This is a genomic window from Asticcacaulis sp., assembly GCF_051956075.1.
In the GTDB taxonomy this organism is placed as follows: Bacteria; Pseudomonadota; Alphaproteobacteria; order Caulobacterales; family Caulobacteraceae; genus Asticcacaulis.
The window spans coordinates 1-57671 of sequence record NZ_JBQCGA010000001.1 but is presented as its reverse complement, the minus strand read 5'-3'; the positions used below and the strand labels follow the sequence as shown (position 1 = coordinate 57671).

Below are 57671 nucleotides of genomic sequence, written 5' to 3'. Positions count from 1 at the left end.
CCGGAAGCCGTCCACGCCCTTATTCATCCAGAAGCGCATCGTGTCCTGCAAATACTGCACGACGCGCGGATTGCGCAGGTTCCAGTCCGGCATCTGCTCGGAGAAGACGCCGTAATAGTAGCCCGGACCGTCGGGCGCCTTGCGCCACGGATCGGTGTAGAAAGCGTCCTTCTGGCCGCGCGTCTTCGCATCATACCAGCCGGGATTCTGATCGGAAAACACGTACCAGTCGCGATACGGGCTGGATTTAGACGCCTCGGCGGACTTGAAGATGGCGTTGTCCGACGCCGAATGGTTGATGACAAAATCGAGGATCACGCCGATGCCGCGCTTGTGCGCCTCGGCCACAAAGCGCTCGAAATCCGCCATCGTGCCGTAATCCGGGTCGATGGCGCGATAATCGCTGACCGCATAGCCGTGGTCATGGTCTTCGGACGGCATGATCGGCATCAGCCATATTCCCGTCACGCCGAGACTTTTCAGATAGTCGAGCCGCGAGGTCAGACCGTTGAAATCGCCGATCCCGTCGCCATTGGAGTCCTGATAGGAGCGCACGAAGATTTCCATAAAGGCGGCGTCGCGATTCCAGTCTTTGGGCAGGGCGCTTTTGGTATCGCCGACCGCGACCGGCGCGACGTCAGGCGCTGTGGTCTGCGCCAAGGCGGGTCCAGCGCACATCAATGCCGCCACAGCGGCAAGCGTGGTGAAGTTCATATCGGCCTCCCATATGTTTTGGAGGCAACCTGCCACGCCTTCGCCGATGGGGGAACGAGAATACGTATGCGCATCTTTCTGGTGCGCGCCTTTTGGCTACTTTCTGAAATGGACGCGGACATCGCGCCAGATCGGCTGGAAGGTCTCGATGCGACCGCCCCGTTCGCTGACCACAACCTCGCGATCCGCCGACCAGGTCGCGCGCACATTGGCGTCGCCGCTGAAAGTGGCCAGCGTATGCGGCGCGCCGGAGCCGTGATCCAGCCGCCGGATCATCAACCGCCTCTGATGATCGCCGCCAAAGCACGAAACCTGCGCGAGCGACAGCTCCATCTCCCCGTCGTCTGAGGACAGGGTCTGGATGACGTCGCGCGAGCAAAGCGGCGGGCTGGCGTGGTCGAACGCATTGAAGGCGATGACAATCAACGCGACCGTGACGAAAGCCACGACAAAGCCTGCGTACCACCACCAGTGATGGCGCTCTTTCGGATAGCTGTAGCCGTGTGGAACATGGTGCGGCTCGCTCCCGTGCGGATCGACCTGAACCGGATGATCGGGCAGTCTCATCGTCATTGTGTACGCCCCTGCTATGGCGTGATGACCCTAGCCTGTGGATAAGATTAAGCCCGGCCTGCTTTCCGAAAGATTAAGCTGATCCGCGCGTGAGGTCGCGCCGTAACAGCGCCTATGACCACCTTGCGCCTGATCCTCGGCGACCAGCTCTCGCGCGATCTGAGCGCGCTCGCCGACGCCGATCCTGGCGCCGACATCATTCTCATGGCCGAGGTGATGCGCGAGGCCAGCTATGTCAAACATCACAAGAAAAAGATCGCCTTCCTGTTCGCCGCCATGCGTCATTTCGCCGAAGAGCTGCGCGCTGAGGGTTTCCGCGTGCGCTATGTCCGGCTGGATGATCGCGACAACGCTCAGAGTCTGGATGGCGAGGTCGCGCGGGCTGTCGAAGATCACGCTATTACCCGCATCGTCGTGACCGAGCCCGGCGAATTGCGGCTGCTGAGCGCCATCAACGCCTGGTCCTTGCGGTTTTACCTGCCGGTGGACATCCGTGAGGACCGGCGCTTCCTCGCCACGCATGAAGATTTCCGACTGTGGATCGAAGGTCTGAAGCAGCCGCGCATGGAATATTTCTACCGCGTCATGCGCCGCAAATACGGCGTCCTGCTCGACGCAAACGGCGAGCCGGAAGGCGGGCGATGGAATTTCGACGCCGAAAACCGCAAACCTCCGCGCGCCATCCCTGCGCCGCCGAAGCGGCTGAGCTTTCGCAAGGACGCCATCACGAAGGAGGTTCTGGACCTGGTGCGCGACCGCTTCAGCGGCCATATCGGCGAACTTGAGCCGTTTCATTTCGCCGTGACGCGCCAACAGGCCCTGCGCGAACTGCATCATTTTATCGACCATCTGCTGCCGCAGTTCGGCGCCTTTCAGGACGCCATGCAGGCAGGCGAGCCCTATCTCTATCACTCGCTGATCTCGGCCTATCTCAATGCGGGCCTGCTCTACCCGTTGGAAATCTGCCGGCTGGCCGAGACCGCTTACCGAGAAGGCCGCGCGCCGCTCAACGCGGTCGAAGGCTTCATCCGTCAGATCCTGGGTTGGCGCGAATATGTGCGTGGAATCTACTAGCGCTACATGCCCGATTACGCCGGGATGAACCATCTAAACGCCCATCGCCCCTTACCCGGCTTTTACTGGACGGCGAAGACAAGGATGGCCTGTGTGTCCGAGGCGGTCCGCCATACGCTCGACCACGCCTATTCGCATCATATCCAGCGCCTGATAATCACCGGCAATTTCGCCCTCCTGGCGGGCCTTGCGCCCGCCGAAGTCTGCGACTGGTATCTGGCCGTCTATGCCGACGCCTATGAATGGGTCGAACTGCCCAATACGCTAGGGATGGCGCTTTATGGCGATGGCGGCATACTCGGATCGAAGCCTTACGCAGCGTCGGGCGCCTATATCCACCGCATGAGCAATTTCTGCGACGGCTGCGCCTACAATCCCACTGAAGCCTTGACCGACAATGCTTGCCCTTTCAATGCCCTGTACTGGGATTTTCTCGCGCGGAATGAGGACCGTCTGCGCGGCAATCCGCGCCTGCCCTATGTCTACGCCAACTGGGACCGCATGACCGAGGATCGTCGTCAGGCTTTACGCGCCAAGGCCGCCGACACGCTGCAGCGCATGGAGGACGGCAAGCTGTGAAAAAGGCCGACCTGCCCAGCAAGCCCTGCGTGGTCTGCGGACGCCCGTTCGCCTGGCGCAAAAAATGGGCGAAGGTCTGGGACGAGGTGCGCTACTGTTCCGACCGCTGCCGGGGTCAGCGCGGCAGCTCCGGGCGGCCAAAGGCCAGCCGCAGCGCCCAGTAGGTGAAGGCTGACACGCAGAAGGCGGGCAGGGTCGCCCCCCAGTTCGGCAGCAGGTCCAGTATGTAATGATAGGTCGCCACACCCACGCCCCACGAGGCGATGGCCACGATGTGGAACCCGCCGACAAAGCCATAGGGACCGTTCAGACTGCGCACATCGGTCGCGACCTTGCGTTCGCGGATGACGAAATGATCGACCAGCAGCACGCCGTACAAGGGCGTAAACACCGAGCCGATCAGATAGAGGAAGTTCATGAACCGGTCCATATGCACAAACAGGGCGATCAGCGTGCAAAGGGCGCCAAATCCGATGGCCAGATGCTTTATCTGCACCTTCGCCCTGCTGACGGCGGGCATGATGGTGGAGAAGGACATGGCGGCGGAGAAGATATCGGCGAAGACATTGTCCGTTTCATCGACCAGCACCAGCACCAGGGCCAGCCCGCCGCCCGCCCCCGCCAGCGCCGCCAGTAACTGGCCCTGGAGATCGGTCGCGGTCAGCGCATAGGCGGCGCCAAGCGCATAAAACCAGATATTGGCCAGCACATAGCCAAGGGCGCTTCCGCGAAACACGCCCTTGGCCGACCTGCCAAAGCGGGCGTAATCACCGATCAGCGGCAACCAGGATAAGGGCATGGCGACCACAATATCGACGCCCCCGAACATTGACAGCGACCCGTCGCCCGCCTGACGCCAGACCGCGCCCCAATCATGACCCAGCACGAGCGCTCCGGTCATCCAGGCCGCGCCCAGCAGCAGAACCCACAGTCCCCATTGGCGCAGGATACGGCGGATAAAACCCAGCGGCCCCAGCACCGCCAAAGCCGTCGCCAGGGCGCCGAAGCCGAGCGTCCACAGCCACGCCGCCGACCAATTGAATGTCTTTTGCGCCAGCGTTCCCGCCGCATCGCGCATCACGATGATCTCGAACGCGCCCCAGCCGACAAGCTGAGCCACATTCAGGATCGCCGCGGCATGCGCACCGCGCACGCCCAGCGCCGGTCGCAAGGAGCCGATAGCGGACAGGCCGGTATCGGCGCCGACCACGCCCGCCAGCGCCAGCAGAACGGCGCCGATCACGCTGCCGATCACGATGGCGATCAGGGCGTGCGCCAGCGACAAGCCCGGCGACAACAGCGCCCCGCCCTGCAAAACCAGCAGGCCGATGCCGAGCGAAAACCACAGCGAAAACGCGTCGCGACCGCTCAGGGTTTTTTGCGCCGCCGCCGTCGGCGTCAAAGGATCGTAGGTCTCGGACGAGTTTTCAGATGACATGGACAACGCTTACAGGAACAGGCCGGAATCGGGAAAGGTTGCAGTCTTAACCATCCCTGTCGCATTCGGCAACAGGTGTGCAGTTGGCGCTTGACCGAGGCCGCCAACAGCCTATGCTCCGACGCAGTTCACCGGGGTGTCCGCGCGTTAAGGCGGGCTGAGACGGGACGAGAGCGTCCTAAACCCGCCGAACCTGATCCGGGTCATGCCGGCGAAGGGAGTTGGATACGCTTTATCTGGTCTTCATGGCCAAGCGCCCGCACTTAACGCGCATGATCCCTCAAATTTTGACGAGGGAACAATGAACAAGCCTACTATTCAAAAGCCGATCAAGGTCGAAAACTCCCCCATTCCCGGTTCGCGCAAGGTCTATGAGCCCGGCACGCTGCACCCGGACATTCGCGTGCCGTTCCGCGAGGTCTGCGTGCATCCGTCGGCGAACGAGGGCCCGCTGACCATCTACGATTCCTCCGGTCCCTATACGGACGCCAGTTTCACGCCTGACATCGCAAAAGGCCTCCCGCGCCTGCGCGAACAATGGATCGTGGAGCGCGGCGATGTGGAATATATCGAGGCGCGCGAGGTTAGGCCGGAGGATAACGGCAATGTCTCCGAAGGCGCGCTGGCCCCGCAATTCCCGAACCTGCCGAAAGTGCTGCGCGCCAAAGACGGCAAGAGCGTCACCCAGCTCGAATATGCGCGCCAAGGCATTATCACGCCGGAGATGGAATATATCGCCATCCGCGAGAACCTGCGTCGCGCCGAAAACGCCGACGTCTTACGCGACGGAGAAGATTTCGGGGCGTCCATCCCTGATTACATCACGCCCGAATTTGTCCGCGACGAGGTCGCCCGCGGCCGCGCCATCATCCCGGCCAATATCAACCACCCCGAGGTCGAGCCGATGATCATCGGCCGCAACTTCCTGGTCAAGATCAACGCCAATATCGGCAATTCGGCTGTCACCTCCTCGATGGAAGAAGAGGTCGAGAAGATGGTCTGGGCCATCCGCTGGGGCGCCGACAATGTCATGGACCTGTCGACCGGCCGCAACATCCACAATATCCGCGAATGGATCATCCGCAACTCGCCCGCCCCGATCGGCACGGTGCCGATCTATCAGGCGCTGGAAAAGGTGAATGGCGTCGCCGAAGACCTGACCTGGGAGGTCTATCGCGACACCCTGATCGAGCAGGCGCAGCAGGGCGTCGATTACTTCACCATCCATGCCGGCGTGCGCCTGGCCTATATCCACCTGACCGCGCAGCGCGTGACCGGCATCGTATCGCGCGGCGGCTCGATCATGGCCAAGTGGTGCCTGGCCCACCATAAGGAGAACTTCCTCTATACGCATTTTGAGGAGATCTGCGATATTATGCGTGCCTATGACGTGTCGTTCAGCTTAGGGGACGGTCTGCGTCCCGGCTCGATCGCCGACGCCAACGACCGGGCGCAATTTGCGGAACTGGAGACGCTGGGTGAGCTGACGCAGATCGCCTGGGCGAAGGGCTGTCAGGTCATGATCGAAGGCCCCGGCCATGTGCCGATGCACAAGATCAAGGCCAATATGGACAAGCAGTTGAAGACCTGCGGCGAAGCCCCCTTCTATACGCTTGGACCGCTGACCACCGATATCGCCCCTGGCTATGACCACATCACCTCGGCCATCGGTGCGGCCATGATCGGCTGGTACGGAACGGCCATGCTCTGCTACGTCACGCCCAAGGAGCACTTGGGCCTGCCCGACCGCAAGGACGTGAAAGACGGGGTGATCGCCTACAAGATCGCCGCCCACGCCGCCGACCTCGCCAAAGGCCACCCCGCCGCGCGCCTGTGGGACGACGCCATGAGCCGCGCCCGTTTCGAGTTCCGCTGGGAGGACCAGTTCAATCTCGGCCTCGACCCCGAAACCGCGCGCGCCTTCCACGACGAGACCCTGCCCAAAGAGGCGCACAAGACGGCCCACTTCTGCTCGATGTGCGGGCCGAAATTCTGCTCGATGAAGATCACGCAGGACGTCCGCGACTACGCCGCCTCATTGTCGGACAATGAGCGCGCCGATATCGAGGCGGGCATGGATGACATGTCGAAGAAGTTCAAGGCGCTGGGCGGCGAGATCGACGTGCCGTCGGTTCCCGCCGAATAAAGCGACTGTGCCATCTCCTCCTCGCCCCGGCGAGGAGGAGATCGTCTCTATCGCTTCACCTGCATCCGCCCCGAACGCTCCAGCTTGCCCCAGCCGACGCTTAAACCCCGTCCGGCGGACACCAGCGCCTTCAGCACCACATAGTACATGATCTGGCGGTACACGAAGCGCTGCGACAGCAGATAGAAGACCGGATACGACTTTTCGCGCGGCTCCAGCCAGTAGGCGATGGCGCCGCACAGGGCGTCGATGGTCAGGAAGGCCAGCCAGTAGATCAGCATCTTGCCGATATCGGTTTCGGATTGCGCCCAGCCGTGATTATAGACCTGCACCCAGGTCGCGATGACGCTCACCACAAGGGCGAAGTCGATCAAAGGCGAGATCACCGAAAAGCCGATCTGGAATATCCAGGCCTGCGGAATGCCAATCAGGGCCAGCCCCTTTGGTTTGCCGGTCTTGAGCACATCGCGATGCTTCCACAGGCATTGCAGGGTGCCGAACGCCCAGCGGAAGCGTTGCTTCATCAGTGCGCCAAAGCTTTCCGGCGCCTCGGTCCAGGCCACGGCCTCCTGATCATAGGCGACATGCCAGCCGAGCTTCTGCACGGCGATGGTCAGATCCTGATCCTCGGCCAGGGTGTTGTTCGGATAGCCGCCCACCGCCTCCAGCGCGGCGCGGCGCCATGCGCCGATCGCGCCCGGCACCACCATCATGGCGCCGAAGGTCGCCAGCGCGCTGCGCTCCAGGTTCTGCGCGGTGACATATTCGACCGCCTGCCAGCGCGTGACCCAGTTGAAGCGGTTGCCGACCTTGGCGTTGCCCGCCACCGCGCCGATTTCCGGCCGGATGAACCAGCGCACGAGCCGCGCAATGGTTTCCGGCTCGAACTGGGTGTCGGCGTCGAGCGCGATGAGGATTTCACCCTTCGCCGCCGCGATGCCGTTATTGACGGCGGCGGCCTTGCCCGCATTCGCTTGTGTGATCAGCTTGACGCGACTGTCATCGGCAAACGCTTCGCGCACAATCTGCGAAGTCGCATCCTTCGAGCCATCATCGACGATGATGACCTCAAGGGCGACGCCGACAGTAGCCAGCACACGCCGTACCGACGCCTCGATCACCCGCGCTTCATTATAGGCCGGGATGACCACGCTGACGAAGCTCGCATTGACATAGTCGGCGACCGCCTTTTCCTGCTCGGGATCGCCTTCGCTGCCCGGCGGGTCCATATGGCCGGTGTACTCCGCCCAGATCGCCAGAGCCGACAGAAGCAGAGCGCGGCTGATCCCCAGCACGATGGCAATGATGAACAGCCCTTGTAACGCCTTGACGCCCCACGCCATCAGGATGAACAGGCCGACGTCGAAACGCACCTCGGCCAGATCTGAGCCCGAGACCTTCGGCATGACCTGATCCTGATTGAGGCCGACCAGTTGACCGACGGGGACGAACTGATAGCCCTCCTTTTTCAGGGTCTCTAAAATGACCGGCAGCGCCTTGATGGTCTGCTCGCGGTCGCCGCCGGAATCGTGCATCAGGATGATCTGGCCGGAACGGCATTCGGACGAATCGTATTTGCATTGCGGCGTCAACTGGCTGGCTTCGCCGTCGGCGACGCCTTGCAGGACATTATGGATGATGGTGGGGACGCCGGGCTTTTGCCAGTCTTCGGAGTCGACGTGCAGGCCGACATTGGTATAGCCGAGATTCTGCGCCGCCAGCGCCGGTCCCAGTTCGTTCTCCGTCGTCGGTTCGGCGTCGCCGAAATAGGGGATGCGTAAGAGGCGCATCGACCGGCCCGTATAGGCCTCCACCACGCGCTGCGTGGAGTTCAGCTCGAAACGCAGCCACGACGGGGGCACTTTAGACATGTCTGGGTGCGTGTAGGAGTGGTTGCCGATGGTGTGCCCTTCATTGACCATGCGACGCAGCAGTTCTGGATGTTCGATCGCCTTTTCGCCGATGACGAAAAAGGTGGCCGGCACATGCTCCTTTTTGAGGATGTCGAGAATTCGCGGCGTCCAGCGCGCATCCGGCCCGTCGTCGAAGGTCAGGGCCAGCTTGCCGGGCGCGTAGCCCGTGCGGCGCACGACATAGGGCGTCGGCAAAGTCTTATAAGTCTCGTCTTGCGCGATGCGGTTGCGGTCGAACACAACGTCCCGCTCACCATTGGTCGGGGTTGCGTCGATATGAACAATCTCGCCATCGCCCTCGACATCGACGTCGCCAAGCGGCGTCAGCTGGTTCAGCTTCGGCGTCGTCGTCGTCTGAAACGTGCGAAAATCGCTCCAGACGCCGGGATCTTCCGAACCGACGCGCCACAGGGCGACGCCCCAGGCGTTGGAGTCATCAATCGAACGCAGCTGATTCCAGGCGCTGACCGCGTCCAAAAGCCAGACCTCATGCTCGCGGCCGTCTTCGCTGTAAGCGTAGTGCGCATTGCCGGAAGACGGGTCAAATTGGATCTGGACCTGGGATTCGCGGGCGATGCGCCAGGCTTCTTCAACCGTGCGCGGCGTGACATTAAGGCCGCCGTCGGTTGTTTTGGTCCAGTCATAAGCGTAGGAGCCAATCGCGACGATGGCCTTGTCGCGCGGCACGGATTTAAGCGCATAGGCCAGTCGACTGTTGAACCAGTCCTGGCCTGCGATCGGTCCTGCAGGGTCGGCCATGGAGTGCTGATCGTAGATCATCAGGAAAAGGCGGTCGGCGGCATTGGCGAACGCCCGCAAATTCCAGACGGTTGTATCCACCGGCGCGGTCAAGGTGACGACGTAACCCTGCGCGCCGAGCGTGGCTCTGGCCTCGCGGATCAGCGTCAGATAGGGGGCAAGGCTGGCGTCAGGCAGGGCCTCAAAATCGAACACCACGCCCTGGGCGCGTTCTTTGCGCAGCATGTCGCCAATCTGAAGGATCAGCTTATGACGCGCCGAGCGATCACCCAGCAGACGCGCTGTATTGGCGCTGTCCCAGTTATCTTTCGCGACGTTCTGCACGGTAATCCATACGGCGGGACGGTGGGCGGCGTTCTGGATCAGATAGGTCAGGGCGTCATCGCGCTGGTAGATAAAATTGTGCTTCGGCCCGGTCACCGACGCCAGGACCGGAGCGAGAACGTCGATATTATTGATATGTTTTTCGAGCGAGGCCCGGCTTGCGTCGTCCCATGGGGTATAGAAGGCCACGATGGTCTGGTTGACATTGGCGACGCCGCGCGTCGCGCTCAAGGGCCGATGACGTGGATTGGCGTGATTGAGCAAGATCCTGGAGGCTTCCGGCCGCGGGTACTCCATGTGCAGGTCAAGCCCCTTGGGCGACGGCACGATCAGGATGGACAGGACCAGTCCGGCAAAAAGCAGAACCGCCAGAACGATCAGAGTGATGACGCCGATGAAAGAGGCGCGCTGGCGCCGTCCCGTCGGGTCGTAAAAGATGGGTGCTTGCGCCATGTCAGGCCCGATACGCGAATAATCCGCCGCTTATTACCGCCAATTGTGGCGAATCGCGGACGATTCGTCAGCCATATTCTCGGCGTTAAAAAGAATCGCTGCGCTGACGCATCGGCCCTTTATTGTCGCGTCGTCTGTTCTGATCCGGTTGCGGGTCGCGCGGCGCGCCAAACGTATAACGCAGGGCCAGCATGAAGGTGGCGCCGTAATCGTAACGGTCGGTGACATTATAGATCGTGCTGGTCTGGGTGACGCTGCGCCCGCCTTGGCTGGCGAGGACGTCGCGCGCATTCACGGTGACCTGCACCTTGTTCGGCACGATCTGATACTGATAGGACAGGTTCAGCGAGGTCGAGCCGTCGCGATAGCCCTGCGACAGAAGCTGGCGGCCGCGCCAGCGCACATACATGCCGAGCGTGTTCTTCTTATTGGGCGACCAGCGCGCATAGAGGCGCGCGCTCGAATTGCCGCTCTCGCGGTGCACAGGCGCATGGGTGACATAATCGGTCGAGTCCTGGCTAGACCAGCCCAGCACGCCGTTCAGACCGTAGCGCAGCACGTCGCCCTGCCCGTTGAGCGAATATTGCAGGCCGACATTCTTGCGCGATCCATCATTGATATTGGTGGTCAGCAACACATCGCTCGACCCCGGCAAATAGTCGCTGGCGCGCGAGAAATTGTCCGTGACGGTCTTGTAGAACAGGGTCGCCGAGGCGTTGAACGGTCGCGTGGTGTGATCGTACTCCAGTTCCCACGTCTCGACCTGTTCGGGCAGCAGATACGGAGTGCCGGAGCTGACAGTCTGCGCGTCGCCATAGCGCAGGAAGGGATTGAGCAGATTGGCGCCGGGCCGCACGATCTTGTGGCCGTAAGAGGCGCGCAGACCGTCCTTGTCATTGAGCGTGTAGAGCAGGAACAGGCTCGGATTCCAGCTCACCTGATCGACATGCGCCTCAATGCCCGATGTGACCTGATCGAGCGTCTCGTCCAGTTTCTCGCCGCGTAGCCCGACCTGCGCGGAGAACTTGCCCAAGGTCTTCTGCCAGGTGACATAACCCGCTGAAATCGTCTGATCGACATTGAATTGATTGGTGTAGTTGGGATTGGCGACCTCCGCCTCGCCCTCGGCATGGTTCATCGAGCGGTAATTCCAGACGTCGGACTGCGTATGCTGCACGTCCCAGCCCGCCTGGACCTGCTGGCCGCCCCCGAATACGCGCTTCCAGTCGCCGCTGAAATCGTCATTGACGTTGCGCGTCTTGCTCCGCGTCGCATAGAAGGCGTCGGGTTTCAGCGGTTGATGATAGATCTGGCGATAGTCGCTTTCATGCTCCGGCGTCGATTCCGAGTGCTTCAGCTCCAGCTTGAAATCGTTGTCGGGATTGTCCTGTCCGCGATGATCCCAGCTTAAGCTTGCGCTGGCGTGACCTGACGGACCGCGCTGATCACCCAGTTGCGCATAGGCCGAACTCACGGCTCCGACATCATCGAAATAGCGGTATTCGCTTGCGCTGTAGCCATCCTGCGTGCGGCGCGACACATGCAGCTCCGCCGAGACGGTGTCGTAATCGCTGGCGTCATAATCGGCGTGCAGATTGGCCGAGACGTTCTGCGTCCGGCTTCTGGACTGATTGTCCTGGCTGGAGGCGCGCACGTCGCCCGTAGCCGGGTCGATGCGCTGGCGGTCGCTGTGCGAACCGTTCTTGCGCGTATCCGAGCGCAGATTGACGCTGCCGTTCAGGGTCAGCCTGCCGATATTGGCGCCGGAGCGGAAGCCGAACTGATAGCGCCCCGCATCGCCCATGGCGAGGTTGAACGAGGTGTTCGGCTTGATGTGCTTGCCCTTTTTGAGCACGATATTGATGATGCCGCCGCCGGTGTCGGCCCCAAAGGCTGCCGAAGGATTGGTCATCACTTCGACCGAGTCGATATCGTCCGCCGACAGGCTTTGCATCGCCGGTCCGCGGTCGTCGCCCTGCATCTGCGAACTGGGCTTGCCGTTGATATAGATCTGCACATTCGTGTCGCCGCGCAGGGCGACCGAACCGTCCTGATCGACCGTCACCGCCGGAATATTGTTCATGACATCGGCGGCGCTGCCGGTGGCGGCGTCGGGATCCTGCGTCACGTCATAAACATCGCGGTCGGCCTTGTGCTGGATCTCAGGCTTCTGCGCCCGCACGGTCACCGTGGTCGGAACCTCCGTCGCCGCCGCGCTGTCCCCCGCGCCCATCGCAGGCATATTGGCCTTTGACGGGTTAGCGGTCTGAGTCTGCGGCTTTTTTGGCGGCTGGGTTTGGGTTTGCGCCCAAACCGGCGAGGCGCATATCAGGGCCAACAGGCTGACAAAACCCAGAGACGGCGCGGCAAGACGAGAAATCGACTGAGAAAAAGGTCGGAGCATCGGCCTGTCTGAGAAGCATTAAATGATCGAATTTGCTCTTTAACGCGCATTGTAGCTTATTCCGTCGCCAATCGCGGCGGAATTTAGACCTAACTTGGCAGGATTGTTACCTTCAGGTTTCCACCAAGTTTCACCAACCTCCTGCGGCCACGTCCTGATTGGCCTTCACCGCCACTCAGGGAGCGGAGCGCTTGACATTCCTATCGCAGCATCATATTAATTAGGTGCCTAACTAATTAAGTGTCACCCATGCCCTCGCCCCTTCTCCTCACGCAACGCCAACTGACCGCCTTACTCGGCCCGGTGTCGCGCGCCTATCGCAAACATATCGACAAGGCGTTTATCCGCCTGGGCGTCTCGCACAGCCTCGCCCTGCCGGTCATGCTATTGGGGCGGCTGGGCGACGGCGTGCGCCAGAACGCGCTGGCCGAGGAGCTGGGCATGGAGCCGCCGTCTTTAGTACCTCTGCTCGACCAGCTTGAACGCGCCGAACTCGTTGAGCGCCGTCCGTGCGAACAGGACAAGCGCGCCAAGACCCTGCACCTGACCTCTGCAGGTCATGAACTGGCCAGGCGCGCCGAAACCCTGGCGCAATCCCTGCGCAGCGCCCTGCTCAGCGACTCCACAGACGACGAGGTCGTCACGACCTTGCGCGTCCTGGAGCGTTTTCACGCGGCCATCCGGCGCGCTGAAAGTTAAGACCATGGCGCGCCTTCGCGACATCATCTTCTCCGTCAACAGTTTCGTGGCGGCGATGCTGGCCCTGTTCGTCTCCATGAGCATCGGTCTGGAGCGTCCCTTCTGGGCGATGGCGACCGTCTATATCGTCAGCCAGCCGCTGACAGGGACCGTGCGCTCCAAGGCCGCCTATCGCTTCACCGGCACCCTGCTCGGCGCCGGCGGCGCGGTGCTGATTATACCGCCGCTGGCGAATGCGCCTGCGCTATGTTCGCTCGTCATGGCCCTTTGGGTTTGCGCCTGTCAGTTTCTGTCGCTGCTTGACCGCACGCCGCGCAGCTATCTGTTCATGCTGGCGGGCTATACGGCGGCGATCATCGGCTTTCCCGCCGTCACCCACCCCGATCAGGTCTTCACCATCGCCGTCCTGCGCAGCGAGGAGATCGGACTTGGCGTATTATGCGCCACACTGGTCCACGCCGTCGTGCTGCCGCGCGGGGTCACGGGCGTCATGAACGCCCGACTGGCGCAGATTGAGCAGGATGCGCGCGGCTGGGCGCTCGACGCGCTCGGCGGCGCGGATATCGGTCCGCGCGACCGCAACGCGCTGGCGCAGGACATTACCGAACTCCACCTGTTGTCCACCCATGTCCCTTACGACACCGACGCGGCGGCGCCGACGCGCGCGGGCATGGCGGCCCTGCAGGACAGGCTGATGCTGCTGGCGCCGCTGATCTCGGCCATCGAAGACCGGCTGGACGCGCTAAAGGCCACAGACGGCGTAAGCGAGGACGTGCAGGCCTGTCTTGTCGATGTGCGCCAGTGGATTGAAGGCGATCGGCTGCTTGAACCCTTAGAGACGCGCGCCCGCCTTGACGCGCTTGCAGAGGCGACGCCGGATAATAGCTGGCGCGGGCTGCTGACGCTCAACCTTCTGGCGCGCCTCAGCGAGCTTATGGACCTCCTGCGCGTCGGTCGCGAACTGAGCCTTCACCTGAGCGATCCTCGCCACGCCCTGACGCCGCAGGCGCAGGCGCTGATCAACCGTCGCCTGAAGCGGCCGATGCATATCGACCTCGGCATGGCCTTATTGTCAGTCGCCGCCACCTTTCTCGCTGTCACCGGCGCTTGCGCCGCCTGGATCATCAGCGGCTGGCCGGAAGGCGCCATCGCGCCGATGATCGCCGCCGTCATGTGCTGTTTCTATGGCGCAATGGACGATCCGACGCCATCGCAGCGCGGCTTCATGATCTGGACGATCCTGTCCTTGCCGCTCGTCGCCCTCTATCAATTCGGCGTTCTGCCCGCCACGCACAGCTTCGTCACGCTTGGTCTTGTCCTGGCGCCGCCCCTTCTGATCCTCGGCGCTTTCCTGCCAAAACCCTCCCTTTATGGCCGCGTCATGCCGCTGATCCTTGGCTTCTGTATGGGGCTGGCGCTGACCAACACCTTCTCTGCGGATTTCGCCGCCTTCGCCAACGCCAATTTCGCTCAGGTCATTGGCATTATGTGCGCGGTTATCGCCACGCGGCTGATCCGTGTCATCGGCCCGCAAACGGCGGCGCAGCGCGTGCTGCGCGCTGGCTGGCGCGACCTGGCCGCCATCGCGGCGCGGCGCCTGCCCGCTGGAATCGGCGACTGGACCGGCCTGATGCTCGACCGCGCCCAGTTGCTGGCGCCCCGTCTGGCCGCTTCGCGCGGCGACGAGCGGCTGGCGGCGGCGGACGCTCTTCGCGATCTGCGTGTGGGGATCAATCTGATCGTCCTGCGCGAGGCGCCCGAAGCGCGCGACCGGATCGACGCCCTGCTCGACGCCGTCGCCGCCTACTACGCCGAGATGGCGGACAGAGAGGAATCCGCACCCTCGACGCAGGTGCGTGACGATCTTGACGGCGCCCTGGCTGAAACCACGGCGCGCGATGTTCGCATCGCCCTGACCGGCTTGCGCCGCAACCTGTTTCCGGGGGCCGCAGCGCCCCGGATGGAGATCGCCTGATGACCCCTGAGCTGAACCTGTGCGGCGTCTATATCCACCCGCTTCTGGTCGCCGCCGTGCTGGCCTTTGTGGCCGGGCGCGTGATCGAGCTGCTTCTGGCGAAGGCGCGCCTCTACCGCTTCATCTGGCATCGCGGCCTGTTCGACGTCGCGATGAGCCTTGTTCTCTGGGGCGCCTTCGCCCGATTGCTAACCCTGTCCTGATGTGTGTGTCATGATGAAAATCAACCGTTACTTTCTGTTTCGCCTGATCCCGACCCTCGTTGTCGTCGTCGCGGCGATCTTTGTCGCGCGCGGCCTGTGGCGGCATTACGAAGAAGAACCGTGGACGCGCGATGGCCGCGTGCGCGCCGATGTCGTCGAGGTCGCGCCCGACGTGTCCGGCCTGATCACCTCCGTCGCCGTGCGCGACAACCAGAAGGTCAAGGCGGGCGACCTTTTGTTCACCATCGACCAGCCGCGCTACCGTCTGGCCGTGGAGCAGGCGCAGGCCGCCATCATCGCGCAACAGCCCGCCTTGCGCGAAGCCCGTCAGGAAGCCGCGCGCAATCACGCGCTCGGCGATCTCGTCGCCGCCGAGGTCACGCAGCAGTCCGACGCCAAGGTCGCCGCCCTGCAGGCGGCGCTCGACCAGTCGCGCGTCGCGCTGGATGCGGCGAAGCTGAACCTGTCGCGCACCGAGGTGCGGGCGCCGATCGACGGGATCATCAACAATATGTCGCTGCGGCCGGGCAATTTCGCGGCGACGGGCCATCCTGAATTCGCGCTTCTCGCCAGCAATTCCGTCTATATTGTTGGCTATTTTGAAGAAACCAAGCTCAAGCGCATCCATGTCGGCGACAAGGTCAGGGCGCGCCTGATGGGCGACGACGCGATCATCGACGGGCATGTCGACAGCATCGCCAGCGGGATTGACGAACGCGACGGCGCTGACGGCGCCTCTTTGCTCGCCAATGTCAACCCGACCTTTTCGTGGGTGCGTCTCGCGCAGCGGATCCCTGTGCGAGTCCAGATCGACAAGGCGCCGTCAGGCGTCAATCTTGTCGCCGGTCGAACAGCGACAGTTGAAATCGTCCAGACAGGAGCCGCGCAATGATCCGTCGCCTGCTCCTCGCTGCGTCTCTCCTGACCCTGTCCGCCTGCGTCAGCGCGCCGCTGCACGCACCCGAAACCCATCCGCAGATCGCAAACCCCGCTGCGCAGGGCGCCTTTCTGAACGCAGATAATCCCGCCTTCGCCGCCCACGCCGTCCCCGGCGACTGGTGGAAGCTCTACAACGACGCCACGCTCAACAAACTGATCGACGACGCGCTGAAAGCCAATGCGAACCTGCGCGAAGCCAATGCAAGGCTCGAAAAGGCCGAGGCCGGACTCGATCTGGCCAGGGCGGCGGCCAGCGTCCATACCGACCTGAAGGGGCAATTCGGCTACGGCATGCCATCGGCGCAGGAATTCCTGCTGCTCGGCGAACACATTCCCAGCGATTTTCTCTATTCTGTCGATGGGTCAGTCAGTTATCAGCTCGACCTCTCAGGTCAGGTGAAGAACGCGATCCAGGCGTCCGGCGCGGACATGGGCGCCGCTCAGGCCGCCTATGATGCGGTGCGCGTCAGCGTCGTCGCCGATACGACGCGCGCCTGGCTCGATGTCTGCGCCACCGGACGCGAAGCTGCGCTCACCCAGGATGTCATCGTTTTGCAAAACCAGACTGGCGCTGCTGTGCGCCGCCTCAAGGCCGCCGGTCGCGGCGCTGAAGGCGACGTGACGCGCAGCCAGGCGCAGGAGGCTCTGGCGAGGGCCACCCTGCCCGCCTTGCAGGCCGCGCATGCGGCGGCGCTTTATCGGCTGGCCCTGCTGACCGGTCGCGCGCCCTCAGAACTGTCCCCCGGACTTAACGCCTGCAAGACCTTGCCCACTGTGTCGCAAGCCATCCCCATCGGCGACGGCGCCGCCCTGCTCAAGCGCCGCCCCGACGTGCGCGCCAGCCAGTTCGCGCTTGAAGCGGCGGAAGCGCGCGCGGGCGCGGCGCGCGCGGCGCTCTATCCGCGGATTGTTCTGGGCGCCAGCCTTGGCTCCGGCGGTCTGGCCAGCGACGCGTTGCGATATGACACGATGAAATATTCGCTCGGCCCATTGATTTCATGGGAGTTTCCGAACCAGAAGGTCGCGACGGCGCATATCAAGGCCGCCAATGCCGACATCGACCTCGCCGAGGCCCATTTCGACGGCGTCGTCCTCGCCGCCCTGAAAGAGACAGAAGCCGCGCTCAACCTCTATGCCCACGACCTCGATCAGCGCGCCGAGCTGCAGACGGCGCATGATCACGCCGCGCAAAATCTCGCCCAGACGCTCAGCCTGCAAAAGGCGGGACGCGTCTCTTTGTTTCCCGTTCTGGACGCGCGTCGCGCCGTGCTGAGCGCCGATCAGGCGCTGGCGATGATGGATGCGAAGATCGCCGCCGATCAGGTGCAGGTTTTCCTTGCGCTTGGCGGCGGCTGGCAGGCCGATTAGCCCGCCTTTGGCTGCAGAAAGGCGTCGGCCCTGGTCCGCTCGTCGGCGCTCATATGCGCCGCCACCGCCGTCAGAGCCGGAGCGGCCTGATCGGCGCCTTCGGCTTTCGCCAGGGTCAGCCAGACATAGGCCTTGACCAGATCCTTGTCTCCGCCCTGTCCGTTGGCGTACATGGCGCCAAGATTGAACATGGCGTCAGGCTGGCGCTGCAGGGCGGCCTGATAGAACCATTTGCGCGCCGTGTCATAGTTCTGACCGACCACCTCGCCGGTATAGAACATCAGACCGATGGCGTCCTGCGCATCGGCCTGACCTTTCAGCGCGGCTTCCTTGTAATAGACGACGGCCTTTTGCGGATCGTGCGGCAGGGTTTCACCCAGATCGTACATATTGCCGATGGCGTAGAGCGCGTCGGGATGGCCGCGCTTGGCCGCTTCCATCAACCACTGCGCCGCCAGCTTGTCGTCCTGCGTCAGACCGTCTCCGCCCCTGCGATAAAGCTCGCCCAGTTCGTACATGGACGGCGTATAGCCCGCCGTGCCGGCTTTTTTCAGATAGCTCACGGCCTTGGGCAGGTTCTTCTCGCCAGCATAGCCGTATTCGTAGATTTGGCCGACCGTATGGGTGGCGGGCATGTAGCCGAAATCATCGGCCTTCATGTACCAGCGTTTGGCCTCGGCGGCGTCGCGCGGCACGCCGCCCAATCCAACCATATAGATCTTCGCCAAAGTCATGGCGGCGTCGATACGGGTGTTCATATAGGTGGGATCGTCGGGGTTGAAGGCCAGTACATCCCCCGGACCGAAGCGCGCCTCGACGACTTTTTTGAGCCACATCACCGCCTGTTGCGCGTCAGGCTTGGTTCCCATGCCCGCCAGATACATCTTGCCCTCCATCAGGGCGGCGGAATCGTAACCCATCTTCTCGTAGGATTTGCGGAACAGGTCGAGCGCCTTTGGGTAGTCCCTGGCGTCGAAGGCGGCGAAGGCGTCCTTCAGCGAATGATCGGTGCGCGCGATGTAGGAGCGCCCCGCCGCGAACGCCTTGTCGGAGGGCAGACAGCCGCCTGATGAAGTGTCGCCATCGACCGGTTGGCCATCCGGCCCCGTGGCGCCGATCTGCATGCCCGGCAAGGTGTTGTGATCGGCGGCGTTGCCTTCGGAGACATTGCCGAACGGCGAATTGTCCTTGAAGCGCACCCCGCTCTGATCAGCGCCGGACGTGTCGCCCGTCGCGCCGCCGCCAATGGTCGAGGTGTAATCGCCGTAGAAAGACTTCAGATAGTCCTGCACGATCTCTTCACTGTTGGGATCGTAATTGTTCATGAAGCCGCACGAATCGGCGTCATGCGTCGGAATCTGCGTAATGGTCGGATCGCCCTTTTCAGGCTTCTTGCCGAAAATGGTGACCGTCTGCGCCTCCTGGCTGTCTGTCACCGTATTGACGGCGGCGGATGAGGACGCGCCCTGAGCCACTTGTGCATAGCCTGTCGGCGCCAAAGCCAGGAGGCCTGATGTCAAAGCCAAAACCGAAGCCAGGCCGAACCTGATGATATGTCGCATGATGTAAGTCTCCCCCGCCTGTGAACTTACGCGCCCGGCGTTACGGCGCTGTTGTTAATCTGCGTAATCTCAGTCGGCTGGCCGTCAAGCCGCAATGTGACGCGCACCGGTCCGGACGTCCTCGGCAATCTGGTCTTGATTTGAACGGTCTTCGGCAACAGGTCCGTCGGCGCCGGCAAAGGTCCGAAACGTGCGCGCGTCAGCTCATGCCCCGCCGCGTCCGTGACGATCGCCACGCCCGTCGGCGTCGGCTTCGCGCCCAGACTATGCGCAGTAATCGTCAGGGTGCGGCCCTTCACAACGAGGTCACGGCTCGAAAGACCGATATCGGGCCGCGTCGCCGGATCATCGCCCGGCGTCTGCAAGGCCAGATCAAAGCTTACCTGCTGATGCGGCGGCAGGGATAGGTCCACGCTGCGCCCGCGTTCCAGCCGCACCTCGCGCACACCCTCCGGCCCCTTCAGGCGCCACGTCCCGGCGTCCAGTTGCGCGCCGGTCATGCTTGCCGTCACCGGCTGATCGGTCAGATTATAGGCGGTGACGGAAAAGGCTTTCGGATCGCCCTTGCGGATCAGAATGGCGACGTTTTCGCCAGACACGTCCTTGCCGCCCGACGAAAAGCGCCAACTGACAATATTGCCCGGATAAAAGGCCATGCGCCGGTGCGCCACCCCGCCGAGCCGCGTCCTTTGCAGAAGGTCGCTCGGCACGCTGACGCGGTCCACCCAGGCTTCGAGCGAGGTCAGGACCGGCATGCGCTGCGTGACGGCCTCGACCTCGTCGCCATAAAGCCCGGCCAGGATGGAAGTATCGCCCGTCTCCTGCCAGCGCACGAACCGCGCGAACTGCCCCGCCGTCGCGCCGCCCAGGTTCCGGTCGATCGTCCCGCCGCCTGCCTGATCGGCGTTTGCGGCGATCTTCTGCGCCACCTTGTCTTCGCCCGGCACACGATGCAGCACATCGGCGTTCAACTCGGTCAGGCCGCGCAGATCGCCGTTCAGCGCCCCGTCCATCGGTCGCAGATACTTATCGTCGTCCGTCCAGCTATAGGCCGCCCAGAAGTCATGTACGGCGATATCTACGCCGTGGCCTGAGCCCTTATCCGTCGCCCAGTCGATATCCGACGGGAAGCTCCAGCCGCGCGGGCCCTTTTCGCCATGGGCCAGCCAGCCGTCCAGCAGGCTGAGCAATATGGCCTTGGTCTTCGGGTCGCCATTATAATCAACCAGCATCAGGCCGGGATGGGTGACCAGCAAATTGTCGGGCTTCTGCACGCCCATGCCATCGTCGCGGTCGATATCCGTCCCGGAAAAGTAGCTCGACACGAAGTGCCGGTGACCGGCGGCATTGACCTGCATCAGGCGCGGATATTCGCGCGCCACCGCCATGCCATGCTCGATATAGGCCGGATTGCCCCAGTCGATCAGCATGGATTGCGCCACCGTATTGATGCCCTCCTCATAGGAGTGCAACTCATCGGCGCGGATACGGCTCAAACCCCCGCTCCACATGCCATTGGCGAAGGTCGCGTCGGTCACGGCTTCCTGCGACCTGATGATCTTCTCAGGCTCGACCCCCATCAGGGCCAGAGGAACCCACTGGTTGACGAGGTCGGTGTCGTCGGACAGGCCGCCGCCAAATTCACCGTCGGAGATCTGGCGGTGGTCGATCCACCAGTCGGCGAATTGCCGGAACAGCTTCAGATCCTGGCTCTGCGCCCAGGCCCATTGCGGCACGCCCGCTGGCGCAGGCGTCGGTTTATAGTCAGCATAGGGCTGTTCGGGATTCTTCTCGACCCAGTAGGCGCGCGCCGTCGCATTGTCGGGATCGACGCGCAGGACATCGGTAATGTCGCGCTCAAAGCGGTCCCACAAAGGATAGAGCCGGATATTGGGCTGCTCCTCGACGAGGAAGCTTAAATTGTCGCGCGCCTGTTCCATGCGGTCGGCAATGTGTTCGGCCTTCGCCTCGACAGCCTTTTTGAACACCAGCCGCACGCGCATCCCGTCAAGACTCTGCGCATCGAAGCCCGCCTCGCCCGCCGCCACGGTGAGGTAGAGATTGGTCCCGTTCGGCAATAGCCGGTCGCGCGTATCCAGCCACAGGGTGCGCGGCGTATTCGGCGGCACAGAGACATTAATGTCCAGAAGGTCGCGATCCGGCCAGGTTGGGTCTTTCACCCTAATATTGAGCGGTATCGGCCCATCGCCCTTCAGGGCAGGCAGGTCGAGCGCCACCCCGTCCAGCCCGGCATTCATATTCTCCCAGCCGTAAGAGAAGCGCGTCGGCGGATCGCCCGGCAAGGGCGAGCGGAAATCGCCGGGGACTAAGACATGCACGATCGGCAGGTAAGCGCTGCCTTGCGCGGGCGCAGGCTTGCGCGGCGCGCCCTTGGGCAGGGCCACAACCTCATCGCGCTCATCGGGCAGATAGCGCCCGTCAATATGCGCGCGAAGTCCGTCCAGCGCCGGATAGAAGGCCGGATCGGCAGAGGCCGCCACCGTATAGTCGAGCGTGACATAGCCGTCCGGGACCTTGCCCGCATGGACATAATAGGCGCCGATCTCCTCAATCGGCGTTTCCTGCGCCGTGTTGACGAACTGGATTTCGCCGCCAGTCTGCACCGGCACGGTATTGGAGGTGCGCTCCTGTCCTGGCGGGCGGGTAAACAGGGTCTGGTCGCCGCGTTTCAGCTCACCGTAAGCTGTCCCGTTGATCTCGATGCGGTTCCACGGCTCGTCGGGCAGGTCGAGCCTGTAGGTCTTGCCGCCCAACGCATAGACATTCCAGTCGGGCAGCTCGAAATAGTCGTGCCGTCCCGGCAAGGACGAGCGATTATAAACGCCCGGCCAGGTGGTTTCGCGAATGCCGTCCGCGCCCTTGAAATTCTTTTCCTTGAGATCCCACGTGCCGGTGAATTCAACCTTGCGCACCGTGGTGACCGGATCGGTCAAAAGGGCGGGCAGGTCGTCCGGCCGGTTCCAGCCGTAACGCAGGTTCCAGTCATCGCGCGTCGCCGGATCGCTCAGCGCTTCTGCAACCGGCGCCGCCATCGGTTCCTTATGCTGATCCAGCACCGCCACCTCGGCGTCGCTCATCATGTGGTCATAGATGCGCAGTTCGTCGAGATCGCCGGTGCGCTTATAGTTATAGAGCGAATGCACCTGCCACGGCGCGACGATGCGCTGGAATGGCCCAAAGCCCCAAAGCCCCTGATCATAGACGGCTTTCGCGGCCTTCTGCGCGACCGGCTTACCGTCGATCCACAGCTTGACGCCTTGCGTCTCGTCCCAGGCGAAGGCGATATGCACCCAGCGGTCGGGCGCAGGGATCGCGTCCATGCGGTACGAGACCCGTGTGCGCGCAAGGCCGGTATCGGTGACGAAGGCGTCGAAGCCATGCCCGTTCCAGTCGATGCGCAGGAACTGCATGTCCCAGCTTGTGCCGTCGCTTTTGGCGACACGGAACACCGGAAACGGCGTATGCCCCAGCGGCGTCTTCGCGCGGAACCAGAAGGACACCGTGCCGCGCCGCGCATAGATATTGCCGGGCGCCGACCAGGCCAGGGACAGGGCCGATTTGAACGACAGACCCTTGCCCACCACGCCATCGGTCTCATCGACGCGCGTGGCGAAGATCGGCCCCGCTTGCCCGCCCGCTGTTTCGGCGGTCAGGCCATGCTCGCCCGACAGAGAAAACAGCAAACCGTCCGTAGTTTGCGCGCGCGCCGCTCCCGCCAGCGCGTAAACGGCTACGGTCAGCAAAAGGCGGCGCGGAAATCTCATCTGAAAAGGCCCTGTATCTATTTTTGGATCTTTTTTTGGCGCCCGTCCGCCGAGGGCTCGTCCAGTCTTACCGCAGGACGGCTAAAGCGCAAGAGGTCAATTTGCAATTTTGCTCATATATGCGCAATTTACTTCACATTGAAGCATTTGCAATCTTGCCGCCACAACGGCGCCTTGATAGGTTGATCCTTGGCCGGGGAGCCCAAAAACGATCAGGGACAATAGAACCATGCGCAAACTCATGCTGACCGGCGCGGCGCTGGCCGCGCTTATCGCGGGCGCCGCCCAGGCGGACACCGTCAATTTTGACGCCAACTGGCTGTTCCACAAGGGCGACACAGGGCTTGGCCCCGACCCGAAAGCCGCTGACTCCGACTGGACGCCTGTGGACCTGCCCAATGACTGGGCGATCAAGGGCCCTTTCAGCCAGGATGCGCCCACGACCGGCTCCGGCGGCTGGCTGCCCAGTGGCACGGTCTGGTATCGCAAGCACTTCACCCTGCCCGCTGTGGCGGCGAACAAGGATGTCGCCATCCGCTTTGACGGCGTCATGGCGCGCTCCGGCGTCTGGATCAATGGCCACCATCTCGGCTATCGTCCCAACGGCTATGCGACATTTCAATACGACCTGACGCCGTACTTGAAGGCGGGCGAGAATGTCATTTCCGTGCGCGCCGACACCTCGGACCAGCCCGCCTCGCGCTGGTATGCGGGCGGCGGCATTTACCGCCACGTCCATCTGATCGTACAGGACAAGGCGCATCTCGTTACCGACGGAACCGCCATCTCAACGCCGTCGATCACCGCCGACAGCGCCACGGTCAGGATCGACAGCGAAGCCGTCAACACCACGGATAAGCCGGTCAACGCGCATCTCGTCATCACCGTGACGGACCCGGACGGCAAGGCGGTCGCCAGTTTCCAGAGCGCGCCGCAAACCCTCGCTCCCGGCGCGACGGCGAAACTGACCGCGCAAGGCTCGCTTGCAAATCCAAAGCTATGGTCGCTCGACACGCCCGCCCTCTACGCCGCCAAAATCACGCTGGTCGCCGATTCCGACTTGCGTGACGAAAGTGATCAGAGTTTCGGTATAAGAAACATGGAGTTCCGCGCCGACACCGGCTTCTGGCTCAACGGGAAAAATATCAAACTCAAGGGCGTGGCCATCCATGCTGACGGCGGCGCTTTCGGCATGGCCGTGCCGCTCGATGTCTATGAACGCCGCCTCCGCATCCTCAAATCCCTCGGCGTCAACGCGATCCGCACCGCCCACCATCCGTTCTCGCCGGAATTTCTTAGCCTTTGCGACCGTATGGGCTTTGTGGTGATGGACGAGGCTTTCGACATGTGGACCGTCGCCAAGAATCCGCAGGACTATCACCTGTTCTTCTCCGACTGGTCGAGCCAGGACGCGCGCAGTATGGCGCGCCGCGACCGCAACCACCCCTCCATCGCCATCTGGTCAATCGGCAATGAGATCCACGACACGCCCGACGCCGAGAGCGCCAAGGCGACCTTGCAACGCCTGCGCGACATCTTCCATGAAGAAGACCCGACGCGCCCCGTCACCCAGGCCCTGTTCCGCCCCAATGTCAGCCACGACTATGACGACGGCCTGGCCGACATGCTCGACGTGGTCGGCCAGAATTACCGCGAAAACGAACTGGCCAAGGCCCATGCCGACAAGCCGTCGCGCAAGATCATCGGCACCGAGAACACCAAGGATCGCGGCCCGTGGGTCATGGTGCGCGACAATCCGGCCTATTCGGGCATGTTCCTGTGGACCGGCATCGACTATCTGGGCGAGGCCGACCGTGCGGGCTGGCCCTATATTTCCAACCCGTCCGGCCTGATCGATCGCGACGGCGTGGTCAAGGCCATCGGGCTGGAGCGCGCCTCGTGGTGGTCGCAGAAGCCTTTCATCGCCATGGCCCGGCGCGTGGCCAAAACCCGCGATACCGCTGGCGCGGTCGGGGCCGAGGTCAATCAGGCCCTGAGCCGCGCCCTGCCCGGCGCCTTCGCCGACTGGTCGCCCAAGGATCGCAGCGCGCATACCGAAAAGGTCGAAGTCTATTCCAACGCCCCGGTCGCCGAACTGTTCCTCAACGGCAAATCACTGGGCAAGCAGCCGATCCATCAGGACGCCTCGGCGCGCACCTGGGATGTCAGCTTCGCGCCCGGCACGCTCAAAGCCGTCGGCTATGACGCAAAGGGCCGTAAGATTGCCGAAAACACCCTGCAAACCGCAGGCGCGCCCGCAGCCGTGAAGCTGGTCGCAGAAGAGGATAAGCTCGCGCCCGGCTTCGACCATATCGGCTTTATCCGCGCGCAGATCGTTGACGCCAAGGGCGTGCTCGTCCCCGACGCACACGTCCCCATCACCGTCTCGGTCAGCGGCGCAGGCGATCTGGCCGCCTTCGACAATGGCAGCCCCACCGACCACACAATGTTCGACTCGCCCACCCGCGACGCCTATAACGGCCAGGCCCTGATCATGATACGGGCGACGGGAACCAATGGCGCGATTTCGGTAACCGCCGCCGCGCCGGGCCTGACCTCCGGCGTGGCCAGCCTGCAAGCGGAATGACCATGCGTACGCCCTGCGGCCTCGCTGGTTATACGATTGAATATGATCATATATGACAATATTTATCATTTTCGATCATTTTTGTGTTGCCTTCGCTCATCAGGCGCCGTACAAGGTTCAGGTCGATGACTGACACGTTTCGCATTCGCGCGAGACATCGGGTCGCTTCCACATCCCCCCGGAAGCGGTCCTTTCACTCCAAGCGTTTAGGCGTTCCTATTTCTCCCTGTTGGAATCGCTGGCCGTTTTGCTTCCCTGCAAAACGGCCTCTTTTTTGGAGATTTTCGATCATGCGCGCCGCCGGGCTTCTCATCCTTTCGCTGATCGCCCCGCTCTCAATGTCCATGCCCGCTGCGGCGGCCTGCCATGTGTCTCCGGCGCCCTTCGGCACCTTGCGGGATGGCCGCAAGGTCGAGATCTGGCATGTTGACGATGGCGTCATCTCGGCCAGCGTGCTGACGCTCGGCGGCATCCTCCACGACCTGAATGTCCCTGACGCGCAGGGCCGCCGGGCCAATGTGGTGCGCAATCTCGACAGCCTCGCCGCCTATGAGGCCCGCCCGAACGTCTCCAGCCTGATCGGGCGCTATGCGGGCCGGATTGGCGGCGGCGGCATTACGCTGGACGGTCAGTTCTATCCCCTGCCCGGCAATGCGAAAGGCGTGATCACCCATGGCGGCAAGGACAGTTTCGGGTCGCGCCTGTGGTCGGCGCGCAGGCTCAAAAGCGGCTGCGGCATAGACCTGTCCTATGTCAGCCCCGACGGCGATAACGGCTTTCCGGGCGCGCTGGGCGTTTCGGTGCGCTATAGCCTGAAGGACAAGGCCTTGCGGCTCGACTATACGGCGCGGACCACGAAGCCCACCATCGTCAACCTGACCGACCACGCCTATTTTAACCTCAGCGGCCACGGCGACATCTATGGCCAGAGCCTGCGCATCCCGGCCTCACATTATCTGCCGCTCGATAAGCTGCATTTGCCGACCGGCGAGATCGCGCCGGTGAGCGGCGATTATGACTGGCGTAAACCGAGGCCGCTCAGCGCGGGCAAGAAACTCGACGACACCTTCGTGCTGAACGGAAGCGGCATAAAAACCGCCGCCATCCTCACCGATCCCGCCTCCGGCCGCCGCCTCACCGTGCGCACGACCCAGGCTGGCCTCGTCGTCTATACAGCCAGCGGCTTCAACGGTTCCTTAAAAGATTCCAATGGCGACCCGCTCGCCCCCGGCGCCGGCGTGGCGCTGGAAACGCAAGGCTTCCCCGACGCCCCCAACCACAGCAACTTCCCCTCCACCGTGCTGCGCCCCGGCGAAACCTACCGCCAGACCACCGTGTTCGATTTCAACTGATCTTCCGCCGCATCCAGTCCAGCGCCAGCTCCGGCCACAGACCTTGCGTACCGTCCTTTTCCCGCAGGGCAAAGCCGTGCGGCGCCTGCCCGAAAATATGCGCATCGAGATCGAGCCCCAGATCGCGCGCGGTCATGATGAAGTTCAACGCATGTTCGACCGGCACGGCGTTGTCATGCAGCGCATAGGCCAGAAACACCGGGCAGGACGGCACGCCATGCGGCTCGGCCTTTATGCCAATCGGCCAGTCATTATAGAACTGCTGTTTCTGCACCGGCGGATAGTCCGGCTTGCCCGCCGGAGCCTTGTAAGCCTTATGGTTGGCGTTGATCGGCGCATAGGCGATGATCACACCCGAGGCCCTGACCTGACAGGCGACGGCCCCGGCGAGATGGCCGCCGGACGACAGACCCACAAGCACGAGCGGCAAGCCCTCCCCGATCACCGCCAGCGCCGTCAGGGCGTCGTTCAGGGCGATATCGGACGCAAAGACGCCCCCCGCCCCGTCCGCCTGCCCCGGCAGGCGATGGATCAGCACATGCGCGTCATAGCCGTTGTCGTTGAGCCACTGTGCAATCTCAACGCCCTCGCGGTCGAGCATCAGCGACACATAGCCGCCACCGGCGAATACCAGAGCCGCCGCGCGGGGCTTGTCCACGCGGTAGCTCCACAGTTCGGCGCGGCTGACGGCCTCTAATCTCCGGTCGGGCGCGTCGCCGATGAGGACATTGCCCTCACCGGCGGACAGGATCGTCACCTCAGCCATTATTGCAGGCTCAGCACCACGACCGACTTGGCCGGAAGCGTCACGGTGAGCTTGCCCCCGCTCAGCTTTGCGCCCTTGAAATCGACCGGCGCGACGACGGGCGCTGCGCCCATCGGATTGGTGGCGTCCATCTTGGCGGCGGTCATCACCTGTCCCGACACCGATTTGGCCTTCAGATCGCCAAGGTCGATCGTGACCTTGCTGGCGTCCTCCGGGTCCATGCTGGCGAAACCGATATAGATCTTGCCGTCCTTACCCTTCGCCGCCGAGACGTTGAAGGCCGGGATGGTGGTCGCTCCCTTGGTGAAGTTTGGCGCCGTGATGTCGAGCGGAATTTCCGTCGCGTCCTGGAACGGCACGTACATCTTAAAGGCGTAATAGGTCGGGGTCAGCTCCATCTTGTCGCCGTCGGTCAGGATCATCGACTGCAGCACATTGACCGTCTGGGCGATGGCGGTCAGGCGCACCCGGTCGGCGTGATGATGGAAGATGTTGAAATTGGCCGCCGCCAGCACGGCGTCGCGCAGGGTGTTCTGCTGATAAAGACGGCCCGGATTGGTGCCCGGTTCGACATCGTACCAGGTGCCCCATTCATCGACGAACAGGCCGACGCGCTTTTGCGGATCGTACTTGTCCATGACCGCTTCGTGGTCGGAGATGATCTTGTCCATCTTCAGCGTCTGGGCGAAGGTGTCGGTCCAGGCCTGCTCATCAAATCCTGTCGCCGAGCCCTTATGATCCCAGTTGCCGGTCGGGATGGTGTAATAGTGCAGCGACAGGGCGTCGATATTATGCCCGGCGTTCTTCATCACCACATCGGTCCAGTGCGTGTCGTCCGAATTGGCGCCCGAAGCGATGCGGATCGTCGGATTGTTCGGGTCGCGGTGGTAGAAGCCGGTGAACTTGCGCAATTCGTCGGAATAGTATTCCGGCGTCATATTGCCGCCGCAGCCCCACGCCTCGTTGCCGAAGCCGAGGAGCGGCGTCTTCCATGGCTTATCGCGGCCATTCTTGCGGCGTTCATTCGCCAGCGAGTCCTGACCGTCCGAGGTCATATAGTCGATCCAGTCCAGCATCTCGCTCGGATTGGATGAGCCGATATTGATCGAGATATAGGGATCGGCGCCGACCTGCTCGACGAAATCCATGAACTCATGCGTGCCGAAGGCGTTGGTTTCCGCATCGCCCGCCCACCAGTGGTTCTTACGCACGGGGCGCTGATCGCGCGGGCCAATGCCGTCGCGCCAGTGATATTCGTCAGCGAAACAGCCGCCGGGCCAGCGGATAGCGGGCGTATGGATCGCCTTCAGCGCCTCGACAATGTCGGTGCGAACGCCATCGACATTGGGGATCTTGGAGTCCGGTCCGACCCAGACGCCGTCATAAATGCCGCGCCCCAGATGCTCGGAAAACTGCGAGTAGACGTACTTGTTGATCACCGGCCCCGGCTGATCGACTTTGAGCGTACCGGAAGCCTCCAGCGTCGCCGCCTGAGCGCCAACGGCCAGCATCAGGGCCGCTCCCGCAACAAAAGCGGTCAAAATGGATTTCATGATTTCCTCCGTTGGTTAATTGTCCGACTATTACCGATTCATCTAGCCGATCTGCTCAAAGATGACCAGACTCATGTGTCGATGTTTTCGTCTTGCGTGTGTTTTTATCCCCGGCCGCCGCCAGCAACCAGAAAATGGCTCCGGTCAGGAGACCGATCAAAGCCATCTCGCCCGTTGTCTGTACAAGATAAAGCCAGCCCCACCCTGTGTAATGGCCATGCAGGACCATGACGTGGCCGCCGCCATATTCGTAATCATTGCGACTCAAAAGTTGCAGGATCAGTCCTGGTGCGGCGGCAATGACAAGACCTGCAACGGCGCAGTTTACCAAACTCATCGGCAGCCGATGACGCAGAAGGAGCCATGCGGGCAAGCCGAATAAAGCCAGGGGTACATAGCCGCCGAAAACCAGATACCAGGGAATCGTCATCGAAAAACACATACCAGGGAATCGTCATAATGACGCGGTTGAGATAACCGGGCCCCCCTTGATAAAGGGGCATAAAGATAGCCAGTGCCGCCGCTGACGTGGCGGGCGCAAATAAAAAACCCAGCGCCAATCGCCATCGCGGCGGCCTTGCAAATCTGACGCCCATAACTTTTTTCAGTGCGTTACAGCAATCAGTATGTCAGCTTCTCAGCATCCTGACTACGTCTCGCCGTCGCGCCTATTTGGCGGTCGGACAGAGCCAGCCATTCGCGGTCAGCCAGTCCATAATATCCCTTTGCCAGACATCGCGCGGCATCAGCGGAAAGCCATGCTGGCCCTTTTCATAAAACCGCGCCGCCACCGGAACACCGGCATGACGAAGGGCTTCGAAATAAACGATGCTGTTGTCGATATCGACCAGCGTATCATCGGCGGCATGCAGGATCAGGGTCGGCGGCGTGTCGTGCGTGACATGCAGTTCATTGGAGAACTCTTTAACCAGAGCATCGGACGGCGAGGTTCCTAAAAGCGCATCGCGCGAGCCCATATGGGTGATCTTGGCGTCCATGCTGATGACAGGATAGGCCAGCACCACAAAGTCCGGCCGAAGCGAGACGTTTTCAGGATTGGGCACATAGGCCTTTTGAAAATGCGTCGCCAGGGTCGAGGCGACATGCCCGCCCGCCGAATAGCCGACCGCGCCGACACGCGCCGGGTCGAGATTCCATGCCTTGGCGTGCAGGCGGATAAAGCGCATCCCCTGCTGCGCGTCCTGAAGCGGTCCGATCGACTTGTCCTGCATGGTGACATCGCTCGGCAGCCGGTATTTCAGCACGAAGGCGGCAATGCCGTGATCGACGAAGTACTGCGCCTGCTGGACGCCCTCATACTCAAAGGTCAGACCGGCATAGCCGCCGCCCGGAATGATCAGCACGCTGGCGCCGGTCGCCTTGATTTTGGCCGGCAGATAGACCTGGATGACGGGCCGCGAGACATTCTGCACCCAGCCCGTGCCGTCTCCCTTTTCCGTGTCCGGCCCCGGTTTGGTATTCGGGATCGGCGCGTCGCCATAGAGCGGAAAGGCCTGCATCTTCGGTGGAAAACTGGCGCCCGGATCGGACGTCGCCGCCACGGCAGGCATCGCGCAGATCGCGGCGGCAATGAACAAAACGGCAAGTCTCAACAGCATCATCTTCCCCTCCGGTTGGTCATTTGTCCGACCATTGCCGACTCTTTATCCGATCCGGCCAGAGATAACCAGATCGAATATCGTTTTGCAGACGTGTGTCATCTGATCTTTCAACAACTGCAATCTTTGATGTCCTTGATGCCCCTTAGTTTGCCAAATCGCAAAAACGTTTGAGCGCAAATAGAATGAATGAAAAATGATTACAAAGTGAATGACTAATAAACGCAGTGTGGATTTTGTGAGACTCTATTTTGAACACTCAGTTAGATATTTAAACTGTCATTGAACCGACTCCGTTTTGTAAACAACAGAGCGCAACAGAGCCAGCCTTAGGCGCGGGGCGATCGTGGTGATCAGGCCCCTCCGGGAGGCTTATGGCATGTTCAACACTCAGCGTAATCTTTGGCTCTTGAGCACGACGGCGATGGGCGCCGCCCTGATCTTCACGCACCCGGTCCGGGCGCAGGACACGGCTCAGGCCGCTGACACGACCAACAAGAATATTGAAACGGTCGTGGTGGTCGGTACGCGCGATCAGGCGCGTGAGATCAAGAAGCAGTCGAACGCCATTATCGATATTGCGCCGCTGGAACAGATCCGCTCCCTGCCCGACGCCAATGCGGCCGAGGCCCTGCAACGCCTGCCCGGCATTTCGATGGAGTCCGATTCCGGCGCGGGCCGCTACATCAATATCCGCGGCATGGACGCCGACCTGAACGGCACGACCTTTGACGGCGTGCGCATGATGGCCAATAACCCGCAAACCCCGCAGGGCGGCGCGCGCGCCGTCGCTTTCGACGCCTTCCCGGCGGGCATTCTGGGCGGTCTTGAGGTGATCAAGTCTTTGACCCCGGACATGGACGCCGAAGGCCTTGGCGGCGTCGTCAATATTCAGCCCCGCTCCATTCCGGCGGGCAAGACCGAGGTGTTCGACGCCAGCTTAGGCGGCGGTACGGAGACCTTGCGACATACCGGCGTCGTCAAGGGCGATATCACCTTTGGCAAGCGCTTTTTCGATGGCAGGCTGTCGGTGATCGGCAGCTACGCCTATCTCAAAGATTCGCGCGGCATCGACGATATCGAGGCCGACTATATCAATGATCCCACCGTCACGCCTGCGGGCACGAGCGCCTTCCTGACGCAAAAGGCCTTCGACGACGTGCAGTACCGCTGGTATCAATATCACCGCACGCGCCAGGGTTATGGCGGCGGCCTGACCTACAAGATCGACGACAACTCGCAAATCTATCTGCGTGGCTTCCATGCCGGCTATGTCGAAACCGCCAACAAGCACGAATTCATCCTGAACGGTCTGGCGGATAATATTGTCAGCGTCGATAATACGACGGGCAATTTCACCTCCAGCGGGGTCAGCCCGCAATATTCCGACATCAACACGCGCGAACAGCTTGGCAATGACCTGATCGAGCTGGGCGGCGACACGCTGCTGGCGGACCGGGTCAAGGTCGATGCGCGCCTGTCCTGGACGGAAGGCACGGACAAGTTTCCCTATTCGGTCAATGCGCGCTTCGTCGATCCCAACAGCGTCGATGTGATCTACAACAATACCGACGCCAAACGCCCGGTCTATCAGGTGCTGGGCGGGGTCAATGTGCTTGATCCCTCGCTCTACACCAAGCTGAAAAAAGGCAATAGCCCGTCCAAGAACAATGATCAGGAATATGCGGGCAATCTGAACTTCACCCTGCCGCTGGCCCTGATCGGCGATAACGGCTTCCTGAAGTTCGGCGGCAATGTGCGCGAGCGCACCCGCAAGCAGCAGGACTACGCCGCCGATTTCGCCGTCAGCGCGGTGTCGCTCAGCGACTACGTCACCGGCGCCGACGTAACCTATTACAAGGGCCAGTACAATATCGGGCCCCAGCCGGACTACGCCAAGCTTCTGACAATCCCGCAGACCTCCTTGAGCGCCGATCCTTCGACCTATGAGGACGACAACGAAAACATCTATGCTGGCTACGTGCAGTACAATACGAGCTTCGGCAAGGTCGACGTCGCGGGCGGCGTACGCGTCGAAACCACGGACGGCACCTACCGCGCGAACGATGTCGATGCCGACGGCAACTTCCTGGCCAAGCACGATACGCACCACAAATACACCAACCTTTTCCCCGACCTCAGCTTCAAATATGATCCGAACGACCAGGTTCAGCTTCGCGCGGCCTTCTCGTCGGCGATCGCCCGGCCTGGCTTCAACCAGATCACGGCGGCGCGCTCGATCGACACCTTCAACGCCACCCCGGTCGTCACCCAGGGCAACCCGGATCTGAAACCGACGCTCGGTCACAATCTCGACCTGTCGGCCGCCTACTACCTGCCACACAAGGGCATGGTGTCGGTGGGGCTGTTCTACAAGGCCTTTGACAATTACATCATCGCCACCGAGACGCTCGGCGCGACCGATGTGTCGGGGTTCACCGGGCAAAAGGTCAATCTGATCAGCTATTCCAACGTCGGCTCGGCCAGGGCGCAAGGCGTGGAGCTGAGCTATGATCAGCAGTTCGACTTCCTGCCGAGCGTGCTGTCCGGCCTCGGCGTTGAAAGCAATCTGACCTATGTGCAGTCGCGCGGCGAAATTCGCCCAGGCGAGCATCACACCCTGCCGCAGACCTCGCCGTTCAACTACAATGCCGCGCTCACCTATGCCTATGGCCCTGTTGCGATGAAGCTGGCTGCCTCTTACGTCTCCACCAATCTCTGGGCGGTCGGCGGCGACGCTTCGACCGACCTCTATTCGCAAGGCCGCTACCGCCTCGACTTCGGCGGGACCTATGCGCTTAACGACCACCTCCAGCTCTATCTGGACGCGAAGAACATCAGCAACACGCACCTCGACTTCACCCAGACCAAGGACAAGAACTTTCCGGTGCAGAACGAGTTCTACGATGCGGACTATCTGTTTGGTCTGCGCGTCAAATACTAAGACTTTTTCGCGCCGGGTCTTGGCTGAGATAAAGCCATGGACTGAAACTTCAGGCCGTCCGCCCTATCCCCGGCGGACGGCCTTTTTCGCGCCGGTGGCCCGCCGCCTCCGCACATGAAGTTCCATCCCCCATTCTGAAGTTTGCTGTACGGTCCCCATGCCGCCAGCGACGCTCTCTTGACTCTCTACTGTTTCACACATACTGTTTTACATACAGTATGTACCACACACTATATGGAACCCAGCCAATGGATGCCGAAGGCGACCTGTTTGAAAGCCTGCGCGCCGAATTGCGGCGCGGCGCGCTGAGCCTTGCCGTCCTGGCCCGGTTGCGCGTCGAGCGTTACGGCTATTCGCTGCGTCAGGCCCTGGCAGAGGACGGGCTGGAGATGGAGGAAAGCACCCTCTATCCGCTGCTGCGCCGTCTGGAATCACAGGGTCTGCTGGCCAGCGAATGGCGCGAGGAAGACAAGAGAAAGAAGCGGTTTTACCGCCTGTCGGCGGCGGGCGAGACCCTGCTGCTGCGGCTGGCGCAGGAATGGCGCGGCATGAATGCCTCGCTGGACAGGATCATCGGTCATGAGGAGGGCTGAGATGGACATGCTGGAAGCGTATCTGCGCGCCGTGTCGCGCCTGCTGCCAAAGGCGCAGCGTGAGGATGTCGTGGCCGAATTGCGCGACGAGATCCTGACCCGGATCGAGGCGAAGGAGGCCGAACAGGGCCGCGCCCTGACGCCGGACGAAACCGAAGCCCTGCTGCGCGAGATCGGCCATCCGATCCTTGTCGCCGCGCGCTATCGTCAGGAACCGCAATCCGTGATCGGTCCGGCGCTTGATCCCTATTGGGCCTTTTTCGTGCGGCTGGCGATCCTGATCGAGGTTTTCGCGTCGGCCCTCGTCTTTTTCAGCCGCATCATAGGCGGCGCCGACCCGACTCAGGCGATCGGGCAGGCGATCGTTTCCGGCCTTGGCGGCATCCTGACCCTGATCGGTCTGGCCACAGCGGTCGCCTGGGTGATCGAGCGCAAGGCGATCAGGATCGACTATCTCGACCGCTGGCGCGTGCGCGACCTGCGCTTCCTCGACTTTGCGCTGTGGGACTGGAGCGATCTGGGCGACATGCTGTCTGGTCAGTCTGGCCCCGCCTTCGCGCGATCCGGGGCCGGGCATCAGCGCTGGCAGCCGCCCTATCCCGGTCCGCGCTTTTACGGCTGGCGGCAATCGTCGGCGGGGCGCGGCATCGCCACCATCGTGTTCGGCGCCATGTTCATCCTGTGGTGGACCGGCCTGATCCACTTTGGCGTCACCGCCCAGCTCTTCACGCAGCCCAATATGAATATCGACCCCGGCGCTCTGGCGCGGATCGACTGGCCCGCGCTGAAAGACCTGATCTACTGGCCGGTCATCGCCTATTTCGCCATGCTTCCCGCCTTGCCTCCACCTATTTATCACCGTTGCCCAGCGATACCTTCACGATACATTTCTGCGCCTGCCCTGACTTCGCCGGTGCCTGCCGGCACCGAGCCAGCGTGTCCCCATTGTCCTGACCAAGCTGCGCGTTTTCGATCACGGTTTTCCAACCGTCCGGTTGTACCGCCTGCATGATCGCCGTGCCGGCGTCCCACCGGGATTTCCCCATGATTTAGAGGACCTCCCACAAACTTGTAAGAGGGTGCCATCTCTAACTGGCACGAGTGCGACATTACTAAATGGCGGCTACAATGTTTTTTCGCCTAATAGAAATTATGAGAAATGTGACCAGCCTAGCGGCTAACAGCGTCTCCGAAGCATGCGCACAAGGTAACGGAAGGCTCGAAAAAAAATCGTTCTTCGGATTTTGCAAATGGTTCTTACTTGAAAACATCGACCGCTACGGTAACCTCATCTGGGGCTGGGTGCAATTAGGTGATCTATGAATGTAGTAACTGTGGCTAACAGCATTCAATTTTGGGCAATACAGGTATTACTTGTGGCCATCATGGGTATTTTTGCTGCTTTTGGTGAGAATATATTTAATATTCTTGCATCTGGCATGTCGAAGCACAGAAAAAATATCATTAGTCATCGGGTAATATATTTTAAAAAATTCTGTCTTTTCTTCTTTATTTGCGGATGTGTGGTTTTACCATTTTGGTATTTATTTGATCGTTTAAATAAATAAATGAGGCGACAGCTAACCCCCGAATATTGCGTTCGGCGCGATGATGCTGGCCTTTCCGAACAGCGTGCGTCTGCGCGGCCTCATCGACATGGCGCTGGGCATGGCGGGCCTGGGTTTCGCCCTGTGGCTGTGGACCGCCTCGCCCCTGGCCGACCTGCTGCATCTGGGCACGCTGGATCAGTTGATCGCACGCGTCACGACCTTCCTGACCCAGCCCCTGCCCGTGCCGCTGGAGCTGATGGCGGGCCTGATCGTGCTGTTCTCAGCCATCGGCGCCGGTTTTCGCACCCTTGGCGGGCTTTGGGAGGTGCTGACCGGCGCGCCGCGCTATCCTTAAAGCAAGGATCTGGTACGCCTCAGTCCTTCGGCGCATTCACCTCCAGACTGTCGCCGATCAGCTCAAGATTCTCGATGGCGGCCAGCCCCCATTGCGATGCGCCATTGGTCGAGATCGTCGGATCTTCCTCGATTGTATAGAGCACATTCGGCCCCGTCACCTTGTCCTCCTGCGGATGCAGGTTGGTGCGCCAGCGACGGTTATCGCCGTCGAAAAACTCGCTCCAGGCCCGCGCCGCCAGTTTCGGATCCTTCAGTTCGCGCGCCGCATAGGCCGTCATGCGCGAATGGGCGTCGCGCAATGACCGGTCCTTGGGCACGACGCCGAGGAAGGCTTTGATCTCTTCAGGCGAAGAATTGTAATAGATGCAGTAATCGAGCCACGCCTTATTATAGGCGGGCGCATCGACAAGCGTCATCAGCTCCTCGGTGATCTCGATCACGCCGAACACCGCATTGAGGTGCGACACCGAAATCTGATCGCCCGGCCCGACGAACTTGCCGGTCTTTAAGTCGTAGGGCGCGCCGCCGCAGAACCAGCCATATTTCAGCTTTGCGATCGAATTCATGCCGTTCAAAATTCGGTCGCGCCATTGCGTATCCTGCGTCCGCTCCCATTCGGTCAGCCAGGCGGCGATGAACGAGCCCCATGAGGTGCCGAAGCTGCAATCGACCGTGCCGGGGACCGGCTTGCGGATGCCGATGCCGGAGCCGCCCGCCGCGGCGACCTTGCGCTCGATATAGACGTCCTTCAGCGTCTGATCCGACGTGATCAAATCGTGCATCAGGTCGCCGACGCGCTCATCGGTGGTCAGATAGTAGTAGAAGCGCTTGAAAGCGGCGTTGGAGACGCGCGGCTGCTTGGAGGAATCGGCCCAGTGCTGCACGCCGTGGCGCGTACCGAAGCCCTTATAGGGCCCGATATGGAAGGTATCGACTTCGGAGGTGTGCCGCGTCATCGCCTCGGCCATGCGGAAGACATCGGCGCGGCCGGAGCGCAGATATCCGTACCAGAACATCATGTCGGACTGGAGTTCCGAATTGTCCCAGGCGAAGCCGCCAATATCGTAGCGCCAGACATGCCGGTCGGCGTCATAGGTGTGCATGACGTCGCCATAGTCCCAGAAGCCGTACCACTTCCGCTCCTCGATCTGCTGCAAATAGTAGTCGAGCTGGTAGTTGATCCGGCCCTCGATCAGGGCGCGCGTCGGGGTGGAAGCGTCCGGCAGACTCCAGGCGCCGAAAATCCCCTCGACCAGATGCAGCCGCTCCGGCGCGACGGTCAGGCGCGGCGTCTGCGACAGGGCCGTGGCCATATCGGCAAATCTTTGTCGTTCCGGCGTGGCGGGCAAGGCCCATAGCGTCAGTTCGCTGGTGCGGGCAATGCCGTAAGGTCGGTTCCAGCCGGGCTCGAAATCCTCATAGGTCAGCAACAGGCCTTCATTCTGCTTGGCGTAGGTGTCCATGCCCCAGTCCGGGCGATAGGGCCTTATGTCCATGGCGGGGGCGTCCGGCGACCACAGCCAGGCGGTCAGCTCGGCCATATCGCCCGCCGCGCCTCTGATATCGAGCCGGGTCGGCGCGCGCTGCCAGAAATCCTTGAGGCCCAGCGCCACCCCACCCTGCGGGCTGCCCGCATAACACAGCCCAGAGGCGCGGTGATCGGCGGCGGAGTCGATAAAGGCGTGGCCCGGCTCGACGCGCTTGCGGATCGTATAGCCATCGGGCGTCGCCTGGGCGCAGGTAAAATCGTTCCAGTAGGGCGACATGCCGAGCGTATCGCCGACCGAGGGCGCGATCATGGACGGTTCGACGTGCTTTCCGGCAATCTGCGCCTCCCGCGCCGCCTTGCCCGGGTCGCGGCGCAGGCCGGTCAGCGAACGCACCGCCTCGCCCCACACACCGTCCTTCTGGCCCGAAAACCGGATATGACGATTGTACAGTTCGTCCGTCATCGGGGCTTGCGCCACGACGCCAAGCCCCTTGATAAAGTCCTTCGTCTCATCGCCGTCGAAGATGAAGCTATGCACGATGCGCACGGCGTCTGACCCGGCGTAGAAATAGAGCCGCACCGTAAAGGGCAGCCACTGGCGCGATCCGTCGGTGTGATGGCCTTCAAGGCGGATAACGCTGCGCACCGGCCCTTGCTGCTCCAGCACGACCTTTTCGACCGCGCCGTCATAGGCTGTCTGCTTCAGGTCGGGCTTGTCCTCGAACGAAGCCGCATCCTGAGCCAGCGCCCTTAACGTGACCGCCCCGACGGCAGGCTTGCCCGCACGGGTCGCGCCAGCCATCAGGGTCTTGCTGGCGCCAGGTATCGTCCAGACCAGATCGCCGGAGGTGATGGCAAAGCCTGCGCCGTTCTGGCTCACCTTCAGCGGCGCGGCGGGCGCGGCGGGCGTTCCTGGCTTGAGCGCGTAAGCGTCCGCGCCCCCAGCCACCGGCCCGAGCGCATGCGCCGTCCATTTCACCGAACCGTCCGGCCAGTAGGCCAGCGGCCAGGACTGCATGGCCAGGTCGCCGAGCGCAAACGACGTCTTGGGCGACACCGCGCCGCGCGGCCACGGCACGCCGAAGGTATGGCCTTCGGCGAAGGCGGGCGCATGACGGTCCAGCCACAGCGCCTGTGTGTCCGGCACGCCGATACGCGCCTTCGCCTCGGCGCTCAGGGTCGATCCCGCGGCCGCGACCACGCCCAGAGCCGTCGCGCCCATCATCAGCCCGCGCCGCGTCATCCGTCCCGCTCCATTATCCATGCCTGCCTCCTGCTCTGAACCTACGGCTTTAACGCGCCATCGCGCCACATCCGGCGCACTTTTGATCAAATTCTTTCAATATCGCGCAAGCCAAGTCAATCTTTCCCGCCAAAGAAAAAAGCCGCCGCCCCATCGGGGCGACGGCCAGATCGCATGACCGAGAGGTCAGGCTTAGTTGCGGTAGGTGAAGCCAACTTCCCAGCGCGCGCCGCCATAGGAGATATTCTCCAGGGTCGGCGTGCCGTCCGAATAGGTGTTGTACGGCTGGATCTCGCGATAGGTCAGAGCGCGACCGATGTTGCGGCCCTGGAAGAAGACTTCAAGGTCTTTGCGGATCTTGTAATTGATCTTGGCGTCCAGGAAGCCAGTCTTGTCGCGGAAGTTCGTGCCGCCGGGGTTATATGGCGTACGGATCGTCTGACCGGAGCACTGCGGGAAGGCGGTCGGATAGTTGTTGAGCGCGTTCGAGCAGGACGAGATGAAGTCGAAATAGCCAGCCTGGGTCTGCCAGGACAGACGCATGTTCAGGCGACCATCGTCGTACCACAGCGTGGCGTTCTGGGTGAAGGCGCGCTGATACTGGGGCGGATTGTAGGCCCCCGTGATCAGATCCTGAGTCACCTGGAAGTTGGCCGTGCTCATCTTGGTGTAGTTGTAGTCGATACCAAAATATTTGAGCTGCCACGGCAGGGCCGTAAACGCGATCTTGGTGGAGAATTCGATGCCACGCTGCAGGCCGCCCGGACCGTTGACATAGGACGGGACGTTGAAATCGTAGTTAGAGAACGGCTTACCGGTGACAGGATCGGTGGCGGTGCTGCCTTGGAAGAAGTTCTGCGCCGGCAGGTTGGCGGCGATCGGCTTGCCGATGATGACATTATTGTAGAAATAGGCGAGCGAGACGTTGAAATCCTTGTTCGGATACCATTCCAGCGACTCGTTGTGATTGATCGCCTTGTACGGCTTCAGAGCCGGATTGCCGATACGGCCCGAACAGTTATTGGTGCCGTCGGCCGACAGGGTGTCGTTGATATCGGCCTGGTTGCGTTCGTCGATCGTGCAGGTGCCCGAAGGCAGAAGGGCCGCCGGCGCCGGACGCGAGACGACGTGACCGGAATAGTAGCGCGCCACCAGCTTGTTAGGAAGAATCCACAGGTTCAGATTATAGCTTGGCAGCCAATCCGTCGTTTCATTATTGATCGACGTATTGAGCGCCGCCGTCGTCGTGGTGACGTCGCCATTGTGCAGCACCGGATCCCAGCCAGCATTGACCGCAGTATGGGCCAAAGTCATGAAACCCGTCGCCTGCACGTCCGTCCGCACCATACGGGTGCCGACATTGCCGTTGAATTCCATTCCGTACCAAGGCAGTTGCTGGTCGAAATCGAACATCAGGTACATGGCCTGAGTCTTTTCATGGAAGGCGAAGTGCGGCTGGCTGTAGACCGTGCCGTCATTAGCCTTACAGGTCTTCATGCAGCTCAGGTTGAAAATATCCTGATAACCCGGAATGGCCTTTTCGATCACGTCCGGATTGATCAACGGCCACGAGCCGAGAACGTCGCCCTTCTGCGCATAATCACCCATATAGGTGTAACCGCGTGTATAGAGCGCGCTCTGGATGAGCGTGTTCAGGTCCGACGGCGTCATGGTCATAACGCCGCCAAGCGCGGACAGATTGCCGACCGGCTGGTTGTTGGAGCCGACGACCGTGTTGGGCGCATAACCGTAGTCACACGACTGATAGCCCGTACCCGCGCCCTGCGGCAAGCAGGAGCGATAAGTGACGCCCAACGCTTCGGAAGGCACGTACACAGGCGCAACATAGCTGCCATTGCTGTACGGGACCGTGTCGTAGGTGGTGTTGGCGACGCCAGAACCAATATGCTCCTGATAACCGCCATAACCCCAGCCGTCGCCATGGTGATTACGCGTCTGCAGGCCCCACTGAACGTCCTGGATGAACGGAATCTTGTTCTCGAAGTCGTATTTCAGGTCGAGCTTGAGTTGCTTTTCGGCGTCATCGGACATGCGCGGGCGCATCGTGATGCTGAAATTCGTGCCCCACATCGCCGACTGCGCCGCTGTATAGGCGTTTGGCGCCCCTGATTGCAGCGCTGTGGCGGCGCCGGCCTTGTAAGAAACAGCGCTGTTGACGTTGGAATAGGGCAGGCTCGCCAGATCGAAACCGCTGGGCAGATCATAGGTCCACAGCCCCGACGGCGTGACGTGCATGTTCACGGAGCCGTAGGTGTAGTTCACCGCCGTTCGGATTTGCGCCTGCTGCCAGGTCGACCCGGAATCACCGTAGAAGAAGTCGAGCTTGACATTGTCGTGGTGATAATGACCGCCGACCTGCGCGCCCCATGAGGTGATCAGGGTGTGGTAATGGATGGCGTCGATATTGGCGTTTGCATCGTTCAGCGTAAATGAGGTCAGATGGTGCGAAGCGTCGACGACAGCATTGGTGATGTCGCTTTCGACGCCGCAGCCCGTCGTCTTTTGCGCCGTCCCTGTTCCCGTGACGGTAGTCGCGCACAGGCCATTGTCGTAAAAACCGTAGCCAAGGCCGGTTGCGACGGTGCGTGGCGTAATATAGGTGTTGGAGGTCGAAGCGACCGTGCCTTGCGACGACGCCGTATTACACACGCCCTGGATACAGACATTGCCCTGATTATAGCCGGGGCTGCCGAGGTTCAGCGTGTCGTCGCGGTTATCGACGGTGCGGTTACGGATATTGCCGGTGATATAAAGCGTCAGATCGTCATTGACCTTGTAGTCAAACCGCAATTGCGCGGCCAGACGACGCTCATAGGCGCGCTTGGAGAAATAACGCACCAGTGACGGCGCGTAATCGTTCCACTGGTTCAAACACGTCGCCAGCTCATTCGCCTGCTCAAGTTGCGCCGCCTTGGCGTTGTTGGAGGCCGAGACGCCGGAGCTGGACACCGTGCCAAGCACATTGTCGCCCGAAGGAACCGCGGCAAGCTGCGCCGAGGTCAGCGCCGGGAAAGCTGCATAGCAGTCTTGTTTTGTCGCCGCCGCAGCCGACTTGCTGAGAATATCGATGGGCGATGCAGACGAATAAAGCGCCGAACCATTCGAGTTCAGAACACGGAAGTTACCCGCCGACGCGGTCGGGTCAACAATCGACGGATCATAGGTGAAGGTCTTATCCGCAGACTGATCGAAATCGGCGTTGCGCGCCGGGCCGGCGTTGCCGGAGGTTTGCGGCTGTTGCGCGTCCGCATTGGTCTGGGTTTCGGAATAGTCGATATTGCCGGTCATGCCGAGACGGCCGCCAAAGAACTGACGGGCGAAGACGGCGCTCCATTCCGGCGTCCACTGCTTCGAGATCGAGTTCATCTGCTCATCGACTGTGAGCTGGAAGAACGGCTTCTTGAAATCAAGGCCGGTGCGGGTTTCGATATGCACGCTGCCGCCCAAACCGCCTTCGGTCATCGCCGCGGTCGAACCCTTGATCACGTCGATGCTCTTGACCATGTCGGCCGGCAGTTCGCGCAGGTCCGCGCCGCGCCCGCCGTCAGCGCTGCCCGCGCCGCCGGCGATGCCGCCGCCCGTATTCAGCGTGCTCATGCCGTCGACGTCAACCAGGGTGGTGTCCATACCCTGACCGCGAATTGAGAAGCCCTGGCCTTCGCCGTTATCGCCGCGATCCAACGACACGCCGGCGATACGCGAAATGGCCTCGTTGACGTTTTTATCCGGAAACTGGCCGATATCTTCCGCGACGATGGAATCGGTCGCGGTCGCCGCGTGTTTCTTGCGGTCGATCGACGAACGCTGCGATGCGCGCACGCCGGTGACGATAACCAGGGTTGAATCGTCCGCCGCCGCCTTCTTCTTGGCGTCGGTCAGGGATTGCGTCTGCGCGGCGGTATTGGCGTTGCTCGTTTCCGCCGTCTGAGCATGCGCCAGCGTGCTCACCGCGAACAAAGCGACGAGACCCAAAGCGGTGCCGCTGGTCAGGCGAGTACGCGCACCTGTGGTGTGAACTGTCTTCTTCACCTTTTTCCTCCTGGCGCGGTTGGCCGCGCTATTGTGAATTCCATAGCCTGCGCCAGGCCGAACACACGCCGGGCGGTACGCGCGATCGGCGCAGGTTTTCCTGTCGCTCAAACGATCGCAATTGCCCTTTGTGTCCTGATCGGGACGCAATGTCTTAATACCGACATCTTTCATTGATTGATAATGACAGGTCAAGACAATTTGTGCGCATTTGTGCGAATTAAGTTAGACAATTGATCAAAAACCCACGGATGCGTTACAAATAGGCCACAGAAAAGGCCTGCGCGCGTAAATCCAACGATCTCGCTTAACCGACCTGTGATGCCTAACGGCGCGATTCCACCAGGAGTCGCAAGCCCGGGAGCTGAGGCCAGACATCATCTGAGTCGCGGAGATAAAAAATGCGTCCGATCATGACGAAGCGGACGCATGTATTTGATTGAAGTTGATTGATCGGGAGATCAAGCCTTGTCGACCGCCACCGCATAGGTGTGCACCGGCCCGTGCATGTTGGAATGGAAGATGATCCACTTGCCATCGGGCGAGAAACGCAGGTTCGGCTCAAGCCGGTAATCGTGGTTCTTCATATTGACCAGCTTTTCCGAGCGCAGCACGCCGGGTCGCACCAGATCGGCGGCGTTCGGCGCAGAAACGCCCAGGTCTTCGATAATCTCCGGGTGGAACAGATAGATGTACTTGCCGTCCGGCGCATGGGCCACCATTTCGGCGTCGCCGCCATCGCCCGCCATCAGAGTCCCGTCCTTCGAGACGTTGAAGTGGACCGACCACTCGTTACGCTGCATGTGATACCAGATGCGCTTGCCGGTTTTTAGGTCCACATTGGCCAGCCAGAAATCCTCGCCGCGCGGGGTTTGCAGATCGTAGAAGATTTTCGAGCCGTCCCAGTTGAAGAATTCGTGCCCGGCGATCTCCATATTCATCATGCGTTTGTGCATAAGCCGGTTGCCCGTGCCGTCGGTGCGGATCGTCCAGATACGATCGACCTCATGCCATGGCCCTTCGTGGCAGTACATGAGCAGGCCGGGGTCGGTCGGCGAGAACTGCATGTGGTTGAGCCAGTCGGTCGAATGGACCAGCACCTTATGTTCGCCGCTGGCGATATTGACCGTGAAAATATCCATCGGCACATTGGCGGCCAGGCGCTGCGCCATGCGATATTCCTTGGCGGCGGCAAAGCTCATCGGCTTGCCGTCGGGGCCCAGCGCATTATAGCCGCCGTCCGTGCCCGCCACCTTCGGCCCCGGTTGCAGCGGCACATCCTTATAGGCATAGGAACCAACCAGCAGCGTGTCGTCGGCATTGACCGAGGTGACTGAGCCCTTGTCGAGCGAGGCGATTTTCGTCACCTTGCCGGTATCAACATCGATGGAGAAATAATCGTTGGTGGCCTGGGTTTTGTTATCGCGGTCCTGGCTGCGCAAATGGGCATAGACAACGCGCTTCGACGCGCCGGTCTGGAAAGCGTAGAGATTGCCCGTATAGAGGTCTTTTTCCTCGAAGGTGTCCATATTGATCAGGCTGATGCCGTCGGCGCGGTTCATCACCATCCATTTTTCATCCGGCGTATAGGCCGGAAAGTTGAAATAGAGCGATTCCGAATGGTCCTTGTGCGACAGGCGCACAATGCGGTGGCCGGTGTCGGGGTCGATCCAGTCCTTGGGAATCGGGCCGCTGGCGGTAGCTGCCGGGCCGGCGGGTAAGGCCTGGTTTGACGTCTGGTTTTGGGCGCGCGCCGCCGTCGCCGCAGCGGCGCTCAGCGCAACCACGCCGGTAAGGAAATCGCGTTTGGTGGGTTTCATGTTCGTTTCTCCGCTGTTTTCCGCCCTTTCACGCAGCATAGCGGCGGATGCGTCGCTCGGAAATGAAAATATTTGCTTTAATTTGATCAAATGCCGCAGATCAGCGCGACTTCGCGTGGGTCACAGTCTCAAAGACCGAAAACGCGCCGTCCTGATAGCTGAGCAGATCAATGCGCACGGCGTCTTCCGTGAAACTGAGCCGGTTATAGCCATTGGGCTGATGCCGAAGCCGCGTCGAGGTCGCCGTCGCCGCATTGACGAAGACCGTAATATGTCCGCCCTCTTCACGCGCTTCGATCTGGGCGTGGTGCTGATGCCCGGCCAACACCAGATCGACACGTTGCTCGCTCAGGGTTCGGAACAGGGCTTCGCGGCCATAGAGGACCACCGGCAGATTTATGGCGGTGGTCGGCGCCGGCGGATGATGCAGGGCCACGATCCGCCACGGCGCGGATGTCCCTGAAAAGGCCGCCGCCACATCCGCGCATTGCCGCTGGCTGATCGCGCCATTGGCCCAGTTCCAGTGCGGCAAAACGCGCCGCGCGCTGTTCAGCGCCTTGAAGTGCACAAGGCCAGCGCGCCATTCGGGGTTCAGATCGTCGGCAATATGACGGCGATAACGCGCCCACGGATCGAGAAACCGCGACAGGTCCATGCCCGGCAGGTCGTGATTGCCGGGTATGCACAGGTGCGGCGACGGCAGTTGCGCCAGAAAACCGGCCGCCTCGGCAAATTCGCTCTCAAGCGCCGACTGGGTCAGGTCGCCGCTGACCAGTATCAAATCGGGCGCGTCGGTTGTGAGCGCGCGCAGCAGGGCGTCCTTCACGACCGGATTGAGGCTGCCGAAATGCAGGTCGGAAATCTGCGCAATCTTCACGACGCGTCATCCGCATGAACCGGGGTCAAAACGCGCACATGGCGCGGCTTCAAGCTGAACTCCAGCGGATTTTTCAGCCGCATGACCTCGCCGTCGATCGAGACCAAGTCACGACGATGATGATTTTTCAGCCGCACGCTTCGCCCCATCATCTCGATCAGAGCCGGGTCTTTCAGCCAGCGCCCGAACAGGAGCCGCCACAGAAAGCGCAGATGCGTGGCGTGAGACTGGGTGGTGAAGATATAGACGGCCAGTTCGCCGCCATCGAGCGCGCAGCGTTTGAAATTGCTCTCGGTCAGCTCCAGACTGTCAGCGAAGCGGTTGGCCGACACCACGACCGCCGGGGTGCGATGCACCGACGCCGCATCGTCAACCTCGACGCTGACGCGCTCGCGCTTGTGCATGTCGAGATTGTTCAGGATGAACCAGAATAGCTGCGGCATCAAAAGTACGGCGTTGCTCAACCGCTTGCGCTCGCGATAGCGCGAGGCCTGCGGCATCACGCCGATGCTGGCGCAACACAAAAAGAGTTCGCCATTGACGAAGCCTGCGTCGATGAGCGTCTCACGCGCCCCCGCCACATAACCGGCAAGCGCGTCTTTCAGCGTCGTCACGCCCAGATCGTGCGCCAGCAGGTTCATGGTGCCGAACGGCAGAACGCCGAAAGGCTTATCCTTGTCGGTCAGAAACTTCGCGGCTTCGCGGATGCTGCCGTCGCCGCCGCCGATCAACAATGGATGCGGCTGCGCCGCCAGCCGCGCCATGTTGTCGGCCATCTCCTCCGGCTCGGAGAAGCACAGCTCGGCCAGAGGCAGCCCGCTGTCCGCAATGGCCGCCTCAATGACCGGACGGCCCATATTCAGCACCGTCCCCGACTTCGCATTGATTAGAATATTGAAACCATTCTCCATGACAGCGGTATCCTAAACCCGTTGCAAGGATTCAATATGGCGCGCCAAGCAGGTCCATTGACCGCAATCTCACGCAGCCCTATCAGTGGATGTCTGCCGTCGGTAGGCGCGCATGGGGGGGGACATTTCATGACATATATCCGCTGGTTTTCAGCCATCGCGCTGGTTTCGTCTCTGGCCGCCGGCGCCGTTCAGGCGCAGGACGTCCACATCATTACGCCGCACTATCCAGACGCCTTCACCGTGGAGACTACTCACGTCACGGATCAGGAGCAGACGATCAACGGCAAACTGACGACAAGCCACATGCAAATGGTCTTCCGCCAAACGGCGCAGCGCGCCGATGCGGGCTATCACGCGACCTACAAGGCGGTCTCCGCCGAGGTGACGGGCGCGGACGCCGATGGGCGCCTCCCGCCTCAGGCTGCGCAGCAAAAGCGCATGCTGGACCTATTGATAGGGCTTGAACCGGCGCAGGTGACGCTTGACGACAAGCTGACGCCGCAGAGCATCGACAATATCGAGGCGCTCAAGCCTGAGCTTCGGCAGGGCCTGACCGCGACCGGCGACGCCCAACAGGATGCGATGGGCAAAAAAATGTACGACGCCTTCGTCGCCAATCTGACGCCTCAGTCCGCCGCCGCCTTCCTGAAACAACTGCACAACGCGTGGACGGATGTGTATTTCAACAAGCCCTTGACCTTGCACGTCGCGACGCCTCTGGACGGTGAGAGCGTACAAATTATGGGCGGCAGTCTGAAGCTGAGCGGCTCGGTGACGCTCGACTCGTGGGAGGAGGGTAAGAGCGCGACCTTCACGAGCGTTATCGCCCCGTCGGGAGAGGACTTGCACGCCTTTATAACAGGCATGTTCAAGAGCATGATTGATCGCATAGCGCAGGGCGACGCCGCCGCACAGAGCCGTTTGCTCGAAGGGATTTTCAATCAGATGCACATGTCGATGACGGAAACCTGCCATTCACGCCTCGACCTCAGCAATGACATCGCCGGAGATATGAGTTGCGACTCGATGACGACCATGGACATGGACATGGCCAAGGCCCTCCCCGCCGATATGGTCAAGGCTGCGCCGCAACTGGCTCAGATGCCGCCCGTGTCCGTGATTGAAAAGGAACATATCGTCAGTTCGACCCGGCTTCTTCCTTAAGATCGTGTGCTCGGGCCAGAGATGGGCGCCGATGAGAACGCCCGCCTATCTTCGCTTGCCCGCGGCCCGCCGCTCCATCTCCGCGCTGGCCGAGGCGCTGGCGTCGCGGCGCGAAGACGACGAAGCCGAATAAACCGCGCTGACCGCCCCGGCGGACGGCAGATCATAAGGCGTTTGCGGCTGAGCCATCCGACCAAGATCGGCGCAGGCGCTCAGAGCCGCGGCGACAATCCCCCCCAGAACAGCCAATGCCATAAGCTTGCGTTGTGAGTTTTGCATAATCCCCCCTTGGGCCCTCAGCCCAGTTTCCAAACTTCGAAATCGCTGTAGGCGGCCACCAGCGGCGCCATCTGACGGAAACCGACGCTGCCCAGTGACGGCAAACCACCGCCCCCGCCTTGCCAAGACAGAACCGGCAGATCGTTCATGAAGAAATCCACGCCGTCGGACCGCTTTTGCAGCCGCATCTTGTACGGCGGCGAGGCGTCGGCGACGTCGGGCAGCGGATCGGCGCCCTGCGCCAGCATCTCAAAGCCCGGCGCGCGGCGCAAATTGCACAGATGAAACGCGCGCTCGGTGGGCCAGCGGCGGCGGAAATAGGCCATGGTCAGGGCCGAAACATCTGAATTGGTATATTGCGCATAGACGCCGTTGCGCGGCTTCAACCGCTTGTCCAGCACTGGAACGCGCGTCATATCCGGCAAAATCCCCTGCGCCGCGAACAGAAGAATGGCCAGCCCCGGTTCCTCAAGCGGCCAGAAGTTCCAGCGGAATTCGACATTGTCCGGAAAGACCTCCGGGCACCAATAGACGAAGTTCGAGGCTTGCCCCTCGGCGGCGGACAGAGCATTTTTCAGCCGCATCCGCCCGGTGTCGAAATCGACCAGCGCCTGCCCTTCCATGACGAAGCCCGCAACATCCGAAGGCGCGCGTAACGGGTTGGCGTAGATGCGCTCGACGGCCTTGGCCGCTTGCGCATCTGAGCGTCCAGCGAGCGTCAGACCCGAAAGCGCCGCCGCGCCGCCCAGCCATGCCCGTCTGGACCATTCGCGCCTCGAAATCGTCACACAATGCCTCCGCCCAGATTGGGTTTGAAGGCGCGCGTCTCCGCCTTGTGGCCGCGATAGCTGGAGGCGCGGAAACAGGCGATCGGATCGAGCGCCCCGCCCTTGCGCAGCCGCGCCTCGGCCTGAGCCGGACGCATATCCATCTCGAACGCCATACGCAGGGCGTTGTGCGCCATCATCACATCGTTGTCGTTCTGGTAGCGGCGCAGCGCCTCGCGATCGACGATCAGGGCGCGCGCATAGGCCGCCTGAATCGCGCGCGATGAATTCAGAAGGCTCTCGATCGGATCGGTGACGTTATGCGACTGGTCCATCATATAGGCCGGATGGCAATGGGCGGGGTCGCGCCGCTCGGCCTCGACCAGTTCGTTGAAGATCAGGAACAACTGGAACGGATTGAGCGAACCGGCGTCGAGATCGTCGTCGCCATATTTGGAATCGTTGAAATGGAAGCCGCCCAGCTTGCCGAAACGCGCCAGCCGCGCCACGATCATCTCAATATTGACCCCCGGCGCATGATGGCCCAGATCGACCAGACACTGCGCCTTGTCGCCTAAGAACTGCGCGCACAGGATCGAGGTGCCCCAATCCTGAATCACGGTCGAATAAAAGGCGGGTTCATAGAGTTTGTGTTCGAGAAACACCCGCCAGTCGTCCGGCAAGGCCGCATAGACCTCGCGCATCGACTCCAGATACCGGTCGAGCGCGTCGGTGAAATCGCTCTGACCGGGGAAGTTGGAGCCGTCGCCGATCCACACCGTGATCGCCTTCGCGCCCAGCTTTTTACCGATCTCGATGCACGCTATATTGTGCGCAATGGCCTGCCTGCGCGTCGCCGCGCTGGCGTGACTGAGCGATCCATACTTATAGGAGCGCTTCTGTCCCGGCTGATCCTGAAAGGTGTTGGAATTAACCGGATCGAAGCCCAGACCATGCGCCTCGGTGAACTGGCGCAATTCGACATAATCGTCGCAATGGTCCCACGGAAAATGCAAAGACACGTTCGGCGTCATGCCGGTCAGTTGCTGCACGACGGCGCAATCCTCGATCTTCTCGAAGATATTGGTGGGCTCGCCCGGCAGCGGATAGCGCGCAAAGCGCGTGCCGCCGCTGACCGTCCCCCAGCTCGGCAGGCCGACGCTCAAACTCATCAGCTTTTCGACCACGGCTTCCAGATCGACGCCGGTGCGCGCCAGCCGCGCGCGCAAAGCGTCGTAATCGGCCCGGTGATCGGCCAGTTGCCGCGCATTCTCCGCCGCCACGATGTCGCGCTGCACGCCGCCGATAAAGCTGTCGCTGACCGCATAACCCATTGTACGCTCCCTGTTCCCGCCACGGACCGCCTGACCATGAGCCATTGGGAAAAGCCGTGGTTTTCCCTCCGTTATTTCACGGAGGGTCGTCGCTTCCAAGTCAAATCCGGCGTGAGGACGGGTCATAGGAGCTTGAGCCCGCGCTGAGGCGGGAGGCGGTGGGCGATCACACCCCCGTGCGCAATGCTTAACGGCATTGAACTGCGGGCGCAGGTGGATTATAGATGTCATACAAATGACAATAAGCGATACGGATGCGACGATAACGCCAGAAATCGTCGCCTTCAATCAAAATCGCTCAAAAAACGTAAAAATAATCATCGCGAGCAGGGAAGCGCTGAGGTGAAAAGGGAACGCAGGGGCCGCAACGGCCCAAATTGTCTCGTCTTCGACGCCGGACGCACCTACGCCAAGGTCAGCGTCGTCACCCCGGCGGGTCAGGTGCTGGCCCAGCGCCGCGTCGCCACGCCGACCTTTGCGACGCCGCTTTACACCGCCATTGATACGGACGCCCTGTTCACCTGGCTGCTGGCGCAACTGAAAAGTTTCAGCGATTTCGGCATCGACCGCATCATTCCTGTCGCCCACGGTGCGGCCTGCGCCTTTCTTGACGACAGCCTCAACCTGCTTCAGCCGATTCAGGACTATGAAAGCCCCATCCCGCCTGCCTTTACGCGCGCCTATGCGCGACGCCGCCCCGGCTTTGACGAAACGCTTTCGCCGCCCCTGCCCAAGGGGCTGAACCTCGGCGCTCAAATCTTCTGGCATCAGCAGCGCGATCCGGCGATGTTCGCGAAGACGCGCTGGATTTTGCCCTATCCGCAATACTGGGCGTGGCGTCTGAGCGGGGCTTTAAGCGCGGAAATCACCTCTTTGGGCTGCCACAGCGATCTGTGGGCGCCGCGCCAGAACGATTTTTCCTCGCTGGCCCACGATCAGGACTGGGCGCGACGCTTCCCCAACATGCGTAAGGCCTGGGAGTCCGCCGGACCCCTCAAGTCCGAGATCGCGCGGCTGACCGGTCTGTCGCCGCAAACGCGCGTCTGCGTCGGCCTGCACGATTCCGGCGCGGCGCTGGCCGCGCTGCTCGGCGGTTGGCAGCAGGACGACGACCTGCCCGCCCTGCTGTCGACCGGCACCTGGTTCATCGCCATGGCGCCCGGCGGAAGCCTCGATCACCTTCAGGCCGAGCGCGACTGCATGGGCGCGGTCGATGTCTTCGGCAACGCCGTGCCGTGCGCGCGCTTCATGGGCGGTCGCGCGTTCGAGATGATCACCGAAGGCGGCTGCGTCTCGACCCTCGACGTTGACGCCGCCACGCTTGCCGAGGTCATGCATGAGGCGGCGCTGGCCCTGCCCTCCTTTCTCGACGCCGGCGGCCCCTATCCCGGCCTGCGCGGCGAAATCCGCGGTCTGCGCAAGGACACGCCGCGCACGCGCGCGGCTTTAGGCATGCTCTATCAGGCGCTGCTGTCCACGACCTGCCTCGACATGATCCAGTGCGGGCGCACGCTTCTGATCGAAGGCATGGCGGCGGGCAATGGCGTCTTGTCGGGCCTGATCGCAGCGCTGCATAACGGCCCGGTGCTGTGCAATACCGGCCCCAGCGGCGTCACCCTCGGCGCCGCCGCCCTGGCCTTTTTAGGCGAGCGCCCCATGCCGCGCCTGATCCACCGCCAGATCGCGCCGCTGCTGCCCGACGAGATGCGCGACTATCAGCGCATCTGGCGCGACGCCATTTCGGCGGAAATCGCGGCCTGATCTTACCGGCCCGCCTGACAGCGCTCGACAGGTTGCGTATTTTCACCTATAGATTTTGATCAGAAACAATCATAGAGTCGCGTCTTGCGCGCATTTCCGTGCGGCGTTACAACCGATTCTTTACCGATTGCCGTTACTTCATATCGGCGGCCTCGCCTACGCCGCCCATCAGGACCGACACATGCACCTGCAAGACCGCTGGAAGCGCATCATCGACGAACTCAACACCGACCGCGTCACCTCGGTCGATGAGCTGACCGAGCGGCTGGGCGTGTCGCCCGCCACCATCCGGCGCGATCTCAACGAACTGCATGAGCTGGGCCACCTGCTGCGCGTGCGCGGCGGCGCCATGCGCGCCGAAGGCGCCGTCTATGGCGCCCGCAGCGAGGAGCGCCGCTCCGGCCTGCAATCCCAGCCCGCTTTCGCCGACAGCGTGATCACCAACGCCGCCGCCAAGCGCGCCATCGCCAAACTTGCGCTCGACTATGTCACGCCCGGCCTGTCGATGATCATCGACGGCGGCACGACCACCTATATGATGGCCTCGATGATGGCCGACGACGCCTATCACGTCCTGACGACCTCGGTGCCGATCCTGCAATGCCTGCTGGAGCGCCCGCGCGTCAAGGTCACGGTGCCGGGCGGCGAGCTGTTCCGCGAACAGAGCATCATCCTCAACCCCTATGAAGACGGCATCCTGCAACACTTCGCCGCGCGCCGCATGTTCATCGGCTGCCAGGCCCTGACGCGCAACGGCCTGATGCAGACCGACACCCTGCTGGTCCAGTCCGAGCGCCGCCTGATCGAACGCGCCGCCGAAGTCATCGTGCTGGCCGATTCCAGCAAGATCGACGCCCCCGCCTCGCTCTCGGTCTGCCCGCTCAAGGATATCGACATCGTCATCACCGACGACCAGATCGACCCCAACGCCGTGCGCTGGCTCAACGCCCACGACATCGAAGTCAAAATCGCCCGCACCGACGCCGACGCCGCAGCGGCGTAAGCGGCCCGCTCAACCGACAGCGGTAGCGTGAAGCCGTGCAAGGACATCTGGCTGATCTGCGGATAGCCTTCCTGCTGTCGGCTGGGCGCGCGACCAAGATCGTTTTTGATCCACAGATCAGCCAGATATTCAGGATCACCACACGCTACCGCTATCGCTGCGAGGGGGATGTCCTCCGTTTGGCGCGGCGCTGACCGTTCCGACCGGCCAGCAAAGGGCATTTGCCTTTCACGAGGCTCCGATGTACGATATATTAGTATGTTTGGAGGACCGTTATGGCGACGTCCGTTTATCTTGGCGAGCATTTTGAGAGCTTTGCGGCCCGGATGGTGCAAAGCGGCCGTTACAACAATACAAGCGAGCTGGTGCGGGAAGGCCTGCGTATCATCGAAGAGCGTGAGCGACGGCTGGCGTCCCTGGACGCGACGCTTGAGCGCAGCCGCGCCGATGTGCAGGCTGGCCGTGTCAAACCGGCGGAAGAGGTGTTTGACCGCCTGGAGGCATAATATTTGCGAATGGCTGAGGGGAATGGGAACCTGTGAGGGTTCTTTTTTCCGAAGAGGCCGAGCGCGGACTGGAGGCGATCGGCGACTATATCGCCAAAGATAATCCTAACCGGGCGATCAGTTTTGTGCGTGAATTGCGTGAGGCTGCGTTTGCATTAGCCGACCATCCACAGGCTCACCCGCTTATACCGCGTTATGAGGACTACGGCCATCGCCGCAAACCCTATCGGGCCTATCTCATTATCTACACCGTCAGGCCCGACCTTGTGATTGTCGATGCGATCCTGCACGGTTCGCAGGACTATGAGGCTTTGCTGTTTGGTGACGGATGATCGAACGCGCCGCCGAGGTCATCGTGCTGGCCGATTCCAGCAAGATCGACCCCAACGCCGTGCGCTGGCTCAACGCCCGCGACATCGAAGTCAAGATCGCCCGCACCGACGTAAGCGGCCCGCTCAACCGATAGCGGTAGCGTGAAGCCTTGTAAGAACATCTGGCTGATCTGTGGATAGCCTTCCTGCTGTCGGCTGGGCGCGCGACCAAGATCGTTTTTGATCCACAGATAAGCCAGATATTCAGGATCACCACACGCTACCGCTATCGCCGCGATCCTGACTTACGCGCCTCGTAGCCCTAAGGCGACATTGGTTTTCGTTCTGAGGGTGTTAGCGGACATGTTGCGATTCACTCATCAGAAGTGTCTATAATGGCTGGGCGGCCTCAGGCGTTAGCGGAATTCCAAGAATAACCTTGGCGATACGTTCAAAATCAGCTCGTGGTTCCGGCGGAAGTCGGTCCCAAAAATCATCTGCCGACACGAGTGCGATCAGCGTCCCCATGTCTTTGCTTTTATGACCTTCCGGTAGATAATTTTCCAATGCCCCTCTCGCCAAGATAAACATGTCATCTTTCACTTTTTCATCGATGAAGGTTTCAAGGGTAGCTTGGTCGGCGCCGTTCAAATTAGGCCTCAAACGCACTCGGTGCGATTTGATGTAGGCCCATAGATCCTGCGCGTTCTTCCAATCCCCCGAGGACAGAGCCTCTTCGATGCGCTCTGCGAGGGCCGCTCCATCAAGACTTTTGACGTTAGCGATCACGTCAGTCTTGATTTCATCGGCATTGACGACAAACAGTTTTTTAATTTCAGCGCTGCCCACCTGCTCGATATAATCAAGGTCGGCAATTACAACCGACTTAACGTGGCACGCTTCAAGTAATTTTTGATAGGCTGCAAACAATCCCTTGCCGCCGACACTGACAACCTCAAGAGACGGGATTCCCTGAACACCGTTTTGCTTGGCCACGACTTCTAGGATCTTCTCAAAAACAATCCGGTCCGAGAGCCCTTCCACAAGGACCACCTTTTCTGTGAAGAAGACGCGCTCATTGTTTTGAGTGTTGACGACATTAAATAGGTGTTTGGCATTTGGCAGTGCCGTCGAATTCAGCCGGACGATATCGCTCTTCTGGTTTTCCGAGAAAACACGGGACACATATTGAATCGACGCAGGGGAAATAAACGTTGGAGAGTGGGTCGCTAATACGAATTGATTGCCTGTGGTTTTCGCGAGCTTTTCGAACAGCGCAAATAGCGCGCTCTGCCATCTTGGGTGCAAATGGAGTTCGGGTTCGTCCACAATGATGAGAGCGTTCCTGACGTTCAGGGCATAGATTGCGAAAAGGTAAGTGAGCAGTTCTCGCTCGCCCGAAGATGCCGCACCCACGAGGAAGGACGATCCTTGCTTAGTGAGCCGCACGTCGTATGTGTTGCTCAGCGGATCGACAGTGACCAATTCCCAACTATAGTTCAGGTCCTCCAAATCACGGGAAAGTGCGATTAAATTCTCGTCGTTGTAGAAAATATCTTTGACTTCGATATTCGATTGCTCCTGCAAAAGCCGGTACTTTTTTGCCAGGCGGCCGATCGCAAGTGGGATGACGTTTGAGCCTGATCTTGACGACGCGGCGTCAGAGGAACGTTTCTGCTCAAAATCATTGTAACCTGACAGACCTATCGATGAGCTGAAGCCGCTCGATGCGCGGTTTACCGGTAAGTAGACCATGGGCATCCGGAGCGTGTTCATCCCTGCTTCTGCTCTGAAATTATTATCTGTTTCAAAAACGTGGAGGTATTGTAGGAAGTGCTGCGCCCATGCTTCCGGCGGTTGTACAATCACCCCGTTCTTCCAAATCGCCACCACACGCGCGCCAGGTACAATTGCAGTAACGTCCCAATTTTCAACGCCCCGCCAAGGATTGATAGCGAAACGGCGTTTCTGGGCGGCCAGAACCTTACTCGCCTCCGCCTGGATCAATTGCATGTTGTCGATGTCGTCTTGAGTGATCTCAAGCTCAAGCTCAATCACCTGATCAAGGGCACTGCCTGCACTATTCTTTTCAAAAAAAAGTTGATTAAGCTGATCATTGTATTCCTCGCTCCATCGATCCGGTTCCTCGGTTGTCGGTGAATGACGGTAGTACGGCGAATTAAATATGTAGCGCCGGAGCATAATGACGAGCGTATCGAGCAAGTTGGTTTTGCCGCCGCCGTTCGGGCCAATGAGAATGGAAATCTGACCGTCGAAGAAAATTTCCCTTCGGTCTAAAAAGCTGCGAACATTCTCAATGACTAGTCGTCGGATTTGCATTTGCCTCCCCCTCGTTGCTCTACCGAATGATACTCAGCAGAAACGGGAAATTTCAACGACAATCTTCCCCGTGAGATGGGGCGCGAAGAGGGGAGGCTCGTCTTAGTCGTTGTTGTATTTAGGTCCACATCGACGTTGCCCCCGTCTTTGGCACGCTCCATCGGGGAATTTAGCTTCGTCAATGTCCGGTTTCGAGCTTTCGAGGCAATCAGTGATGAAATGTCGCCTATGGGCGCAAAGCAGTCAATCTCGCCGGAAGGATAAGACCCCTACCGCCTCAGCCTCTTCGCATTGGCGTGCGCCTTCGTCTCGAATGGCCTCAGCGCCGCGCCATAGACCGACATCCAGTCGCTGAACGCATTCTCCGGTCGAAAGGCGCGCATGGCGATCCGTTGCTGGGCGAAGCCAGCATTGATCAGCGACAGACCCATGGCCTCGCTCTTTTCAAACGCCATGCGTGGAAACTCTGGGTGATCGCTCATATCGAAGCGCGTCGGATCGAGCCTGTGCGACATCACGCTGGCCGACGACAGGGCCAGCCGCCACAGCCGCATATTGAGTTCAAACCAGCTCAAATAAACCGTCGGCCACATGATCGCGCCTCCTGCAAAGACCGCCACCATGCCACGTCCCGCCCCCTCCGTCGCATCACCATCTTGTCAGAGGCCGCGTCTTGCGGCATCCGTTACCGGCGGCGCTTGTGACCGCGCGAGTCTCGAAGTCCATGGACGCCCTCTCCGTCTTACGCCGCGTCACCTTTCACCCGATCCTCCTCGCCGCCTTCGCCGCCCTGTGCCTGTGGCCGAATATCGGCGGCATATGGCACATGGTCCATCACCATAGCTGGATGATGATGGACATCGACGCCGTCCTGTGCGGCGCGCACAATCTGGCCCGCGACCATAACCCCTACGCCATCCATCCGGTGTGCCGCAGCCTGTCGCCCGCAGCCTATGTCTATGCGCCGCAGTTCGCGCGCCTCCTGGTCCCGATCATCGACGTTTTCGGCCTGACCGGGACGCGCGCCCTGTTCGTCATCGTCCTCTTGATCCCGGCGACCATCCTGGCCTTATGGTTCGCGCTGTTAAAGCCCCTGCCGCAGGTCGATATCCGCTACCGCCTGCTGGCCTTCACCGCCCTGACCTCGATGACCTTTGTGTGCGGCAATATCGGCCTGCCCATGCACGCGCTCGTTCTGGCCAGCCTGCTTTTGTTTCCGCGCACGCGCATCCCCTTCACCCTCGCCGTCATCGCCTGCGCCTGCATCAAGCCGCCGTTTCTGGCCTATTTCGTCATCTGCCTGTTCGACGACCGGGCCTTGTGGCGACGCCTGATCGCGTTTACGTGGCGCGCCGCGCTGGGGCTCCTCTGCGTCGCCCTGATCATGCTGGCCGACGACCGTTTCCACCACGCCTGGCAGAAGACGCTGAACTCGGTGACGCTGAAACGTCAGGTCGGCATGGGCTGGTTCGAGCTGACCACCTTCACCTTCCACATCCCCGCCGGATCGCGCCTTAACGCTGAACTGGCCGTGGTCTTCATGGCCGTCATGACCGTGTGCGGCCTGATCCTCGCGCAATGGGG

General features: G+C 61.3%; 43 protein-coding genes, 1 pseudogene and 1 riboswitch (1 of these 45 running past the window's edge). Of the genes and pseudogenes, 22 read left to right on the top strand and 22 right to left on the bottom strand.

Features of this window, described 5'->3' with window-relative positions; all coding sequences use genetic code 11:
- Together ACTHLA_RS00220 and ACTHLA_RS00215 are read right to left on the bottom strand one after the other, a co-directional pair.
- A protein-coding gene (locus ACTHLA_RS00220; RefSeq protein ID WP_440183890.1) for an alpha-amylase family glycosyl hydrolase crosses the window boundary here: on the bottom strand, nt 1-714 show its beginning. 888 nt of this gene lie to the left of the window's left edge; only the first 714 of its 1602 coding nucleotides appear in the window; it begins with the start codon at nt 712-714; the stop codon falls past the left edge of the window.
- A 96-nt stretch (nt 715-810) separates the two neighbouring features.
- The gene (locus tag ACTHLA_RS00215) at nt 811-1287 is read right to left on the bottom strand and encodes a hypothetical protein (protein WP_440183887.1); all 477 of its coding nucleotides are present in this window, start codon (nt 1285-1287) and stop codon (nt 811-813) included.
- 114 nt (nt 1288-1401) lie between these two features.
- Here ACTHLA_RS00215 and ACTHLA_RS00210 point away from each other — a divergent pair, with 114 nt between their 5' ends.
- The 3 genes from ACTHLA_RS00210 (at nt 1402) to ACTHLA_RS00200 (ending at nt 3104) form a co-directional block, all read left to right on the top strand.
- Nucleotides 1402-2361 (top strand): cryptochrome/photolyase family protein, encoded by a 960-nt coding sequence (locus ACTHLA_RS00210; RefSeq protein ID WP_440183884.1) that lies wholly within the window; start codon nt 1402-1404, stop codon nt 2359-2361.
- Nucleotides 2362-2454: 93 nt separating this feature from the next.
- Entirely contained in the window at nt 2455-2940 is a 486-nt protein-coding gene (locus ACTHLA_RS00205; RefSeq protein WP_440183881.1) for a hypothetical protein, read from the top strand.
- A complete protein-coding gene (locus ACTHLA_RS00200; protein WP_440183878.1) occupies nt 2937-3104 on the top strand; it encodes a DUF2256 domain-containing protein in 168 nt (55 codons plus the stop codon). Before ACTHLA_RS00205 ends, ACTHLA_RS00200 begins: the two co-directional genes overlap by 4 nt.
- Here the strand turns inward: ACTHLA_RS00200 and cytX are convergent.
- The gene (cytX, locus tag ACTHLA_RS00195; RefSeq protein WP_440183876.1) at nt 3056-4378 is read right to left on the bottom strand and encodes a putative hydroxymethylpyrimidine transporter CytX; all 1323 of its coding nucleotides are present in this window, start codon (nt 4376-4378) and stop codon (nt 3056-3058) included. The two genes, ACTHLA_RS00200 and cytX, sit on opposite strands and share 49 nt — an antisense overlap.
- A 122-nt stretch (nt 4379-4500) precedes the next feature.
- Nucleotides 4501-4615, top strand: a riboswitch (TPP riboswitch).
- 64 nt (nt 4616-4679) lie between these two features.
- Between cytX and thiC the strand changes: the two genes are divergently transcribed.
- The gene (gene thiC, locus ACTHLA_RS00190; RefSeq protein ID WP_440183873.1) at nt 4680-6524 is read left to right on the top strand and encodes a phosphomethylpyrimidine synthase ThiC; all 1845 of its coding nucleotides are present in this window, start codon (nt 4680-4682) and stop codon (nt 6522-6524) included.
- 47 nt (nt 6525-6571) lie between these two features.
- Here the strand turns inward: thiC and ACTHLA_RS00185 are convergent, their stop codons facing one another.
- Together ACTHLA_RS00185 and ACTHLA_RS00180 are read right to left on the bottom strand one after the other, a co-directional pair.
- Complete coding sequence (locus ACTHLA_RS00185; protein ID WP_440183870.1) at nt 6572-9973, bottom strand: glycosyltransferase; 3402 nt, start codon at nt 9971-9973, stop codon at nt 6572-6574.
- Nucleotides 9974-10058: 85 nt separating this feature from the next.
- Nucleotides 10059-12377 carry a TonB-dependent receptor gene (locus tag ACTHLA_RS00180; protein WP_440183868.1) on the bottom strand — a complete coding sequence of 773 codons (2319 nt, stop codon included), beginning with the start codon at nt 12375-12377 and terminating at the stop codon, nt 10059-10061.
- Between the two features lie 249 nt (nt 12378-12626).
- Between ACTHLA_RS00180 and ACTHLA_RS00175 the strand changes: the two genes are divergently transcribed.
- From ACTHLA_RS00175 to ACTHLA_RS00155, 5 genes are read left to right on the top strand one after another with little or no spacing between them, the layout of a single operon-like run.
- Complete coding sequence (locus tag ACTHLA_RS00175) at nt 12627-13076, top strand: MarR family winged helix-turn-helix transcriptional regulator (RefSeq protein ID WP_440183866.1); 450 nt, start codon at nt 12627-12629, stop codon at nt 13074-13076.
- Between the two features lie 4 nt (nt 13077-13080).
- Nucleotides 13081-15051: an FUSC family protein gene (locus ACTHLA_RS00170; RefSeq protein WP_440183864.1), complete on the top strand. Its 1971-nt coding sequence runs from the start codon at nt 13081-13083 to the stop codon at nt 15049-15051.
- Nucleotides 15051-15254, top strand: coding sequence for a DUF1656 domain-containing protein (locus tag ACTHLA_RS00165; protein WP_440183862.1), 204 nt, complete (start codon nt 15051-15053; stop codon nt 15252-15254). The genes ACTHLA_RS00170 and ACTHLA_RS00165 overlap by 1 nt, the downstream gene beginning before the upstream one ends.
- 10 nt (nt 15255-15264) lie before the next feature.
- The gene (locus ACTHLA_RS00160; protein ID WP_440183860.1) at nt 15265-16146 is read left to right on the top strand and encodes an efflux RND transporter periplasmic adaptor subunit; all 882 of its coding nucleotides are present in this window, start codon (nt 15265-15267) and stop codon (nt 16144-16146) included.
- On the top strand, nt 16143-17561 hold the full coding sequence (locus ACTHLA_RS00155) for a TolC family protein (protein ID WP_440183858.1): 1419 nt from the start codon (nt 16143-16145) through the stop codon (nt 17559-17561). Before ACTHLA_RS00160 ends, ACTHLA_RS00155 begins: the two co-directional genes overlap by 4 nt.
- Here ACTHLA_RS00155 and ACTHLA_RS00150 read toward each other — a convergent pair.
- Together ACTHLA_RS00150 and ACTHLA_RS00145 are read right to left on the bottom strand one after the other, a co-directional pair.
- The gene (locus ACTHLA_RS00150) at nt 17558-19123 is read right to left on the bottom strand and encodes a hypothetical protein (RefSeq protein WP_440183856.1); all 1566 of its coding nucleotides are present in this window, start codon (nt 19121-19123) and stop codon (nt 17558-17560) included. The genes ACTHLA_RS00155 and ACTHLA_RS00150 overlap by 4 nt on opposite strands.
- A 26-nt stretch (nt 19124-19149) precedes the next feature.
- Nucleotides 19150-22908, bottom strand: a complete 3759-nt coding sequence (locus ACTHLA_RS00145; protein ID WP_440183854.1) for a LamG domain-containing protein — start codon at nt 22906-22908, stop codon at nt 19150-19152.
- Between the two features lie 229 nt (nt 22909-23137).
- Here ACTHLA_RS00145 and ACTHLA_RS00140 point away from each other — a divergent pair, with 229 nt between their 5' ends.
- Together ACTHLA_RS00140 and ACTHLA_RS00135 are read left to right on the top strand one after the other, a co-directional pair.
- Complete coding sequence (locus ACTHLA_RS00140) at nt 23138-25495, top strand: glycoside hydrolase family 2 protein (protein ID WP_440183851.1); 2358 nt, start codon at nt 23138-23140, stop codon at nt 25493-25495.
- A gap of 290 nt (nt 25496-25785) precedes the next feature.
- Nucleotides 25786-26847, top strand: coding sequence for an aldose epimerase family protein (locus tag ACTHLA_RS00135; protein ID WP_440183849.1), 1062 nt, complete (start codon nt 25786-25788; stop codon nt 26845-26847).
- On the opposite strand, the gene ACTHLA_RS00130 is transcribed toward ACTHLA_RS00135, so the two are convergent.
- From ACTHLA_RS00130 to ACTHLA_RS00115, 4 genes are all read right to left on the bottom strand, one after another.
- The gene (locus tag ACTHLA_RS00130; protein ID WP_440183847.1) at nt 26840-27613 is read right to left on the bottom strand and encodes an alpha/beta hydrolase; all 774 of its coding nucleotides are present in this window, start codon (nt 27611-27613) and stop codon (nt 26840-26842) included. The genes ACTHLA_RS00135 and ACTHLA_RS00130 overlap by 8 nt on opposite strands.
- Nucleotides 27613-29166, bottom strand: a complete 1554-nt coding sequence (locus ACTHLA_RS00125; RefSeq protein ID WP_440183845.1) for an alpha-N-arabinofuranosidase — start codon at nt 29164-29166, stop codon at nt 27613-27615. Before ACTHLA_RS00125 ends, ACTHLA_RS00130 begins: the two co-directional genes overlap by 1 nt.
- A 55-nt stretch (nt 29167-29221) precedes the next feature.
- Nucleotides 29222-29596, bottom strand: a complete 375-nt coding sequence (locus tag ACTHLA_RS00120) for a hypothetical protein (protein WP_440183843.1) — start codon at nt 29594-29596, stop codon at nt 29222-29224.
- Nucleotides 29597-29834: 238 nt separating this feature from the next.
- The gene (locus ACTHLA_RS00115; protein ID WP_440183840.1) at nt 29835-30788 is read right to left on the bottom strand and encodes an alpha/beta hydrolase; all 954 of its coding nucleotides are present in this window, start codon (nt 30786-30788) and stop codon (nt 29835-29837) included.
- Between the two features lie 376 nt (nt 30789-31164).
- On the opposite strand from ACTHLA_RS00115, the gene ACTHLA_RS00110 reads away from it, so the two are divergent.
- The 3 genes and pseudogenes from ACTHLA_RS00110 to ACTHLA_RS00100 form a co-directional block, all read left to right on the top strand.
- On the top strand, nt 31165-33729 hold the full coding sequence (locus ACTHLA_RS00110; RefSeq protein ID WP_440183837.1) for a TonB-dependent receptor: 2565 nt from the start codon (nt 31165-31167) through the stop codon (nt 33727-33729).
- 248 nt (nt 33730-33977) lie between these two features.
- Nucleotides 33978-34322, top strand: a complete 345-nt coding sequence (locus tag ACTHLA_RS00105; RefSeq protein WP_440183835.1) for a PadR family transcriptional regulator — start codon at nt 33978-33980, stop codon at nt 34320-34322.
- Nucleotides 34282-34509: pseudogene (locus ACTHLA_RS00100) on the top strand (HAAS signaling domain-containing protein); the annotation flags it as partial. The gene ACTHLA_RS00105 and the pseudogene ACTHLA_RS00100, both read left to right, overlap by 41 nt.
- A 661-nt stretch (nt 34510-35170) precedes the next feature.
- Here the strand turns inward: ACTHLA_RS00100 and ACTHLA_RS00095 are convergent.
- Nucleotides 35171-35332: a DUF6118 family protein gene (locus ACTHLA_RS00095; protein ID WP_440183932.1), complete on the bottom strand. Its 162-nt coding sequence runs from the start codon at nt 35330-35332 to the stop codon at nt 35171-35173.
- 598 nt (nt 35333-35930) lie between these two features.
- Here ACTHLA_RS00095 and ACTHLA_RS00090 point away from each other — a divergent pair.
- Nucleotides 35931-36227, top strand: coding sequence for a hypothetical protein (locus ACTHLA_RS00090; protein WP_440183832.1), 297 nt, complete (start codon nt 35931-35933; stop codon nt 36225-36227).
- A gap of 19 nt (nt 36228-36246) precedes the next feature.
- Here ACTHLA_RS00090 and ACTHLA_RS00085 read toward each other — a convergent pair whose 3' ends face one another.
- The 5 genes from ACTHLA_RS00085 to ACTHLA_RS00065 all read right to left on the bottom strand — a co-directional run bounded on the left by ACTHLA_RS00085 (nt 36247) and on the right by ACTHLA_RS00065 (nt 46619).
- Nucleotides 36247-38982 carry an exo-rhamnogalacturonan lyase family protein gene (locus ACTHLA_RS00085; protein WP_440183829.1) on the bottom strand — a complete coding sequence of 912 codons (2736 nt, stop codon included), beginning with the start codon at nt 38980-38982 and terminating at the stop codon, nt 36247-36249.
- Nucleotides 38983-39153: 171 nt separating this feature from the next.
- Nucleotides 39154-43011, bottom strand: a complete 3858-nt coding sequence (locus tag ACTHLA_RS00080) for a TonB-dependent receptor (RefSeq protein ID WP_440183826.1) — start codon at nt 43009-43011, stop codon at nt 39154-39156.
- A gap of 461 nt (nt 43012-43472) precedes the next feature.
- A complete protein-coding gene (locus ACTHLA_RS00075; protein WP_440183823.1) occupies nt 43473-44831 on the bottom strand; it encodes an oligogalacturonate lyase family protein in 1359 nt (452 codons plus the stop codon).
- Between the two features lie 100 nt (nt 44832-44931).
- On the bottom strand, nt 44932-45708 hold the full coding sequence (locus tag ACTHLA_RS00070; RefSeq protein ID WP_440183820.1) for a metallophosphoesterase family protein: 777 nt from the start codon (nt 45706-45708) through the stop codon (nt 44932-44934).
- Nucleotides 45705-46619, bottom strand: a complete 915-nt coding sequence (locus tag ACTHLA_RS00065) for a diacylglycerol/lipid kinase family protein (protein WP_440183817.1) — start codon at nt 46617-46619, stop codon at nt 45705-45707. The genes ACTHLA_RS00070 and ACTHLA_RS00065 overlap by 4 nt, the downstream gene beginning before the upstream one ends.
- A 129-nt stretch (nt 46620-46748) precedes the next feature.
- Between ACTHLA_RS00065 and ACTHLA_RS00060 the strand changes: the two genes are divergently transcribed.
- On the top strand, nt 46749-47786 hold the full coding sequence (locus ACTHLA_RS00060) for a hypothetical protein (protein ID WP_440183815.1): 1038 nt from the start codon (nt 46749-46751) through the stop codon (nt 47784-47786).
- Between the two features lie 45 nt (nt 47787-47831).
- On the opposite strand, the gene ACTHLA_RS00055 is transcribed toward ACTHLA_RS00060, so the two are convergent.
- Genes ACTHLA_RS00055 through rhaI form a run of 3 tightly spaced genes read right to left on the bottom strand, consistent with a single transcriptional unit; the run spans nt 47832 to nt 50166 of the window.
- Nucleotides 47832-48065: a hypothetical protein gene (locus ACTHLA_RS00055; protein ID WP_440183813.1), complete on the bottom strand. Its 234-nt coding sequence runs from the start codon at nt 48063-48065 to the stop codon at nt 47832-47834.
- 17 nt (nt 48066-48082) lie between these two features.
- Nucleotides 48083-48853, bottom strand: a complete 771-nt coding sequence (locus ACTHLA_RS00050; protein ID WP_440183810.1) for a DUF1961 family protein — start codon at nt 48851-48853, stop codon at nt 48083-48085.
- Complete coding sequence (gene rhaI, locus ACTHLA_RS00045) at nt 48850-50166, bottom strand: L-rhamnose catabolism isomerase (protein ID WP_440183808.1); 1317 nt, start codon at nt 50164-50166, stop codon at nt 48850-48852. Before rhaI ends, ACTHLA_RS00050 begins: the two co-directional genes overlap by 4 nt.
- Before the next feature lie 342 nt (nt 50167-50508).
- On the opposite strand from rhaI, the gene ACTHLA_RS00040 reads away from it, so the two are divergent.
- The 5 genes from ACTHLA_RS00040 to ACTHLA_RS00020 all read left to right on the top strand — a co-directional run bounded on the left by ACTHLA_RS00040 (nt 50509) and on the right by ACTHLA_RS00020 (nt 53902).
- Nucleotides 50509-51927 carry an FGGY-family carbohydrate kinase gene (locus ACTHLA_RS00040; protein WP_440183805.1) on the top strand — a complete coding sequence of 473 codons (1419 nt, stop codon included), beginning with the start codon at nt 50509-50511 and terminating at the stop codon, nt 51925-51927.
- Between the two features lie 181 nt (nt 51928-52108).
- Nucleotides 52109-52930 carry a DeoR/GlpR family DNA-binding transcription regulator gene (locus ACTHLA_RS00035; protein WP_440183802.1) on the top strand — a complete coding sequence of 274 codons (822 nt, stop codon included), beginning with the start codon at nt 52109-52111 and terminating at the stop codon, nt 52928-52930.
- A gap of 275 nt (nt 52931-53205) precedes the next feature.
- Nucleotides 53206-53436, top strand: coding sequence for a type II toxin-antitoxin system ParD family antitoxin (locus ACTHLA_RS00030; RefSeq protein WP_440183799.1), 231 nt, complete (start codon nt 53206-53208; stop codon nt 53434-53436).
- Nucleotides 53437-53468: 32 nt separating this feature from the next.
- Nucleotides 53469-53768: a type II toxin-antitoxin system RelE/ParE family toxin gene (locus tag ACTHLA_RS00025; protein WP_440183796.1), complete on the top strand. Its 300-nt coding sequence runs from the start codon at nt 53469-53471 to the stop codon at nt 53766-53768.
- Nucleotides 53765-53902 (top strand): hypothetical protein, encoded by a 138-nt coding sequence (locus ACTHLA_RS00020; RefSeq protein ID WP_440183793.1) that lies wholly within the window; start codon nt 53765-53767, stop codon nt 53900-53902. Before ACTHLA_RS00025 ends, ACTHLA_RS00020 begins: the two co-directional genes overlap by 4 nt.
- Nucleotides 53903-54137: 235 nt before the next feature.
- Here ACTHLA_RS00020 and ACTHLA_RS00015 read toward each other — a convergent pair whose 3' ends face one another.
- Both ACTHLA_RS00015 and ACTHLA_RS00010 read right to left on the bottom strand, forming a co-directional pair.
- The gene (locus ACTHLA_RS00015; protein ID WP_440183791.1) at nt 54138-56087 is read right to left on the bottom strand and encodes an AAA family ATPase; all 1950 of its coding nucleotides are present in this window, start codon (nt 56085-56087) and stop codon (nt 54138-54140) included.
- Between the two features lie 269 nt (nt 56088-56356).
- Nucleotides 56357-56680: a hypothetical protein gene (locus ACTHLA_RS00010; protein ID WP_440183788.1), complete on the bottom strand. Its 324-nt coding sequence runs from the start codon at nt 56678-56680 to the stop codon at nt 56357-56359.
- 131 nt (nt 56681-56811) lie between these two features.
- Here ACTHLA_RS00010 and ACTHLA_RS00005 point away from each other — a divergent pair.
- Nucleotides 56812-57671: hypothetical protein (locus ACTHLA_RS00005; RefSeq protein WP_440183785.1), on the top strand; the 860-nt coding region annotated here is incomplete at its 3' end.

Bases quoted from the DNA above. Each gene is read 5' to 3' on its own strand.
- ACTHLA_RS00085 (WP_440183829.1), bottom strand. From the start codon at position 38,982: ATGGATAATGGAGCGGGACGGATGACGCGGCGCGGGCTGATGATGGGC.
- ACTHLA_RS00150 (WP_440183856.1), bottom strand. From the start codon at position 19,123: ATGCGACATATCATCAGGTTCGGCCTGGCTTCGGTTTTGGCTTTGACA.
- ACTHLA_RS00170 (WP_440183864.1), top strand. From the start codon at position 13,081: ATGGCGCGCCTTCGCGACATCATCTTCTCCGTCAACAGTTTCGTGGCG.
- ACTHLA_RS00035 (WP_440183802.1), top strand. From the start codon at position 52,109: ATGCACCTGCAAGACCGCTGGAAGCGCATCATCGACGAACTCAACACC.
- ACTHLA_RS00120 (WP_440183843.1), bottom strand. From the start codon at position 29,596: ATGACGATTCCCTGGTATCTGGTTTTCGGCGGCTATGTACCCCTGGCT.
- ACTHLA_RS00060 (WP_440183815.1), top strand. From the start codon at position 46,749: ATGACATATATCCGCTGGTTTTCAGCCATCGCGCTGGTTTCGTCTCTG.
- ACTHLA_RS00130 (WP_440183847.1), bottom strand. From the start codon at position 27,613: ATGGCTGAGGTGACGATCCTGTCCGCCGGTGAGGGCAATGTCCTCATC.
- ACTHLA_RS00215 (WP_440183887.1), bottom strand. From the start codon at position 1,287: ATGACGATGAGACTGCCCGATCATCCGGTTCAGGTCGATCCGCACGGG.
- ACTHLA_RS00175 (WP_440183866.1), top strand. From the start codon at position 12,627: ATGCCCTCGCCCCTTCTCCTCACGCAACGCCAACTGACCGCCTTACTC.
- ACTHLA_RS00160 (WP_440183860.1), top strand. From the start codon at position 15,265: ATGATGAAAATCAACCGTTACTTTCTGTTTCGCCTGATCCCGACCCTC.
- ACTHLA_RS00065 (WP_440183817.1), bottom strand. From the start codon at position 46,619: ATGGAGAATGGTTTCAATATTCTAATCAATGCGAAGTCGGGGACGGTG.
- ACTHLA_RS00165 (WP_440183862.1), top strand. From the start codon at position 15,051: ATGACCCCTGAGCTGAACCTGTGCGGCGTCTATATCCACCCGCTTCTG.
- ACTHLA_RS00075 (WP_440183823.1), bottom strand. From the start codon at position 44,831: ATGAAACCCACCAAACGCGATTTCCTTACCGGCGTGGTTGCGCTGAGC.
- ACTHLA_RS00115 (WP_440183840.1), bottom strand. From the start codon at position 30,788: ATGATGCTGTTGAGACTTGCCGTTTTGTTCATTGCCGCCGCGATCTGC.
- ACTHLA_RS00110 (WP_440183837.1), top strand. From the start codon at position 31,165: ATGTTCAACACTCAGCGTAATCTTTGGCTCTTGAGCACGACGGCGATG.
- ACTHLA_RS00155 (WP_440183858.1), top strand. From the start codon at position 16,143: ATGATCCGTCGCCTGCTCCTCGCTGCGTCTCTCCTGACCCTGTCCGCC.
- ACTHLA_RS00185 (WP_440183870.1), bottom strand. From the start codon at position 9,973: ATGGCGCAAGCACCCATCTTTTACGACCCGACGGGACGGCGCCAGCGC.
- ACTHLA_RS00095 (WP_440183932.1), bottom strand. From the start codon at position 35,332: ATGCAGGCGGTACAACCGGACGGTTGGAAAACCGTGATCGAAAACGCG.
- ACTHLA_RS00145 (WP_440183854.1), bottom strand. From the start codon at position 22,908: ATGAGATTTCCGCGCCGCCTTTTGCTGACCGTAGCCGTTTACGCGCTG.
- rhaI (WP_440183808.1), bottom strand. From the start codon at position 50,166: ATGGGTTATGCGGTCAGCGACAGCTTTATCGGCGGCGTGCAGCGCGAC.
- cytX (WP_440183876.1), bottom strand. From the start codon at position 4,378: ATGTCATCTGAAAACTCGTCCGAGACCTACGATCCTTTGACGCCGACG.
- ACTHLA_RS00210 (WP_440183884.1), top strand. From the start codon at position 1,402: ATGACCACCTTGCGCCTGATCCTCGGCGACCAGCTCTCGCGCGATCTG.
- ACTHLA_RS00140 (WP_440183851.1), top strand. From the start codon at position 23,138: ATGCGCAAACTCATGCTGACCGGCGCGGCGCTGGCCGCGCTTATCGCG.
- ACTHLA_RS00135 (WP_440183849.1), top strand. From the start codon at position 25,786: ATGCGCGCCGCCGGGCTTCTCATCCTTTCGCTGATCGCCCCGCTCTCA.
- ACTHLA_RS00015 (WP_440183791.1), bottom strand. From the start codon at position 56,087: ATGCAAATCCGACGACTAGTCATTGAGAATGTTCGCAGCTTTTTAGAC.
- thiC (WP_440183873.1), top strand. From the start codon at position 4,680: ATGAACAAGCCTACTATTCAAAAGCCGATCAAGGTCGAAAACTCCCCC.
- ACTHLA_RS00105 (WP_440183835.1), top strand. From the start codon at position 33,978: ATGGATGCCGAAGGCGACCTGTTTGAAAGCCTGCGCGCCGAATTGCGG.
- ACTHLA_RS00030 (WP_440183799.1), top strand. From the start codon at position 53,206: ATGGCGACGTCCGTTTATCTTGGCGAGCATTTTGAGAGCTTTGCGGCC.
- ACTHLA_RS00020 (WP_440183793.1), top strand. From the start codon at position 53,765: ATGATCGAACGCGCCGCCGAGGTCATCGTGCTGGCCGATTCCAGCAAG.
- ACTHLA_RS00090 (WP_440183832.1), top strand. From the start codon at position 35,931: ATGATGCTGGCCTTTCCGAACAGCGTGCGTCTGCGCGGCCTCATCGAC.
- ACTHLA_RS00125 (WP_440183845.1), bottom strand. From the start codon at position 29,166: ATGAAATCCATTTTGACCGCTTTTGTTGCGGGAGCGGCCCTGATGCTG.
- ACTHLA_RS00010 (WP_440183788.1), bottom strand. From the start codon at position 56,680: ATGTGGCCGACGGTTTATTTGAGCTGGTTTGAACTCAATATGCGGCTG.
- ACTHLA_RS00055 (WP_440183813.1), bottom strand. From the start codon at position 48,065: ATGCAAAACTCACAACGCAAGCTTATGGCATTGGCTGTTCTGGGGGGG.
- ACTHLA_RS00180 (WP_440183868.1), bottom strand. From the start codon at position 12,377: ATGCTCCGACCTTTTTCTCAGTCGATTTCTCGTCTTGCCGCGCCGTCT.